This window comes from Bradyrhizobium sp. CCBAU 51627, assembly GCF_028128765.1.
GTDB lineage: Bacteria > Pseudomonadota > Alphaproteobacteria > Rhizobiales > Xanthobacteraceae > Bradyrhizobium.
In genome coordinates, this window is record NZ_LBJG01000013.1 from 1 (window position 1) to 44,257 (window position 44,257).

Genomic DNA, 44,257 nt, shown 5'->3' on the forward strand with positions numbered 1-44,257 from the left:
GTTGGCCGACACCACCGGCGCAGTATCCGAGCCCGGCGTCGCCGTGAACGACTTCCACGCACTCCACAGGCTGCCGTCGTTCGCCCGCACGTAAAGCGTATCAGGGGCCGACCCACTTGGACCGAACACATAGCTCACCTGGCCGAGGTTCGCCGCTGCGACATCGATCTCGGTGCTGGCCGCCTGCGCCACCCCGTTCACCACCCAGTGACCGTTGCCACCGGTGTCCCAGAAGGCGTATTGCGCGACGGTGTCGCCGGCGTCCGCATCGCTGACCGAGAACAAGCTCGATGCCGCGATCGACAACTGACCATGCGTTGCCGTGACATTGTTCGCGGATACCACCGGCGCGGCGTCGGGCCCGGGCGTTGCGGTGAACGACTTCCAGGAGCCCCACAATGTACCGTCGTTGGCTCGTATGTAGACCGTTTCAGGAGCGGATCCAGTCGGACCGAACACGTAGGTCACCTGCGAGAGGTTCGCTGCGGACACATCGATCTCGGTGCCGGCCGGCTGCGCCACCCCATTCACAGCCCAATGACCGCCCGTTCCATCGTCCCAGAATGCATACTGGGTCATGGTGTCGGGATCGGGATCCGAAACCGTGAACAGGCTGGAGGCCGCGACCGACGTTTGGCCGTGGACCGCCGTCACGTTGCTCGCGACGACCGTCGGCGGCGTGTCGACAAACGCCTTCGCCGTAAACGATTTCCAGGCCCCCCAAAGCGTGCCGTCGTTCGCCCGCACGTAGACCGTGTCCGCCGGTGAGCCGGTGGGACCGAACACGTAGCTCACCTGAGAAAGGTTCGCCGCCGCGACATCGATCTCGACGCCAGCGGCCTGCGCCACCCCGTTCACCACCCAGTGCCCGTTGGTGTTGTCATCCCAGAAGGCATAGGTCGTGATCGGGTCACCGTCGACGTCGGAGACCGTGAACAGGCTCGATGCCGCAGCCGAGGTCTGCCCGAATGTCGCCTGAATGTTCGATGCCGACGTAACCGGCGCGTGATCGGCCCCCGTCGTGACCAGCGTTCCGGTGCCGGAATCCGCACTCACGCTGAACCGCACGCTGGGAGTCGAGTCAAGCTGCAGATCAAAGGAGGAAGCCCCCTCGGTGACATGCAGGATGTTGCCGGCCTGCAAGGTCGCCGACCCACCCGATACGAAATTGAGGCCAGCAAGATCGATGCTGTCGCCCAGCACCAGACCGCTGATGGTCGTGCCGGCCAACGAAGTGCCGTCGATCTTGAGTTGACCACCGGAGCCACTGAACGTGATACCGCCGCTCGTGACACTTCCGGCCTTCAACTCGAGCGTGCCACCCGAGAGCGTCACCGCCCCGATGGTGCCGCCGGAGGACACGACCTCCGTGCCGCCGGCAAACACCGCCTGATTGCTAGTGACCGCACCGGCAACATTGAGAGCGCCGCCGCTCGAAACACTGATGTTGAAGGCGGTCGCCCCGGACGAGAGGTTCAAGATACCGCCGCTGCTGACGGTCGTGTGGTCGATTTCACCTCCAGCCGACACGTTCACGGTGCCGCCGGAAATGCCGGTTCCCGAGCCGCTCGCGCCGGTGACGATGCCTCCGGACAGTACGTTCTCGACGCCGCCAATGTTAACGGCAACGTTGCTCAAAACCGTGCCGGCGACGGTGAAGGTGCCACCGTTCGACACGGTGATGTGGTCGGCCGTCGCCCCCGCTGAAACATTCAGGTTGCCGCCACTGAAGATGGCCGCATATTCAAACGCGCCGCCGGATAGAACGTTGACCGTACCCGAGATCCCGGTCCCCGAACCGCTGGCACCGCTAACGACACCACCCGACGAAACGATCTCAAGGCCACCGCTTTGAATGGTGACGTTGCTGGCAACCTTGCCCAGTACGTTCAGCGTTCCCGACACATTGAGCATGCTGGCGGTACCGCCCGATAGCACGTTCAATGTTCCGCCCGCGGCCACGAACGTTCCCGTACCGGCCGCGCCGCTGATAGTCCCCTGAATGACGCCACCGGAGGAGACATTCTCAACACCGCCGCTGGAAATCACCACGGTATTGGAGGTGACGCCGAAGACATTAAGCGTGCCGCTCGAATTGACCGTGGTCCCGACCCCGTTCGAGGACGCCGAGATCAGTCCGCCCGCGAGCACCGTTTCGACACCACCGCTCGAAATGAAGACGTTGCTGGTGACGATACCGCCAACATTCATCACACCGCCGGACAGCGTCACATCGTGAGCCGTCGCACCTGACGACACATTCACTACACCGCCGCTAAGCACGGTGTCGAATGACGTCTGGCCACCGGAGGAAACGTTCTCGACACCACTCGAGATGAAGTCCGAAGCTGTGCCGCCGGCCGACACATTCACCGTGCCACCGCTGACCGCGAAGTTGCTGGCCGCACCACCCGATGAGACATTGAGCGTGCCGCCGGACACGAGGAAATTCTGCGCCACGCCGCCGGACAGGATGTTCTCTGTGCCTCCGGTGAAGATCGTGGCGTTGCTGACCAGGGAGCCGGCAAGATTGATCGTGCCGCCGCTGCTGACGAGGAAATCGTGGATCACCGCGCCGTTGCTGGCGACGACATTGCCGCCGCTCGACACCGTGAAGAACTCGAACTGACCACCCGACAACACGCTGACGGTGCCACCGGCAGACACACCTGTCCCGCTGCCGACCGCGCCCGAGTGCACGCCGCCAGACGAGATGATCTCGAGGCCACCGCTGACGATCGCAACCGCGCTCGCTACCGTCCCGCGCACGTTGAAGATACCGCCGGAAGACACGCCCACAAACGACGCGATGCCGCCAGCCTGCAGGTTCAGGGTGCCGCCAGAAACGCCGGTGCCGGAGCCGGCGGCGCCGCCGATCACGCCGCCCGACAGGACGTTCTCAACACCGCCGCTGGAGATCGCGGTATTGCTGAGGACGTTGCCGCCCGCTGACACATTCAGCGTACCGCCGTTGAAGACCGTCACGTGATCGAGCGAGCCGCCCGAAGAAACATTGACCGTGCCGCCGGAAATCTTGGTGCCTGAACCGGAAGGTCCGGTCGCACTGCCACCGAAGTTGATGTTTTCGACGCCACCAGCAAGGACAGTCGTGTTACTGGTCACCGTCCCCGATGAGTTCACATTGAGCGTACCGCCGTTCGATACGGTAAGGTCATGCCCGATGCCGCCCGAATTGATGTTGAGCGTGCCGCCGCTGACGGTGGCGCTCTGCTCGGTCCCGGCTACGTTCTCGGTGCCACCCTTCAAGGTCGTGCCGATAGCCGTTCCGCCGGAGAGCACGTTGAGGGTCTGGCCCGAATTGAGCACGAAGCCCGACGAGGTCTGGCCGCTGCTCACAAAGATGGTGGAGCTGTCGACGAGCACAAGATCGGTACCCGAGCCGTCGGCGACGCCAGCGAACCGCTGGGTAAAGGTCTGTGACGGATTGAACAGCAGGTTGAGCGTTCCGAAATCATTTGTGGCGATTTGCAGAACGTTCCCGGCGCCCAGCCCGACGCTGGTGATTTCCGACAATGCGATACCGGTGAGGTCGACAATCCCGTTGCTGGTAAAGCCGGAGATGACCGTCGAGGGCATTGTTGTGCCGTCTATGACGAGCTTGCCGCCGCTGCCTGCAAAGACAACCGAGCCGGCCTCCGTCGCGCCGCCGTTGAGATCGGCCACGCCGCCGGAAATCGTGACGGTTCCGCCGGAGAGAAGCTGGGTGTTCGATGTTGCGCCGCCCGTGAAGACCGTGACCTGGCCGCCACCCGAGACGGTGGTGCCGATATCGACGCCGCCCGCGAGCACGTTCTCGACGCCGGTCGAGGACACAAAGCCGCTGGTCGTTACGGTGCCAGCGAGATTGAGGATGCCGCCCGAGGAAACGACCACGTTGTGCGCGGTTGCGCCGCCGCTGACGTTCAGGATGCCGCCGCTCAGCATGCCGACATGATCGATCGCGCCGCCCGAGAGCACATTGACCACGCCGCCTGAAATGCCGGTACCGTTGCCGGACAAACCAGTGACGATGCCGCCAGACGATACCGTCTCGACGCCGCCGGAATACACGGCGACGTTGCGCAGCACCGTGCCGCCCGAGAGAACATTGGCCGCGCCGCCACTCGACACGGCGAAGAATGCGGCCGACCCGCCAGCCGAGATATTCAGCACGGCGCCCGCAGAGATGCCGGTGCCCGAACCCGAAACACCGCTGATCAAGCCACCAGACAACACATTCTCGATGCCGCCCGCCGAGATGCCGACATTGCTCAGCGTCGTACCGGCGACGTTCAGCACGCCGCCGCTGCTGACGACAATGTGGTCGGCTTGGCCACCAGCAAGGATGTTGATGGTGCCGCTGTCGACGGTGAAATTGTTGACGCCCGACCCGACGGAATTGACGTTGGTGCCGCTCGTCCACCCCCCTGCGGCAATGGTCTCGACACCGCCGGACTGGACGTTGACATGGCTGAGCACGGTGCCGCTGACGACCAGCGATCCGCCTTTGGACACGAAGATATCGTGCGCGCTGGTGTTGCCGGCCGACACGGTGTACGCGCCGCCGCTGCCGAGGAAGATCTGGCCGCCGCTCAGGATGTTTTCGCCCGTCACGATGCCGCCGGCAAAGATCGCGAGCTGGCCGCCGCTGCCGATCGTGGCATTGGCTGCGCTGCCGCCAGAGACGGTCAGGATCGCCATGGTGCCGGAGCCGGTGGCACCGGAGGCCGTCGCGGACACGCTGAGGCCGCCGGACGAGACCGTCTGGCCGCCGCCGGACAGAATCTGGGCGCCGGTGTCGACGCCGCCGCTCGAAATCACCTCGACGCCGCCAGACAGAATCGTCCCGGTGGCGCTGCCGCCAGCCGATCCCGCCTGACTCCCAAACGGACCCACGCCAAGATCGAGGAAACCACCGCTGAGGACGGTGGTGTTGCTGGCGCTGCCGCCGCTCAACACATTGAGGGAGCCGGAGGTCCCGATGATGGTTGCTGAAATCGAGCCGCCCGACGAGACAAAAGTGCCGCCGCCACTGCTGAGCACGCCGGAGATCGTATTCGAAACCGCCGAGCCGCCGGCACCGATCGCAAGGAAGCCGCCGCCCGACACATGCGTGCTGGTCGCGATGCCGCCGCTTGAAACACTCAGCGTGCCGGAGCCGGCGACAGTGGTGCTCAATGCGGAACCGCCCGCCGAAATGCTCAGGTTGCCGAAGTTTCCACCACCGCCGTTGACGGTGGTCGAGACCGCAAGGCCCTTGGAGAAGACATTGAGCCCTCCGCCGGAGATCGTCGTTCCACTGGCGGTACCGCCTGCCACGACGCCGCTGCCCGTGTCCCAACCGAGGCCCATGTAGCCGGTGGACTGGATTACTGCGTTGGAGATCGTTCCACCGGAAAGAACCGTCTCAGCACCGCCCGAAAGGATGCTCGCGCCCGAAGCAACTCCGCCGGAGGCGACCTGCTCCTGTCCGCCGTTCGAAACAAGCGTGCTGATCGTAGTGCCGCTATTGGTCTCGAATCCTCCCCTGAGCACGGTGCTGCTGGCCGTACCGCCGGACTGCACCAGCATCGTCTGGCCGGAGCTGATGAAGAGACCCGTGCTGGTCTGGCCGGTGCTCACGACGATGTTGGCACCGCCGCTGCCAACGAGGAACAGATCAGTCCCACTACCGTCTGCACTGCGCCCGAACGATTCGGAGAACGTCTGGCCAGGATCGAGCTGCAGCGAGAGCGTGCCGTGAGCGCTGGTCGTGATCTGCAGCACGTTGCCATTGGCGATGCCGACACTGGTGACATCGGACATGTTGATGCCCGCAAGGTCGATCGTGTCGCCGTCGGCTAAGCCATAGATCGTGGTCGTCGGCATCACGGTGCCGTCGATCATGAGCTTGCCGCCGGTGCCCTGGAATATCACCGACCCGGCTTCGCTCGAACCACCCGCGAGATCCAGGATGCCGCCGGAAATGTTTACCGTGCCTCCGGCGGAGATGTTCGCAGCGCTCACGATGCCGCCGGCGACCACCCACTGGCTGGCGCCGGACAGAATCCTGGCGCCGGAATCGACGCCGCCGCTCGAAACGAACTCGGTAGCACCCGACGATAGGATTGTGCCGGTGGCGCTGCCGCCAGCCGAAGACGGCAGACCACCGCCGAGAGAGATTAAGCCGCCGCTCAGAACTGTCGTGCTGGTGGCGGACCCGGCGCTCCACACATTGAGGCTGCCGGAGTTACCGACCAAGGTTGCGGAGACTCTGCCGCCGGAGCTGACTGTAAGGTTGCCAAAATGGCCGCCGCCGTCTCCAGACACCGTGGTCGAAACCGCGAGACCACCGGAGCTGACAAGCATCGCAGCCCCGTTCAGCAGGATATTGCTGGCCGTGCCGCCCGCAAGGGACCCGCTCCCGAACGGCGAAAAGCCGCCGAGGAAGATGACGGCGCCGCCATTGACGGTTTCGTTGAGCGCCGTCCCCCCGCTGAACACGCCTTCGAAGTTACCCGACAACAGCGTGTTGGCCGAGGTCTCGCCGCCGGAGACTACGTGGATGTTTATGCCGTTCCCGGCGGTATATCCGCTCAATACGGCGCCAGGGCCAACACCGAGATTGGCACCGACGGCCAAGAAGGCACCGTTCAGCGCACTGGCATTCGCACCGCTGAGGAGTTCGACGCTTGCGAACTGGTTCACGTTCACGTTGGTGGCGGTAGCGCCACCGAACAGCTTCAGCAGGCCGCCCTGGACATTGACCTGGTTCGCCGAGCCGCCGGAGAGAATGTCGAGTTCACCGCCGTTGATGGCCGTTCCACCGGCGACGCCGCCGCTCGAGACGATCTCGAGCCCACCCATGATTCCGTTGTTGCTGGTCGTGGTGCCGGCAACGTTGAGCGTCGCGCCGAAGAAGACGTCGACATCATGCGCGGTGGCGCCGGAGAGCACGTTGAGGGTGCCGCCCGAATTGACCGTGACCGTACCCACGATCGCGCCAGCCGAGGCGTTCATGGTGCCATTCACGCCATCGTTCGGGAAGCCGAAGGCGAAATTGATCGTTCCCGATACGGTGCCGCCCGACGAGACATTCAACGTGCCGCCGCTGGCGACGAAAACGTCGCTGGTCGCGGTGCCGAGAACACCGAGCGTGGCGCCGCTCGAGACGGTGAGGTCGTGAACGGTGCCGCCGGCCGAGACAGTGGCCGATCCACCGCTGAAGAGCGTAAAGGACGCAGCGGTGCCGCTCGACAGAACGTTCAAGGTACCGCCGGAGACAGCGAAGCTGCTGGCACTTCCGCCCGCGGTGATGTTTTCGGTGCCGCCGGTAGAGATGGTGGCGTTGCTGAGCTGGAAACCGGCAAGGTTGAGCGTGCCGCTGCTCACAGTGAAGTCGTGAATGACGCCGCCATTGTCGACGTTGACCGTGCCGCTGGAAATCGTGAAGTGGTCGAACTCGCCGCCCGACGTCACGCTGACCGTGCCGCCGGAAATGCCGGTGCCGCTACCTGGCACACCGGTTTGAACGCCGCCCGACGAAATGATCTCGAGACCACCGGAAAGCACAGAAACATTGCTCTGCACGGTGCCACGGACGTTGAAGACACCGCCCGAAGATACGCCGACAAACGCGGCGGTGCCGCCGGCTTCGAGACTGAGCGTCCCGCCGGAAATGCCGGTGCCGGAGCCGCTGGCGCCGCTGATCACACCGCCCGACAGGACGTCCTCGAAGCCGCCGCTGGAGATCGCGGTGTTGCTGAGCACCATGCCGCCCGCCGACACGTTCAGCGTGCCGCCGCTGAAGACCGTCACATGATGGATCGAGCCGCCCGACGAGACATTGACCGTGCCGCCGGAAATCTTGGTGCCTGAACTGGGAACGCCACCGGCCACACCACCGTTAAGAATGTTTTCAACGGCACCGGAGAACACTGTCGCGCTCGACGTCACCGTGCCTGCGAGATTGAGTGTGGCGCCATTCGACAGCAACAGATCATGCACGACACCGCCGGCATCGACGTTGAGCACGCCGCCGCTCGAGACGGTCCCGCCCCCCTCCGTTCCGAACACGTTCTCGGTGCCACCACTCAAGGTTGTGGCGGTCGCCGTACCGCCGGACAGAACGTTAAGCGTCTGGCCAGCGCTGATGGCAAGTCCGCTGCTCGTCTGACCGGACGAGACTGTCGTGATGCCGGCACCGCTCACCGTGAAGAGGATGTCGGTGCCGCCGCCGTCGGCCACGGTGGTCCATTGGCCCGTGAACGTGTCCGCAGGGTTGAGCTGCAGGTCGAGCGTTCCGGAATTGGTGGTTACGATCTGCAACTGGCTGCCGACGATGCCGACGCTGATGATTTGCGCCGGGCTGAAACCCGCGAGATCAATCTTGTCTCCGGTGGCAAAGCCGGAGATCACCGTTGCCGGCATCGCGGTGCCATCGATCTCGAGCTTGCCGCCGGGATTGGCAAAGATCACCGACCCGGATTCGGTCGCGCCGCCGTTGAGGTCGAGCAGGCCGCCGCCCGAAATCGTGACCGTGCCGCCGGAGTTGATTTGCGTGTTCGAGGTCGCACCGTGGTTGAAGATGATCTGCTGGCCGCCACTGTCGACGACCGCGCCGATATCGAGACCGCCCGATAGGATGTTCTCGACGCCCGCCCCCGCGAATGTCAGGCCTGACGTGGTGCCACTCGAGGTGACAGCGCCCGAGGTAATCGAGCCTGCGAGATTGAGCGTGCCCGTTCCGGAGAACGAGAGGTTGTGCGCGGTGGCGCCGCCGCTGATATTGATCACGCCGCCGCTCTGGATCGAGGCATGGTCAAGCGAAGCGCCGGACAGCACGTTCAGGGTGCCGCCGGAAACGCCCGTTCCGCTGTTGGGGATGCCGGTCACGACGCCGCCGGACAGAACATTCTCGATGCCCCCCGACAGAATCGCTTGGTTGTTGGTGACGAGTCCGGCGATATTTGCCACGCCGCCACTCGACACCGCCATACGCGCCAGGGTGCCACCGGCCGACAGGTTCAGAACGCCGCCGGCCGATACTCCGGTGCCCGAGCCAGGAGCACCGCTGACAAATCCTCCCGACATCACGTTCTCGACGCCACCCGCGGAGATGCCGATGTTGCTCAGCACCGTGCCGTAGACGTTCAGAACGCCGCCGCTCCTAACGACGAGATGATCGAGTTGGCCACCCGAGAGGACCGTGACCGTTCCGCTGTCGACGTTGTAGATGTCGGTGGTCCCGGCCGAGGAGTTGAAGCTTGTTCCGCTGCCCCAGCCTCCGGATGAGATGATCAGCGAACCGCCAGTGGCCACGCCGACGGCTGACACGGTATGACCGGAAGATACGGTGTAGGAACCGCCGCTGCCGATGAATAACAGGCCGCCGCTGAGGATGTTTTCACCGGTAACGGTGCCGCCGCCATAGATGGCGAGTTGGCCGCCGCTCGATATCGTCGGCGCAATGGCGGAGCCACCGGACAACGCCAGGATCCCGAGGAAGTTGCCGGACCCGGTCGATCCGGTGACCGTGGCGGAAAGGCTGGTGCCTCCGGCAAAAACGGTTTGACCGCCGTGGGTCAGAATGGTGGCACCGGAATCGACGCCGCCGCTCGAAATGAACTCGCCGCCACCGGAAAGAATGGTGCCGGTGGCGGTGCCCCCCGCGGATCCAGGGTTGCCGTTGAACGGCGCCACGCCGAGATCGAAGAAGCCGCCGCTGTTGACCGTTGTGTTCACAGCGGCGCCGCCGCTCAGCACGTTGAGGAAACCGGAGCTGTCGACAGTCGTGTTCGAGATGGAAGCGCCCGAGGAAACAGTCGCGCCACCGCTGGAGATCGTCACCGAATTCGTCGACGCTCCCATGGAGAGATTGAGAGAACCTCCCGACACAGTCGTCTGCACGGCGGTGCCGCCCGAGAGCAGAAACACGCCGGCGGACGTGCCGATCGTGGTGCTCGTAACGGAGCCGCCCGAGGAAACCGTCAAGTTTCCGAAGAATCCGCCACCACCGCTCACCGTCGTCGAGACGGCCTGACCTCCATTCGCGACCTCCACGAAGCCGCCGGCAATGGTCGTGCCCGTGGCGCTGCCGCCGGACGATGCGGTCGGGTCGCCCGGTATGTCCTGCCCGACACCGAAGAAGCCGCCACCGCTGACAGTCGTGGCTGTTGCGGTCCCACCGGCATACAGATTGACCGCGCCCTGACTGCCGATCGCGGTATTCGAGATCGACCCGCCGGATGACACGTTCATGATGCCGAAGCCGCCGCTGGCGCCGGTCAACGTTGTTGAAACCGCGGCTCCACCGGAATTGACGTTGACAAAGCCACCCGACGCCACCGTCTGTGACACGACGCCGCCATTGTCGACGTCCAAGGTGCCGCCGAACAGCACGATATCGCCCGTGTCGGTGCTCGAAGAGACGTGCGCGGTCGTGCCGCTGGAAATCGTCGTCATTGCTTGCCCGCCCCTAAGGCTAGATTAAAATGATTTGCCCTCAATGGTCTTTGACACTTCTTTTGGGCGGGCCGGAAATCCGGGCATTCGCTGAATCACCTGCTTCACGTGATCGGCTGTGATGAGCCGGGTGCACTCAAATTGCCGCGGCGTGTTGGCGTGGCGCGGGCACCACAGGAAATCCTTGTGGTCAAAGCGCACGCGCGGATCATTCCAGCAGCTGTTGCAGGCGTGAAAGTTGATGACGCGATAGGGTGTATCGAACTCATTTGTCGGGTGCGTGAAGCCGCTGATCATCAGGACCGGAGTGCCGGACGCCCAGGCGAGCCATGACAATCCGCTCGAAAGCCCGATAAAGAAGTCGGCATGCTTGAGATAGCGAAAGCGCTCGGAGAGCGGCTTGTCGCCGGTCTCGTCCTCGACCCCGTTCGGAATGTGATTCCAGATCAACTGCGTACCGTGGGTCGGCTTTTGGTCGATGCAGATCACGCGATAGCCTGCCTCCTTCAGGAAGGCGATGACCTCGCGCCAGCCGTGCGGGTTATTCCAGTACTTGCTCTGCGTCGTACTCTGCACGGCGATGCAGACATAAGGTTCTTCGATCGGACGCGAATCGTTTTCGATAACAATGCGCGGCGCCTGTTCGGTCGGATCGACCCCGAGAATGTAGCCCGCGGTGCGATGCAGGCCGACGTGGCGAAAATCGGTTGGCTGAAACACGCAATCCTTGTCGTCGAAGAACAGGCCGATGCTGTAGGTCGCGTAATAGCGCTCCGGCTTGACGTCCTCATGCGTGACAAACTCGATGTCCGGATAGGCGTTCTTGAACAGCGTGATCAGCGGCGCGCCCATCGCGCAGCTCAGCTTGCAGCCGTGCTTCTCCTTGAACCTCACCGCATAAGGAAACCATCCCATCGGATCGCCGAGCGTGCCGACCGGGAATTGAATCAGGACCTCGCGGTCCTTTGCCGAATATTCGTGCTGAATGATTTTCTCGCCCTGATGCGAGACCTCGACGCCAAAGCGAACGTAGTAGCGTTTGCTGCTGTTCACGTAACCACCGGCGAACTCGGTCTCGAACAGGATATTGCCCGTGTCTAGATCGCGGATCTTCACCTGCCAGGGATGTTCGCCCTGGGGACAGACGATCCGGGCGCCGTCGTTGAAATCGAAGCGCACGCCATTCGGCGCGGTCTGTGTTGGCGTCGACGCAGGCGCGGGATAGGCACGCTTCGGCGCGTCGCCATCTGATGCTACAGCCTCCGGCTTGACCGCTGCGACGGAGACCGAACGGTCAACGATTACTCTGGGTTGGTCCGGCACATGGTCGGTCGAGCGCTTCAGCCCGATCACCGGCGCGACAGCAATCGCATTCACGAAAATCCCCCGCCCGAAAAAAATAAAAAACGCCTGAAATGGTAACTAGACGGTAAGCGAGATTGACAACCTCGTCAACAGACGAAAACCTTGGCGGGTACATCTACTCGCGGCCGCTCCGGACCCCGCCGACATAAAGAAGATGAAACGATGAGCCGCAATCCAAGCAAGATCCCATTTGTGATCGCCGCGTCGGCTCACGGCCCGCTAATTGTCAACCGGCTGGACTATCACACAGCGAGCGAACACATCTTCGGCGTTGGAATCCAGATCCTTGAGCACGGCGCCTTCGATGTCACCGAGGTCGATCTGACGAAGGGCCTTCTTGCACTGCGAAGAACCTACAGCGGCGATGGCGTGGTTGCGATCGACTGCGGGGCAAATATCGGCGTTCACACAATCGAATGGGCCAAGCACATGGACGGCTGGGGTTCGGTGATCGCCATCGAAGCCCAGGAGCGGGTCTACTACGCGCTTGCCGGCAATGTTGCGATCAACAACTGCTTCAACGCGAGGGCGGTGCATGCGGTGGTCTCGTCGGAGGTCGGGTCAATAGTGGTGCCGGCCCTAAGTCACCAGATACCTGCCAGTTTCGGCAGCCTGGAGATCAGGCGGCGCCCTCGCACCGAGGAGATCGGCCAGTCGATCGACTACACCGAAAGCACCGGGGTTGAGACACCCATGGTCACGCTGGATTCGCTAGCCATAAAGCGCTGCGATCTGATCAAGATCGACGTCGAAGGCATGGAATTGAGCGTGCTGGAGGGGGCTGCCAGGACGATAGAGCACCATCATCCCATCATCCATGCTGAGTTCATCAAGACGGACAAGGGCAAGCTGGTCGAAAAGCTGAGTTCGTACGGGTATCGGACCTACGACGCGGGGCAGAACTGTCTGGCCATCCATCAGACCGACCCGAGCCTTTCGCACGTCGAGCCCCGCTCAACGTCTTGAAGACAACCGACATCTCCGATTGCAGGTCACCTCTATCTTTCCCGCAAAGCTCCCTGCCTGTAGCGTACTAGCGGCGACAACAAATAGCTGATGATGGTCCGCGAGCCGGTCTTGATTTCGGCGGTGACGGCCATTCCAGGAAACAGCTTCATCTCCCTGTCCTCGACCATCATCGTGGTCTGATCGAGCGAGACGCGGGCGACGTACAGCAGTTCCTGCCCTCTCGGCTCGCTGCTGGTGTTTGCAGCCCCGGTAGAAGCAGACGCATCGAGGGCACTATCCTTCTTCTCCCGCACAACGGAATCGGAAGACACGCTGAGGATCTTGCCATGCAGCAGGCCGTAACGCGTGAAGTTGAACGTATCGATCTTGATCTGGGCTTCCTGGCCGGCGTGCACGAAACCGATGTCGCGATTCGAAATCGCCGCTTCGATTTCGACGTGATCGTCCGTGGGCACGATCACCGCGAGCGTCTGCGCCGGCGTGACGACCCCCCCGATCGTATGAATTGCGAGCTGCTGCACGACGCCGTCGATTGGAGCGGTCAGGGTTTGAAGGTTGGTCCGGTGCTCGCTCTTCAGCACGTCTTCGCTGAGGCTCGCGACCTTTTGTGTCGCCTTCGCCAGATCGTCGAACAGATGGTGGCGATATTCCGATGCGACCTTCGAGCGGGTCTCGTCCAGCGCGGCGGCGGCCTCCTTTGCCTCGTCGAGTCTGCTACGCTGCACCAGGAGATCGTGTTGGAGCCCAATGAGCTCCTGAAGCTCCGTCAAATATTGCAGCTTCGATCCCAACTCCTTGTCCGCCAGATATTTTCGAACGCTGACCCGTTCCTGGAGCACCGGTATCAATGCTTCCGTCTTGGCCAAGCTGGCTTCGATGGTGTTGCGTTCTGCCTCTTTCTGGGCCCTTTGGCGCTCCAGTTCGGCCAGCTTCGCGCGCTGCTCCGCTTCCTGGCTCCGCAGGAATTCCCGGTGCATATCGATCAAAGCGGAGGGCGTGCCCTCCGGCAAATCATCAAGGAGATCGGTGTTTCCGGCCAGGGCCGCCCGGTTGCGGGAAACGTCAAGGGAGGCCGCGAGGAGATCGCTACGCAGATGCTGCAGTTCAGCCTCGTTCACCGTCGGATCGAGTTCGACAAGTACCTCGCCGGCCTTGACGGTCTGGCCATCCCGGACGCGGATGCTGCGCACGACGCCAATCTCTAGGGGCTGGATCAGCTTGACGCGATCCCCTGGAACGATCTTGCCGGTCGCCGAGGCGATGATATCGATCTTGCCAAGGGCGGCCCACGCGAGCGCAGCGCAGAAGAACAACATCACAACAGCTCCGGATGCTCGGGCTGTCGGCGAAGGTGGCGTCTCCACGATCTCGAGCGCGGCCGGCAGGAAGGCGAGTTCGTTCCTGTCGCGCCTGCCGATCGACCGCTGAGCAGCGGCTGCTTTAGGAGCCGATTTCATGGATGCCGGTCTGCAAACGATAGAGGGACGCGTATCGACCGCCCGTCTTCACCAGTTCCTCGTGGGTCCCCTGCTCCACCAGGCGTCCGCGATCGATGGTGATGATGCGGTCCGTGCGCCGCACCGCGGACAATCGGTGCGCAATGACGAAAACGGTCCTGCCGCGGACGATGCGGCTCATATTGTCCTGGATGATCCTCTCGCTTTCGTAGTCCAGCGCGCTCGTCGCCTCGTCGAAAATCAGGATGCGAGGGTTGGTGATGAGCGCGCGCGCGATCGCGATCCGCTGGCGCTGTCCTCCCGAGAGGCTGCTGCCGCGCTCGCCGACGATGGTGTCGTAGCCCTCCGGCAGCTCGAGAATGAATTCGTGTGCACCGGCCAATTGGGCGGCAGCGATGATCTCCTCGATGGGAGCCGCCGGATTGGCCAAAGCGATATTCTCCCGGACCGAGCGGTTGAACAACACGTTCTCCTGCAGCACTACGCCAACCTGCCGCCGAAGCCAGGACGGATCGATCAATGCGAGGTCAATACCATCCACCAGGATTCTGCCGTGCTCCGGCACGTAGAGCCGCTGGATGAGCTTCGTGAACGTACTCTTGCCCGATCCCGACGGCCCGACGATCCCTACGACCTGGCCGGCCGGAATGTTGAGGGAGATGTCGTGAAGCACCTCGGGTCCATCCACGCGGTAGCGGAACGAGACGTGTTCCAGAGTGATCTGGCCCCTTATCGGAGGCGGCACGGCCCGGCCGGGATTGAACGTTGGTTCTGCCGGGGTATTCAGAATGTCGCCCAGCCGCGCGACCGACAGACGCGCCTGATGGAAGTCTTGCCAGATCTGCGCCAGCCTCAGAACAGGTGCGCTTACCCGCGCCGACAACATGTTGAATGCGACCAGCTCGCCGACCGTGAGGCTTCCGTCGATGACCAATCTCGCTCCGAAATAAAGAATAGCAGCAGTCACAACCTTGCTGACAAACTGCACGGTCTGACTCGCCGTGTTGGACAGGCTGAGCACCCGAAAGCTTGCCGCAACGTAACCTGCGAGCTGCTCTTCCCAGCGCCGCTGCATTTGCGGCTCCAGCGCCATCGCCTTGATCGTTTCGACCCCGGTCACGCTCTCGACCAGGAAGGACTGATTCTCCGCGCCGCGCTGAAATTTTTCATCGAGCCGTCGTTGAAACAAGGGGGTCACGCCGGCTGAAATACCGACGTAGAGCGGGAAGGACCCAACGACAATCCAGCTCAGCAGAGGCGAGTAGAAGAACATGACGGCGATGAACACCACCGTGAAGACCATGTCGACAACGAGCGTCAGGGCCGAACTGGTCAGGAAGTTGCGGATGCTTTCAAGCTCGCGCACGCGTGCAACTGAGTCGCCGACGCGACGCGCCTGGAAGTAGGAGATCGGAAGCGCCAGCAGATGGCGGAAGAGGCGCGCCCCCAGTTCGACGTCGACGCGGTTCGTCGTATGAGAGAATAGATAAGTCCTCAGGATGCCGAGTGCCGTCTCGAATATGGCGATCCCAAGCAAGCCGATCGTGAGGACGTCGAGCGTACTCAGGGTCCGGTTGACCAGCACCTTGTCAACGACAACCTGGAAGAAAAAGGGCGAGACCAGCGCAAACAGCTGAAGAAAGAACGAGGCGGTCAGGACCTCCAGAAACAGGTAGCGATATTTGTGAACGGCACCGAGAAACCACGAAAAATCGAACCGGCGGGACAAGTCCACGAGACTGGCACGACGGCTCATCAGGATCATGCGTCCGTCCCACACCGCTTCGAGCTCGGCTCTCGTTTTCAGCTCGGGGCGGGGAGCCAGGGGATGTTGGACGAGAATCTGGTCTTCGCCAGCCTTTGCAAGGAGCAGATGGCCTCCGTCGCGGAGAAAAGCAATCGCGGGGAGTGGCGTCTTCAGCAACCTCGACCAGTCGCCCCGCACCTGGCGCGCCTTGATGCCCCGCAGCTTTGCATATCGCAACATCTCGGTGGCGCTAAAATCTCCGGTACCGAAATGATGGCTGATCTGATCGGGGTCCGCCGCAATGCCGTGAAAGCGCAACAGGAGCACGAGGCTTGCGAGGCCGCTATCGACCGTTCTGAGAGTCCCCGATTGTTCACTCATTCAGTATTCAACGTACAAATTAACTATTGGCAGACTTGAGCAAAAAAGAACGACCGCAGTGCAAATCGCCCCGGGCCGAAACCATAGCCTAGGCGTTGAGCGACTTTTCGTAAAGTGTCGCGATTGAACTAGCCGACAAATCTATTGCCATCTGGCGAGATGGCCGCTCCCCGCACCGGCCTCAGCCGGCGGTACACGCCACCGACCGATGGCCATCATTGCGCGGAGTATCTCAGCCACCAGCTCCCGGGCAGCCTCTCGATCAAACCAGCACGTGAAACTCTTTCCAGGCGCCCCAGAGAGTGCCGTCAAAGGCCTGCACCCAGAGATCGTCCGACACGGTCCCGGACTGGAACGTCGTGCTGGAGAGTTGCGCGGCCGAGACGTTGATATTCTGATTGGCCCCTTGCGCGACCCCGCCGACCACGAAATGGCCGCTGCTCGGATCGGAGGTCGAGTCCCAGAAATGATAGGCCGTGACCGGATCGCCTTCCGCATCGCTCACTGTGAAGAGGGATGAAGTTGCGATGTTCTGGTTGTGTGTCGCCGTGTAATCGGACGCGCTCACGACCGGCGCATGGTCCAGCGGTGCGTTGACATGAAACTCTTTCCAGGCGCCCCAGACCGTTCCATCGAAGGCCTGCACCCAGAGATCGTCTGACCCGGACCCGGACTGGAACGTCGTGCTGGAGAGTTGCGCGGCCGAGACGTTGATATTCTGATTCATCCCCTGCGCAACCCCGCCGACCACGAAATGGCCGCTGCTCGGATCGGAGGTCGAGTCCCAGAAATGATAGGCCGTAATCGGATCGCCTTCCGCATCGCTCACCGTGAAGAGGGATGAAGCTGCGATGTTTTGGTAATGTGTCGCCGTGTAATCGGACGCGCTCACGACTGGCGCCTGGTCCACCGGTGCATTGACATGAAACTCTTTCCAGGCGCCCCAACTCGTACCATCGAAGGCCTGCACCCAGAGATCGTCTGACCCGGATGCGGACTGGAACGTCGTGCTGGAGAGTTGCGCGGCCGAGACGTCGATATTCTGATTGGCCCCTTGCGCAACCCCGCCGACCACGAAATGGCCACTGCTCGGATCGGAGGTCGAGTCCCAGAAATGATAGGCCGTGACCGGATCGCCTTCCGCATCGCTCACCGTGAAGAGGGATGAAGCTGCGATGTTCTGGTTGTGTGTCGCCGTGTAATCGGATGCGCTCACGACCGGCGCCTGGTCCACCGGTGCGTTGACATGAAACTCTTTCCAGGCGCCCCAGACCGTTCCATCGAAGGCCTGCACCCAGAGATCGTCTGACCCGGACCCGGACTGGAACGTCGTGCTGGAGAGTTGCGCGGCCGAGACGTTGATATTCTGATTGGTCCCCTGCGCAACCCCGCCGACCACGAAATGGCCGCTGCTCGGATCGGAGGTCGAGTCCCAGAAGTGATAGGCCGTGATCGGATCGCCTTCCGCATCGCTCACCGTGAAGAGGGATGAAGCTGCGATGTTCTGATTGTGTGTCGCCGTGTAGTCGGAAGCGCTCACGACTGGCGCCTGGTCCACCGGTGCATTGACATGAAACTCCTTCCAGGCGCTCCAATATGTACCGTCGAAGGCCTGCACCCAGAGATCGTCTGACCCGGACCCGGACTGGAACGTCGTGCTGGCAAGCTGCGATGCCAAGACGTCGATGCTCTGGTTGGTCCCTTGCGCAACCCCGCCGACCACGAAATGGCCACTGCTGGGGTCGGCGGTCGAGTCCCAGAAGTGATATTCCGTGATCGTGTAGCCATTCGGATCGCTCGCCGTGAAGAGGGTTGAAGCCGCGATGTTCTGGTTATGCGTCGCTGTGAAATCCGGAGCCGTCACGAGCGGCCCCAAGATCGCCGTACTTGCAACAACACCGTCGGCGAACTGGAAATTCTCGACGTTCGTGACGGTATCGGTACCGTCAGGTGAGCCGGCACGCTGATCGGCAATGGTGTAGGTTTGAGTCGCCGAATTGTACGCAACCGCGTAATTCGCCCGATTGCCCGAATACACCGCCGTGTCGGTGCCGGAACCACCATCGATGGTGTCGTTGCCGCCGCCGCCCGTGATCGTATCGTTGCCGCCGCCGCCTTTCAGCACGTTGGCAATGGCGTTGCCGATGATGGTGTCGTTGCCGGAACCACCGGTCGCATTGTCGATCAGCGAGCGCGTGTCGCCATTGTAAAGATAGGCATTGTAGACGTTGCCGGACGCGTAGTGGCCGTCGCCGAGATAGGCCAGCTGTGTCATGGAGAACACCGACGAGGCGCCGGGATTGAGATTGATCGTTAGGTCGGTCGTGTAGTTCGACAGGTCGTAGGTATCGATGCCGCCGCCGTCCCAGACGGTCTCGTAGATGCGGTTCGCCGAACCGCCGGCGCCGCCGCCCGGCGCGAGCTGGCCGATGCCGTTGATGAACTCCTGCCCCGTCGTAGGGCTCCAGGTGTAGACAGTGTTGCCGCTCTGGGTGTTGTAATTCGCGCCATACAGCGTCTGGAGCGCGAGGATATCATTGGCCATGTAGGTCTGCGGATATCCGTAGGCCTCATTCGTGTAGCCGGTGACCGGACCACCGACATAGCTGCGATAGCTCATGACGGTGTATTCGCTGTCGTCATGGGCGGTCGGCACCGCGACATTGGCGACGCCGCCGGTCTCCTGGCTGTGCTTGAGGCCGAAGGCATGACCGAGCTCGTGCAGCGCGGTCGTGAAATAGTAATTGCCGAGCTGCGCCTGCGTGTAGTCGTTTTCCGTGCCAAACCAGACGTCGCCGGCGGCCGCGTAATTGCCGGGGTAGTAGGCGTAGGACGTCGGATTGGCGACCGGCGACTGCGCGATCATGATGTCGGAAGAGCCGGTGCCGTTATAGGTAATGCTGGCGTTGGTGAAGCTCTCGATCAGCGCAATGGCGTAGTTGATCGCCATCTGCATCTGGCTCGGCGCGGCCGAAAAGCCTGACGTGGTCGGCTCACTGTCGCCGCCGGAATAGGGATAGGCATAAATCGCGGACGAGGTGGGGAAGCTATAGCTGATCGTGCCGGACCATTTGGTGCCCGCCAGCAGGCCGTCGATGTCTGCATTGTTTGTGGCACTGACGTTGACAGCGGTCGCCAAAGGGAATCTCCGAGCAGCAGGCCCCGTTCGATTCGGGGGATGGGCACCTGATTCTACCTTGAGAAACAAACGTTTGGTTTAAATGGGGCGAAGCGACCCGACCTCTTTCGCAAGACCGTGTTAAGCATCAAATCCGGTAATCATACGGATCGGGATGACCCACGCGGGGTTCCGCCTGCCCGTCGCGATTTGCAAAGGAAATCATGAAACTCCACCTGATCTGCTTAGGCTTGGCCGGCGCCCTGATGGCGCTTTCAGGGCCGGATAGCCTGCCCCCCGGAGGACTGCCTCTCATGGTCGGAAAAGCCAACGCGGACGATGGCAGCAAGGCGCGGCGCGCGCCCACGGTTCCCCCAGCCCGTGACCCTTCGGTCGCGGTTGCGGAAGAATACGAGCTCGCCCGCCGGAAGGGGACGGCGGAGGCGTTCGAGCTGTTCATCGCCCGCCATGGCGACGACCCGCTGGCCGAGAAAGCGCGCGCGGAGCTGAAGCGGTTGTCGCGCTGATCGACCCCAAAACTTCCTGGACCCCAAAACCTCCTGGCCCCCAAGACTTCCTGGGTAGCTTTTCTTGGCTTGCCACCTGCTCGCCTCGCGCGGAACAGGCAGACTCGACACAACCTTTTTGTTTCGTTCGCCGCTCTGCTATCCAATCCTTCAAAGTTCCCCTAAAGGCCCTGAATGATGCGTGTGCTCATTTTGAACGCCGACTATCCGCGCTTTCTCACCTGGCTCTATAGACAACGGCCGGGTCTTGAGAACGAGTCTTACGCGGCGCAGATGGCCGCACGAAACGCCAGCCTATTCGGCGTTGCGGACTTCTACTCCCGCAATTTCGCCGGCCTCGGGCATGCGGCAATGGACATCCACGTCAATAATGCATGGATGCGGGCAGCATGGGCGCGTGAGCACGGCCTTGCTCTCTCCGCCCCGCCCCCACCCGGCACGCCCCCAGCGCGAGACGCCGTTCCGGGCTGGGTGCAGCGCGCAGTGGCTCCGTTGAAGCCGATGTTGAGGCCGCTCGCGCGCAAAGTTGGGTTGAGCCCCCGTCTCGACACGGAAGCGGAACAGATCCTGCTGGCGCAGATCGAGGACTTCAAGCCCGATCTCGTCCTCAATCAGGATCTATTTCACATCGACACCCGCCTCGCGCGCCGCATCAAGCAGATCGGCCGTCCAATTCTGATTGGCCAAACCGGAATATCTCCGCCACGCGGCGAGGACTGGTCGGTCTACGATCTCATGATCTCTCAGATGAGGTCCGTCGTGGAATTCTTCCGCGGGCATGGCGCCCGCGCCGAGTTGGTGCATCTTGCCTTCGAGCCCGCAATTCTCGACGTCTTGCCGCCTCCGCCACCACAGCAGTTCGACGTTACCTTCGTCGGTGCAGTGTCGGCGGATCACCAGCGCCGCGTCGCTCAGCTTGAGGCGGTGGCGCGTCGCTATGATCTGAAACTGTTCGGCAGCGGCCTGCACACTCTTCCCGCCTCCTCACCACTGCACCGCTGCCATCAGGGCGAGGTGTGGGGCGCGGCGATGTACCAAGCGCTGCGCGCCTCCCGCATCACGCTCAACTCGCACATCGACATGGCTGGCAGCGACGCCGGCAATGCGCGACTGTTCGAAGCGACCGGCGTCGGCACATTCCTGCTCACCGACTTCAAGGACAATCTGCATACCCTGTTTGCACCTCAGCGCGAGGTCGCGGCATGGCGCGATCCCAAAGACTGCCTTGCCATGATCGACCATTATCTCGCCGACGAGGCAACGCGTGTAGCCATTGCTCAGGCGGGCCAGACCAAGACGTTCGCTGCCCACACCTTTCGTCGGCGCGTCGAACAGATTCTTGGATGCTTCGGCTGAACCCGAGGTTAGCGTGACCGGATCCGCCCTCGGCACTCAACTCGGGGAGCAGGACCAGCCAGAGCCCGTCTTTTTCGCCCCGAAGACGCTGTGCTGTCGACACTGGACCTTGTTAAGACTGCCTCAGGTCCGGTAAAGCGGAATTGGCGAGATGCTCGGGACAACATCTGGCTGAAGCCTTTGCCGTTAAGATCACTGCTTGCAATCTCCCTTCGGAAGGAAGCTGGTTATGCCCATGGAATTCATCGATTTGAAGGCGCAGCTGCGATCAATTCGAGGGGCAATTGACGAGCGGATGCAAAGAGTGCTCGATCACGGCCAGTTCATCATGGGTCCCGAAGTCGCCGAGATGGAGCAGCGGCTGGCGACCTATACCGGAGCAAAGCATTGCATCAGCGTGGCTTCGGGTACCGAAGCGCTTCTGATCGCGCTGATGGCACTCGGTGTGGGACCAGGTGATGAGGTCATCACCACTCCCTTTACATTTGTCGCGACGGCCGAGGTCATCGTTTTGCTTGGCGCGACCCCGGTGCTCGTCGATGTCGAGCCGGACACCTGCAACGTCAACGCAGAAAAGATTGAAAGCGCGATCACATCGCGCACAAAGGCGATCATGCCAGTATCGCTCTACGGGGCGACCGCTGACATGGACGAGATCAATGCAATCGGCGAGAAGCACGGAATTCCCGTGATCGAGGACGCGGCCCAAAGCTTTGGTGCCGAGTACCGCTCACGCAAAAGCTGCAACGTATCCTCCATCGGCTGCACCAGCTTCTTTCCGAGCAAACCACTTGGTTGCTTTGGTGACGGAGGCGCCATTTTTGTCTCGGACGACGCGCTTGCGAAGGCCATGAGGGAGATACGGACGCATGGCCAGGAGAGACGATACTATCACACACGTGTCGGCGTGGGCGGACGCATGGACACGTTACAGTGCGCGGTGATTCTCGCGAAGCTTGATATCTTCGATTGGGAGATCGCGGAGCGCATCCGGATCGGACGAACCTACCGCGACATGGTCGCGGAGATCCCGGGTATTCAGGCCCCGGCCGTTCGTAACGATCGGACCTGCGTCTGGGCTCAGTTCACAGTGAAGACGGACAACCGCGATGCTGTCGTCGCTTCGCTGAAGCAAGCCGGAGTGCCGACGGCAATCCACTATCCGATCCCCGTGCATAAGCAGCCGGCCTATCGATCGCTGTGCCGCGTCGTGGGCGGATTGGAGATTTCAGAGCGCATTGCGCAGCAGGTCGTCAGTCTTCCGATGCATCCTTACCTTGATGCCGAAACGATGCGCATGATTGCAGACGCGCTTGCCAAGGCCGCACGATCATCGTGAGGCGCTTGAAGAAGCATTGACTTGAGCCGCGCAACGTCACCTCGCCCCTCGCGATCCCGTTCACGACGGCCTGCATGTATCGCGCAAGCATTCAGCTTGGGCCACAGGCAGGCCGTCAATCAGAAGTGCGATCTGCCCATGGATCGCCCCGTTTGCGCATCGACTATCGTTTTCGGTCCACCCTTGACGGTCCCGGCCAAAATGGCCAAAGTGCCCGGCGCGGACGCTATGTCACTCTAATTGCAGCGCTTTTTGTCGAGGCCCAGGATGGAACACGTCGAACATGTTCGATTCGGCGATCAGCTCTATGCGATCATCGTGCGCGCCTCATTTCGCGAGCCGGGTATCCACTTCTTTTCGTCGCCGGAGCTGTCGCAGCAGCTCGCCTATATGAGCCACCCGGAGGGCAAGAGCATCGAGCCGCACCGCCACAACAAGGTGACGCGCGAGGTGCACTACACCCAGGAGGTGCTGCTGATCCAGAAGGGCAAGCTCCAGGTCGACTTCTACACGGTGGCTGAAGACTATCTGGAGAGCCGCGTGCTGGGTGCCGGCGACATCATCCTGTTGTGCAGCGGCGCCCACGGCTTCCACGTGCTCGAGCCGGTCGAGATGTTCGAGATCAAGCAAGGCCCCTATTCCGGCGAGAACGACAAGACAAGGTTTGCGGAAGTCGCGCCGTCCGAAATTCGGATCAAGGGTCCAAATCTGTGACCAGACCCAAGACCGCGCCGTTCATTCCCGTCAACACGCCGCTGCTCGACGGCAACGAAGCCGCCTATTTGGCCGAATGCATCCGAACCGGCTGGATCTCGTCGGAAGGGCCATTCATCAAGCGCTTCGAGCAGGCGATGGCCGAGGCTGCGGGGCGGCGCCACGGCATCGCGGTGACCAACGGCTCGGTTGCGCTCGACATCGCCGTCCACGCGCTCGGGCTGGAGGAAGGCTCCGAGGTCATCATCCCGACCTTCACGATCATCAGCTGCGCCGCGGCCGTTGTGCGCGCCGGGCTCGTGCCGGTTGGCGTCGACTGCGATGCCGCGACCTGGAACATGACGACCGAAGGCGTGGAAGCTGCGATCACCCCGCGCACGCGCGCGATCATGCTGGTCCACATCTATGGCCTGCCGGTCGATCTCGAACCGATCCTGGCGCTCGCCCGCAAGCACGATCTGAAGGTGATCGAGGACGCCGCCGAGATGCACGGCCAGACCTACCGCGGTGCCCCCTGCGGCAGCTTCGGTGATGTCTCGACCTTCAGCTTCTATCCCAACAAGCATGTCACGACCGGCGAAGGCGGCATGATCCTCACCGACGACGATGCGCTCGCCGATCGGCTGCAAGGCTATCGCAACCTCTGCTTTCAGCCGCAGCAGCGCTTCGTCCACGAGGAGCTCGGCTGGAACGCGCGCATGACCAATCTCCAGGCCGCGCTCGGCGTCGCCCAGGTCGAGCGTCTGCCCCGCACCGTCGAACGCAAGCGCCGCATCGGCCGGCTCTATGACGAGCATCTCGGCGGCCTCAACAGCATCCGCCGTCCGGTCGCCAAGACCAGCTATGCGGACAACATTTACTGGGTGTACGGCATCGTGCTGGGCGAGGACGTGCCGTTCGACGCCAAGGAGGCGATGCGCCGCCTCGGCGAAAGGGGTATCGGCACGCGGCCGTTCTTCTGGTGCATGCACGAGCAGCCGGTGCTGCGCCGGATGGGCCTGATGCTCAACGAATCGCATCCGAATGCCGAAACCATTGCCCGTCGCGGTTTTTACCTGCCTAGCGGACTTGGCATGACCGACCACGACATCGCGCGCTCCGCGCAGGCGCTCGAGGAGATCCTGGCGTGACTGTCTTCGCCGACTACGCGCCCTGGTACGACCTGCTCTATCGGGACAAGGACTACGCGGCCGAGACATCTTTCGTCGAAGCACGCCTGCGCGAACATGGCGTCGCCTCGGGCAAGCTGCTCGATCTCGGTTGCGGCACCGGCTTGCATGCGCTGGCCTTCGCCCGTCGGGGATGGAACGTCGCCGGCGTCGATCTCAGCGAGGAGATGATCGCAAGCGCCAAGGCGCGCGCCGCGAAGGCCGGGCTGTCGATTCCGTTCCGGCAGGGCGATGCCTGCGAGGCCGGCCCCGAGCATGATTTCGACGCGGTGGTGTCGCTGTTCCATGTCGCGAGTTACCAGACCAGCCGCAATGCGCTGGCGGCGATGTTCCGCACCGCGCATGCCGCGCTGAAGCCGGGCGGCGTGTTCTTCTTCGACTATTGGTATGGCGGCGCCGTGCTGGCGCAAGGCGTCGAGACGCGCGTCAAGGTGATCGAGCAGAAGCCGCTGCGCCTCACCCGAATCGCGCAATCCGACCATGACGAGCAGGCCGCGACCGTCACCGTGAACTACACGCTGTTCTGCGAGGAGACGGATCGCGGCACGATCCGCCGCGTCGATGAAGCGCACCGCATGCGCTACTGGTTTCCGTTCGAGATCGACGCAGCGCTCGCAGGGAGCGCCTTTGAACCCGCTACTCATGCCGCATGGCTGACGCAGGACGCGCCGAGTTCGAAGAGCTGGGCGGCCTACGCCACGACGAGAAAGGCCGGCAAGTCGTGAGAGCGCTGCGTCTTGCCGTGATGCTGGAGCAGGCACTCGAGGTCGGTGGCGGTTTCCAGCAACCGCTCAACGACCTGCTCTGGCTGCGCGATTGGGCAGCCAAGTCCGGCAACGAAATCGAGGTGTACTCGCCCTATCCGAAGACAATCGAGGTCCTGAAGGAATTCGGCGTCACCGCCCGCCTGCTCAAGTTCGGCGTGCTCGACTATCTCTTCCTGTTCCTGAAATATTGCCGACCGTTCGACCTGGCCCAGATCGTGCTGAAGTGGAAATCGCCGTTCGAGCGCGCCTTGATCCGCGACGGCATCGACGTCGTGCATTTCACCTCGACCTCGAAGCGGCACCTGCTGCTGTATGAGCTGCCCTTCATCGTCACGATCTTCGACGGCTGCCATCGCGACGCGCCGGAATTTCCTGAAGTCCGCACCTTCGGTGAATTCGAGCGGCGCGAGATCCTGTTCAGCCTTGCGAGCACCAAGGCCGCCGTGGTGATCGTGAATGCGCCCGACCTGATCGATGATCTCTCCCGCCGCTACGCCATGGAGCGGGATCGCGCGGTCTGCATCCCCTTCTCGCCCTCGGCCTATGTGAGCCAGTCCACGCCCGCAGCCGACGAGGATGCGGCCGTGCTGACAAAGTACCGGCTCGAGCCCGGTTACCTGTTCTATCCGGCGCAGTTCTGGCCGCACAAGAACCACATGACGCTGCTCGCAGCGCTCACTCGCCTGCGCGAGCGTGGCGTAATCGAACGGCTGGTGCTTTGCGGCTCGGATCGCGGCGGCCGCGACAAGATCGATGCGGCAATCCAGAGCTACGGTTTGTCGGACCAGGTCTCCATCATCGGCTTCGTCGAATCCGCCGAACTCGGTGCGCTCTATCGCGGCGCGGCGGCGCTGGTGATGCCGAGCTATTTCGGCCCGACCAATCTGCCGCCGCTCGAAGCCTGGGCGGTCGGCACGCCCGTGATCTATCCGGAGGCCTTCAAGGTGCAGGCCGGCGATGCCGCGATCCTGTTCGATTATGACGACGCGCGCTCGCTCGCGGACGCGATCGTCAGTCTCCGCATCGAGGGCACGCGCGAGCGGCTGCGCGAGGCCGGCTATCGGCGGCTCGCGCAGTTTGCCGAGGAGACCAAGGCGGGTCAGGCGGAATTCGCTCGCCATCTCGAGCGGCTGAGGCGCCGGCTGGCGCTGACACCGCACTGAATTCTTCGCTAGGCCGGCACCAGGGCCCGCAGGCGCGCGCGGAGCGCCTCGCTCAGCAGCGGGCTAGCGAGTGCGCCAACCACAACCAGCCAGGCCGCGCATTCCACCATGAAATGCGCAAGCCCGCCCCCCGGCACCAGCGCGGTGATCGCAAGGCCGATCAGCCAGCCCGACGCCACGATGCCGGTCGCCATCAGCAGCAGGAAGGCAATGTGCCTGAATGGCTCGCGCAGGGTCTGCCGCATGATCACCCATCCGAGCAGGCCGAACTGAAGCAGGATATCGCTCGCGACCACCGCAGCCGCGGCGCCGAGCGGTCCGAGCCGCGGGATCAACACGAAGGACTGAGCCAGGAAGACGACCAGCTGCAGCCCCTTGGTCCGGATCAGAAGCTCGCCGCGGTTGCTGTGACTGGCAAAGATCAGCGCCAGCAGCGAAGGCGCGACCGCAGCCGAGCCGAGCAACAGCACCACCGCGAGCGGACCGTCATAGGGAATGCTGCCATGGGTCCACAACGCGAAGAAGTCGGGCCAGAACGGCAGCATGCCCGCAACGACCAGGCAGGCGAGCCCGGTCACGAACACCGAGCCATAGGCATAGTGGCGGCGCAGCCGCTCCTTGTCGCCGACCGCGTGGTCGTGGCCGAGCTCGGCGCCGAACGGCAGGGCGACCTGGAGGCAGAGCCCGCGCACCAGGCTCGCGATCACGCGCGTCAGCCCCCATTGCGCCACCGCGATACGATCGGTGACAAGGGCCGAAACCAGCAGCACCGGCACGTTGACGAGCGCGAGCTCGGCGATGTTCGTGACCGCGAAGGGCAGTGCGCGACCGAGCTGTCCGACACTCCAGCGCCATGATGGCACGATCGACGTTCCCGTACGGCGCAGGAACGGAAACAGTCGCGGCGCGTCGAAGGCGACGATGAAGACCGTGAACAGCAGCTGCATTGAGATATAGGCGATCGCCACCGCGAGCAGGCTTCCGAACAGGAATAGTGCAACGAGCTGCGCGATCTGACCGAGCAGCAATGCGGCGTTTTGCAGCCAGATGATGCGGCCATATTGGCCGCGCACGCGATAGAGGCCGGAGGCGAGGTTGGCAGGCAAGCTCAGAAGCATGCCGACCGTCATCGCCAGCATCGCGGCATCGATGGTCGGTGTGTCGTGAAAACCGAGCACCGTCGAAGGCGGCGCGAGAAAGACGGCCACGCACAGCATCACGCTAAGACCTGCGACGATGGCGAGATAGATCCGCAGCGTAGCGCCATAGAAGTGCGCGGAGCGTCCGTCGCAGTCAGCACAGGATCTGAAGGCCAGAAACCGGTTGATCGCGCGAAGCTGCAGCCCCGCATCGGCGACGACAACGAGGCCGCCGGCGGCATAGATCGCGAGCCATGCAGCGAGCAGGTCCCCGCTCCAGACATGCAGGAAGGCCGGGATCAGCAACAGCTGCTGGGTCAGACCCAGCCCCATCTGGATCAGGTTCGCGGACCAGCCGTGAATCAGCCGTCGGGCGCGTCCGGAGCCGCCGGAACCGCTCGGACCATCGGCCTTGCCGGGCGCGTCAGTCTGCGTGTCGGTCAAGCCGCGTCCTTCTCCCGACATAGGCGTTGAAGCCGCGTCTTAGGATGGTTGAACGGCTTAGGCAATGGCGTCCGGATTTGCTCCCGTCACGCCGGCGTTTGCAGGGCGCTCAGAGCCCGTCGGCCTTGCCATTCTTCGGCGTCGAGCGCGGCACGAAGGGCGCGAATGACGTGCTCGCCGTGGTCGGCATGGTCAGCTTGCCGGCCCCCTCCGCAGCGGGCATTGCGGGCGACCCCGGCCGTGCCGATGCCCCATCCGGCCGTTGCAGCGCCAGCACCTCATTGCGATCGCCCTGCTTGAACGTCACCTCGCGCGGCTGGACCGAGGTCAGCGACCAGCCGCCCTGCGTCTCACCTTGCCGCATACGGACGACCTTCTGATCGGTCCGGTTGACGAGGATTGCGATAGCATCGCCCTCGCCCACCACCGCCCCGACCAGCGTCAGCGGCGGCGGCGCTTCGACCGGCTTCGGCGGCGGCACTGCATGAACCTCTTCGACCGGGGCGGTTGCGACCGCGCGCGGCGGCGGCCGCCGCGTGGCCGAGAAGATCGGGCGCTCGTGGGTCGCGGTCAGCGCCGACAGCGGCACCGACCACAGCGGATTGCCGCGGGGAGCCGGCTTGCTGGCAACGGGCGCCGACGATGCAATCGGCTTCACCGCGCCGACATCGACGCTCTCGGCGGGACTGCCGACGACATCGTCGGACAGGATGTCCACGCGCGAGGAGGTTGCCGCCAACGCCTCCGCGATGCCCAGTACCGCACACAATACGGCCAGTCCTGTCGATCTCAACCCGCCGGACATCGATAATTTCCTGTGGCCGGCTGCGCCAACACGCAGCAAGCGTCCCAAACTAGAGCCGGCCTTCAACCCGGTCCGAGCCAGCTCCGACCCTGCCCTTCCGTCCTGCATGTTGCAACGCGTAAAAATGTTGCCCAACGGCCACGATCGCTGAAACTGCACAGGAAACGACGGAGACTTCATGCTACTTGCCCGCCTGCCACTGGCCGGAGACGCCCAGGATCACCCTGACGCGGCCGGTGCCGGCATCGCTTTGCGCGGTGGTCTGCGGCACCTGAACGTCGAGCTGATCGACGAACAGGAACGGCATGCCGGCTTCGAGATCGTAGAGCACCTTCTGCAGTGCCGGCTGTTCGAGCTCGCAGCTCACCACGAGGCCGACGAAGCCGTCCTTGGTCTGCGCTAGCGAGACGTCGACCTGCGAAGATTGCATCGAGCCGCCGACATTGCCGATCGCAGTCGCAACCCGCTGCAGCAGATTGGCGCCCGCGACAGTCACCGTCGGTCCTTGCAGGAATGGCGTGCCGGGATGCTCAGCCGACATCGCCGCGGCATTCTTGGCGGCGCCCTTGCGGCCGCGCAGCTGATCGAGCAGGTCGGAGGTCTGCGCCAGGGCCTGACGATGGGCGATGACGTCGGCGATCGACAGGCTCGCCATCAGCAAGAGCCCGCCCGTCACTGCAAGGTAGAGCGTGACCGCGATCAGCGGCGAGCCGGTCAGCGTCCGCGTGACGGCGCTTGCGCTTCCGGCGTTGGCGCTGCTCATGGAATTCATGGCCCGTTCCTCGGCTCGACCTGTGCCTCGATGTGGAAGCGCTCGCCGGGATCGGAGGGGCTGCGCGTCGTCGGAGCGTAGAAGGTGGCGCGGGTGAAATGCAAGGACTGCTCGATCAGCGGGATCAACGAGGGCGCATCGCGTGTGATCCCTGCGATCTGGAGCTTATTGCCGGCCAGATGCATCTCGGTGACATAGGTGTGATCAGGCAGGAGACGGCTCAGCGATTCCAGCACGATCACGCTCGCCGGCGTGTCGTATTTGCGCCGCTCCAGCAGCGCCATCGGCGAGCGCTCGCCGCCGTCGGCACCCCGAATCGCGGCGCGGCGCTGGGTGATCTGTCGCTCGAGCTCGCTCTCCTGCGCGCTCAAGCTGTCGGCCAGATAGCCCGCGACGATTGAGCCGAGCAAGGCCGTGACGGCGGCAACAGCCAGCACCACTTGCAGCGTCCGGCCGAGCCGCACGCGATCGATCGCGCCGCGCGACTTCTGCTCGAACACCCTGATACGCCCGCCCTCGCCCGTCTCCGCGACGATCGCAATCGCGAACGGCTGAAAGGCGGACAATGCATCGACATAGCCCAGCGCGAGCCGGCGCGGGGCGGCCGCGATCATCGTGGTGATGCTCTCGCTGCCCTGCGCCACCGGCGCGCTGCAACCGAAAACGGCATCCGTGGCGCTCCACGGCGTCAGCCGGTCGATCTGCGCCCGCACGATGCCATCGAGGAAATCGGCCGCACGCGCCGGCAGCTCCAGCGGACGGAACAGGAAGCGTGCCGGCCTCAGCACGATCTCAACGCGACAGCCGCGGACGATCTGCGCGAGATTGGCACCGGTAAATTTGCCGTCCTCGAACCCGACCTGCTTCGGAATGTTCTCGGGCCTCGCAGCCTCCAGCGTGAACGTGCCGGTCTCGCCCTCGACGAACCGCACCAGGCGCGGCGACACCATCCGCTCCAACCCAGTGACGGCAGCGCTGGCCACCGTACCGGTCCAGGCATCGAAAATGGCGCGAAGAGAAACGAACGAACTCATCTCACAGGGCCTTTCCGGCGGAGCCGTCGAAGGCATTGCGCCACGACAATACACGATAGGGCTCATCGCCGCTGTCGAGAAGCAGAATGACGATCTCCGCTGAGCTCTGCCGGTGCGACGGTGCCTCGGTCGCAACAGTCACCCGGTAGGCCCTTGCGCCCTCGATCGTCGCGCTGGCGCTGCCGGCAAGCCCAACCAGTGACTGCGGATCGACGTTGGGATCGGCGCGGCTGCGTAGCAGCTCTTGCAGCGTCTCGGGCGTCATGCCGGGCAGCGCCGCCACCACTTGCGGCGCGGCGTCCAGCACGTTCACGGTGCGCATGTTGCTGAACACGGTGACGAAAGGCAGCATGCGCTCGATCACGTTAGGCGGAATGCCGCGCACCAGCCACAGCTCGTCGCTGTGCGGAAACGGCGCGTGGCGCGGCAGATAGGGCGCGCCAAGCGTGCGATAAAGAGAATCCTCTGGATTGTCCACGCCGGGCTCCGTCGACGACCGCCACGCCAGGATCCGGTCGGCGTAGTCAGGCGCATCCGCCGCGGAGACGCCAAGCCCGATCATCAGGCCCGCGAGCACGGCCTTCGGCGCCATGTTGAGATCGATCCGCGCAGCCTCCGAGCGGAACGTCACGGCTATCAGCCCCGCCCCGATGCGGGCATTGAAGGTACCGCTGGTCGGGCGCGTCGCCTCGCTTTGCGCGGTCAGCCGATAGGCCGTGAGCTCGAGGCCGGCGTTCGTCAGGGCATCCGCCTGCAACCGGTCGGTGTTGGCGGCGACGGTGACCGCGGTATTGGTGACATAGGTCAGATAGATCAGCGCGAGCGTGGCCAGCGCAGTCAGCATCCAGAGCACCACGACGACGATGAAGCCGTGTTCGTCGCCAAGGGGGCCACGTTCTTGGCAGTGCAATCGCGAGCGCCGTAGCCGAAGCTTCGCTTCGGCGTTCCTGATAGACGGCCGCCGAAGGCGGCCTACGCTCTGCCGCAAGCGGGAGAGGCGAAGCAAGCCATCGACCGCGCCGCTCACAGCTGCTGCTCCTCATTCTCCCCCTGTGGCGGCCGCGTGCCTGCTGCCACGCAGGTCGTCGGATTCTTGGCTCGCGCGCATTCGGCCGGCGCCGTGATGTGCGGCAACACCGCGGCCGAGACCGCCAGCACCTGACCGCTGGCGCCGTCGCGTACCGTGATGCGGATGCGATCCGGCAGTTGTCCCTGACCATGCCAGGTCGGCTGCCATTTCCGGTCAGGGCCGGCGTAGGCGAAGCTGACACGGAACGGCGCGCGGATCAGCACCACCTGGTCGACGAAACGGATCTGCCCGTCTGTCGGCATCGGCTGGAACGGCGCGCGCTCGCGCACCAGCGCCAACCCCTGGGCATCGGCCTTTTCGATCAGGCGGATGAATTCGAGGCCCGGTCGCGCACTCGGCCCTAGCGCGGTGCGCAGAAAGGTCACCGACAATTCGGCACCTTCGAACAGCGGCGTCCTGGCGTCGCCATTCACGGTCATCTGCTCGGCGACGGAGAGATCGGCGACGATGCGGTCGATCCCGGTGGCGAGCCGTTCCGCACGCTGCACCCGCGCGATCCCGCGATTCCAGTTCGGCAGCCATTGCGCGGTCACGGTCGCAAGCGCGGCCAGGATCACCGTCATCAGCAGCGTCGCCAGCAGCACTTCGAGCAGCGTGAACCCTGCCTCCGACGCGAACGAACGGTACAAGCGTTTCATTGCGACGGCCTCGGTACCAGCTTCACCGTCGTGACCTGGAGCGCGGCGCCGTCGGCGCGCTGGAGGCGCAGATTGACCGCCAGCGGCAAGAAGCGATCGGTGGCGGGATTGCCGCCGGCGACCTTCATCGGCACGACGTCGACGCGCCAGCGGCTGCCGGCGAGCTCCCCGCTCTGCCGGCCGGGCTTCAGCAATCCACGCGCCGGCAGGTCCGCAAGCAATGTCTCCGCCGTGCCTGATAGCGCCAGGTGCTGGTCGATCGAGCGCGTGCCCTTTGTCGTCACAGCGATGACCGAGCCGATGGTTCCAAGCACGATGGCGATAATCGCGAGCGCGACCAGAGTCTCGATCAAGGTGAAGCCGGCGGCGCGGTCAGAGCAGCTTCTGCGGGACAATCTCGACACCTCCGGTCAGCCAGTTGACCCGCACCTCGTAGCCCATGCCCGGCCGCGCCAGTGCGATCGTCCCCCCGCAGGACATGCCCGACGGGAAGAAATCGATCGATCGCCCCGTCGCCCGATCGGCGCAGCGCGCGGCCAGCGTCGCCTGCACGACGACGTCGCGCGGCAAGCGGATGGTCTGTCCGGTGACGCCAGAGCGGATCGCGCGCGCCTCAGCATCCACCAGAGTTGCGACCCTGACCTGGCGGCGCAGCGCGGAATTGCGGTCGGATTTCAGCAGGGCCGCGGTTTCGACCGCATAGCTTTCGAGCTTTGCCCGTGTCGTCGCGTACGGGACTGCCGGCAGAATAATCGCCGCGAGCAGACCGATGATCGCAAGCACGCACAGGATCTCGATCAGCGCGAAGCCTTGTTGATCGAAGTCCTGCACATCACAATCTGGTTCAGCGCGCGCCGCTGACAATGTCGGTCGCCGTTCCACTGCCGCCTTCCTGACCGTCTGATCCGAGCGAGATGATCTCGTAGGGCGCGTTCGCACCCGGCGACCGATAGACATAGCCATGGCCCCAGGGATCGTTGGGCACCACACCGCCGCGCAAATAAGGTCCGTTCCAGCCGGCCTGGTTGTTGCTCCGCGTCAGCCCGGTGAGACCTTCATTCGAGGTCGGATAGCGGCCGAGATCGAGATAATAGAGATCGAGCGCGCTGGAGAAGCTCTCGATCTGGATTTTCGCCGCCTTGGCCTTGGACTCGCTGAGATAGTTCAACACCCGCGGGCCGACCAGCGCCATGATCATGCCGATGATGGTGATGACGACGAGCATCTCGACCAGGGTGAAGCCGGCCTCTCCTCCTCCGCGCCGCCGGCGGCGCTTCGACGATGGATGTCTGGTCACTTCAAGCCCCTCCCGTTACCTTGTCGTCTAACCGACGATCTGGCTCACCGACATCAGCGCCGTCATTACCGACGTGATCAGGCCGCCGACGACCAGCGAGATCGCGATGATCGCCGCGGGCCCCGCAATTCCAACCGCGCGGTCCAGCGTGCGCTGCAGCTTGGCCTCGTAGAATTCGGCGACGCGGCCGGACAGCATCGGCAATTGTCCGGTCTCATCGCCCAGTCTCAGCATGCGCACCGCCATCGGCGGCAACGCCTCGGTCTCGGCGAGCGCATCAGAGAGTTTTGAGCCATGCCGGACACGGTCGGCGGCATCGCTCCAGACCGTGGATGATCCTGTCGTCGCCATCATGTCGACCAGGATGCGCAGCGTGTTGGTGAGGTTGACGCCGCTGCCGAGCAGCAGGCCGAGATTGCGGCAGAACAGCGCCGTGCGATAGGCGCCCATCACGTTGCGGATCGCCGGCGCCTTCGTGAATGCGTTGGTGATGCCGCGGCGAACCCGCTCCTGTCGCAACAGCAGCCAGGCGGCCGTGATAAACGCAGCAAGGCCCGCCAGCACGACATCGGAATTGCCGCGCAGAAACGTCGAGATGTTCAGGAACACGCCGACAACAGGATCGACCTTGGCGCCAAAGTCTTGGAGGACGCTGGCGAACTGCGGCAGCACGAAGGTCAGGAAGAACAGCAGCACGCATCCGGCCGCGCCGAGCACAAAGATCGGATAGCGGATCGCATCCGTGAGGCGCCGCCTCAGTGCCTCGCCCCGCGCACGCTCGCCGGCGAGCACCTCCAGCACCTGGTCAAGCGACCCCGACGCTTCGCCGACCCGCACCAGCGCGACATACATGGGCGGAAACAGCCCCTCGTGGCGCGCCAAGGCCTCGCCAAAGCTCTCGCCGGAGACGACTCGCGCGCGGATGTCGACAACGACGGGCCGCAACCGTCCGAAATCCGGATCGGCGGCGAGCAGCTCGAGGCCATCATTGATGCGGGCGCCGGCGCGCAGCAGCAACGCCAGATCGCGGGTGAAGATGGTGACGTCTTCCGGCTTCGGCCTGTTGAAGAGGCTGAGTGCGCCGCGCGCTGCACCGCCCTCCTCGGGCGTCACGTTGTCAACCAGCACCAAGCCGAGCCGCTCGATCCGCTGCGCCACGTCGCCCGGTGCCGACGCGGCGATGGCCCCGGAGACCAGTTCGCCGTTGGCATTGAGCGCGCGGTAGCGATAGTTCGGCATGATTCCTAGCTCATTTGAGCGTTAGCGCATCGTCGTGACGCGGAAGACCTCGGACACCGTCGTCAATCCGGCCCGGCATTTGGCGACGGCATCCTCCAGCATCGTCGTCATGCCGCCGCGCATCGCGGCTGCGTCGATGGCATGGGAGTCGGTCTGTGGCCCGATCAGCGTGCGCACCTCGTCGGACATTTCGAGGATCTCGAACACGCCGTTGCGCCCACGATAGCCGGTGCCGCCGCAGCGCTCGCAACCGCCGGCCTCGTGCAAGACCTCGCCGCACTTGAAGCCGATCATTGCAAAGCGCGGATCCCTGGCAAGATCGGCCTCGGTCAGCGCGTGCGGCACCTTGCAGCGGTCGCACAGCATGCGCACCAGGCGCTGCGCCACCACCGCACGCAGCGTCGACCTGAGCAGGAAGCCCTCGATGCCGAGATCAATCAGGCGCGGCACGGCGGCAGCCGCCGTCTCGGTGTGCAGCGTCGTCAACACCAGATGGCCGGTGAGCGCGGCATGGATCGCGATATGTGCCGTCTCTGAATCGCGGACCTCGCCGACCATGATGACATCAGGGTCCTGACGCACGAAGGCGCGCATGGCGGAGGCAAAGGTCAAGCCGATCGAGGGCTTCACCTGGGACTGGTTAATACCAGGAATTTCGTACTCGACGGGATCCTCGATCGTGAGGATCTTGCGCGACGGCTCGTTGAGGATCGACAGCATAGTTGCAAGCGTCGTGGTCTTGCCGCTGCCGGTGGGCCCGGTGATCACGATCATGCCATGCGGCATTGCAAGCAGGCGCGTCATCACGCTCTCGTCGCGAGTCCGCAGACCGAGCTTGCTCATCTCGAGCAGGCCGCGATCGCGCGGCAACAGGCGGATCACGGCGCTCTCGCCGTGCTGCGTCGGCATGGTTGCGACCCGGATGTCGATTTCGTTGCGCCCGACGCGCACGCGCGCCGCGCCGTCCTGCGGCAGGCGGCGCTCGGCGATGTTGAGGCTGGCGAGAATCTTGATGCGCGAGATCAGCGCTTGCGGCGGAATGCCTTGCGGCGAAGGCAGCGCACGCAATAGGCCATCGACGCGCATGCGCACGGTGAGCCCGGAGCGGAACGGCTCGACATGAATATCACTGGCGCGCAGATCCAACGCACGCTCCAACAGGTCGTTGAGCGCCCGCACCACCGGCGCACCGCTGGCGAGGTCTCGCAGGCTCTCGATATCGTCTTCGGATCGCTGCGCCGAGCTCCTGCCGCTCTCGTCGGCATTTGCGTCATCGGCATCGGCCCGCTGATCGAGGACCGTCGTAATATCCTCATATGACGCGACTACGACATCGACTGTCGTTCCGAACACAATCTCGGCCGCGCGCATGGCGGCCGTATCGGACGGATCGGCGACCGCCAGTCGGAGAGCGCCGTTCGGCGCGCTGAAGGGAAAGATCGTGGATTCACGCAGGAATCGCCGCGAAAAGCCGTCCAGGCGAGGCGTGGTTGTGAGCAGTTGTGGAAGACCGAGCCGTGGCAGACCAAAATATTCCGAGACTTCGTCGGCAAAGTCGGCTGCGGAGAGATCGGTTGCTTCCCAGAACTCGCGCAAGGGACGCGCGAGCATGGTCGTTCCTGAGGTCTCCAGACGGGCATGCGCCCGCGGCGGCAGCGAATATTTTTCGAGAAGGTGCAGCCGGAAGCTATCGGCGGAGCGGTCTTGCATTGCATTCACAGCACGCACCTTGTTGTTCGATTGCACCGGCTTCCGAGTGTCACGGCGGTCCTTTAGCCTTGATATATTTCTTGGCCATAACACTATCGTGGCGCAAATGATCGAGCGTCCGAGCCAAGGGGGATCGGATGCAATTTCCAGTCACTTCCAGCGTTAACAGGCGTATTTTGTTTGACGTGGTCCAGCCGCTTTTGCGCCGCCGCTCAGCATTGACTGGAACGCTTCTCCTGTTGTCCTCCGCCTTCCTGCTCACGGCCTGCATCGTTACCGCTGACCAGTCGGTCGAAGCCGACCCCAGGGATCCGCGCCCCCAGGATATTGCCGACAAGATCCGCGCACTCGACCTTCAACCGCGGCAGCCTGCCGACACGGGAGCAAGCGGGATCGGCCAGGCGAAAGCGTCGAAACCCGCGATCTATCTGGGCGATGGTTCAACGCCGCAAGGCGGCGCGCTGGCCGAACGCGAAGATGGCGGCGGTAGCGGTTACGATCTCAATTTCGAGAACGCCCCCGTGGCGACCGTCGCAAAGGTCATCCTTGGCGACGTCCTCAATGTCGGCTACACGATCGATCCTCGCGTGCAGGGAACCGTAACACTTGCCTCGGTGCGTCCGATCCAGAAGGCTGATGCGATCTACGTTCTGGAGAATGCGCTGCGCATGTCTGGCGTGGCGCTGGTGCACGACCGCACCGGCTATCGCCTGTTGCCGGCGCCGGAGGCCGGCCCGGGCGGGCTCGACCGTTCGGCGAGCACCGAGGCCGGCCAGGGCATCACGGTCGTGCCGCTGCGCTACACTTCGGCGCAAAACATCTTCAAGCTGCTCGACGCCTTCGGCGTGAAGGCATCGACCATGCGCCCCGACAATTCCCGCAACACCCTGATCGTCAGCGGCAGCGGAACGGATCGCGCGACCGCAGTCGATACGATTCTGTCATTCGACGCCGACTGGATGCGAGGTCAGTCGGTTGGCATCTTCCCGGTGCGCAATTCCTCGCCGGAGCCCGTTATCGCCGAGATCGAGAAGATCATGGATTCCGGCGAAGGAGGCATGAGCCAGAATGTGATCAAGCTCCAGCCGATCTCGCGGCTCAGCTCGATCCTCGTCGTGTCTCAGAAGCCGGAATATCTGAGGCGCGCGCAGACCTGGATTGCACGGCTCGACCGCTCCGACACCGACGGCGTGAACCTGAAATCCTATCCGCTGCGCTACGGCAATTCCAAGCTGGTCGTGGCGATGCTGGACGAGATGCTGTTCGGCCAGAGCGCGACGAGTGGCTCGACGCTCGACAATGCCTCGAGCCAGGTCGCGCCAGGGGCCGGCATCGCGACGTCGTCCTCCGGTCCGGTCGCGGCGCTGAGCGCCCTGCCGACCGCCGCGGCAGGTGCTGCGACGCCGGTCACGGGACCGGCGGGCTCGGCATTCAGCGCCCGCCTCACTCCCGCCGCGGCAATGCCGGCCCAGGACAATAGCCTCACTGGACCCTCCGGCAGCGGTGCAAAGCCCGGCGTCAACGGCATCCTGCAGAACGTGCGCATCACCGCCGACGTCACCAACAATGCCGTTCTCGTCTATGCCAATCAGGACGCGCAGCGCATCGTCGAGCAGACCATCCGCCAGATCGACCGGCCGCAGCGCCAGATCGCGATCGAGGCGACGATCGCCGAGGTGACGCTGAACGACCAGCTGAATTACGGCGTGCAATACTTCCTGGCGAGCAAGAAGGGCTCGATCTCCAACACCATCTCCGGCGTCAGCAATGCCGCGACTGTTGGCAGTGGCGCCGTGGAAACAGCATCCAGCGCCGTCAATGCTGCCTCCGGCGCGCTGCTCGGTCGCGTGCTGCCGGGCTTCAACTTCCTGGTCGGCGCGGAGAACTCGCCGCGCGTCATTCTCGACGCGCTGCACGGCGTCACCAACGTCAAGGTGCTGTCGAACCCGTCGCTGGTGGTGCTGGACAACCAGCCGGCGACCTTGCAGGTCGGCGACCAGGTGCCGTTCTCGACCGGCACCGCGACCGTGTTGACCGCCAACAACACTGTGGTCAACACCATCGACTACAAGAACACCGGCATCATCCTGCGCGTGCTGCCGCGCGCCAATGCCAACGGCAATGTCGTGCTCGACATCGAGCAGGAGATCTCGAGCGTGGCCCCCGGCAGCGCCAACTCGCTGACGCCGACGATCTCGCAGCGCCGGGTCAAGAGCTCGATCGCGGTGACCAGCGGCCAGACCGTGCTGCTCGCCGGCCTGATCAGCGAGACCGAGAACAGGCAGCGCCAGGGAATTCCAGTTCTCGACTCCATTCCCGGCATGGGCGATGCCTTCTCGCACCAGACCAACGCGCGCGCACGCACCGAGTTGATCCTGTTCATCCGTCCGACCGTGATCAAGGACAGTGTCGATGCGCACGTCATCGCCGAGGAGATGCGCAGCAAGATGAACGGCCGTCTGGTTGGAATCAGCAATCCGGTGGTCACCGTCAGCCCGCCCAAGGCCGCGCGCTGACGAGGTGACCGGGGAAGATGCGCATGACAGGATACGCGCTCCGCTGGCGCTCAGCTTCGCGGTGCTCATCGGCGTATTCTCGAGCCTCGTCACGGCGCCGGCCGCGGAAGGCCTCTATGGTGCCTTCCTGGCCGCTCTGATGCTCGCCATCGCGGCGAACGATGCCCGCCACTATCTGATCCCGAACGAGCTGACCGCCGCCGCCTTCGCGCTCGCCCTGCTCCGCGGCGCCGCCGTCGTGCCCGATGCAGGCGTCCGGGCACTGCTCTGGCCGGTCGTGCGCGCCGTAGCCGTGGCGCTTCCGCTGCTGCTCCTGATGCTGGCCTATCGGCACTGGCGCGGCCGCGACGGGCTCGGGCTGGGCGACGTCAAGCTCGCCGCCGTCTGCGGGGCCTGGCTCGATCTTGCGACTGCGGCCGCGGTGATCGAGCTTGCGGCGCTGCTGGCGATCGGCGCTTATGTCGCCGCCGCCGTGCTGCAAAGGAAAGCGCTCCGCGGGACCGCATTCCTGCCGTTCGGACTGTTCCTGGCACCGTCGATCTGGATCGGCTGGCTGGGCGAAACCTGGTATCTGAACTGGTTCGGCGGCTGGCCCGGCTAAGACCCAATGCGATCAGGACGAATCCTGATGGAGGCGCAACGCGCCGGCCCTGACCTCCTACTGTGCATGGGGTTGTTTTCGACTTTTTCGCCGAACCGATCGGCGCTGGGGTCAACGCTCCCGGCTCGGCGCCCATTCCAGTGCCCGCAGGCGCGCCTCTGCGATCTCGCCACGCGTCATCTTGGTGGTGACGGCGTCGCGGATCCGGACCCGGGCTTCGCGCAGACGCGGCGGCGAGGCCGCGGCCGAGAGGTTCAGCCATTTCGAGGCTTCGACGATGTCCTGCGGTACGCCAAAGCCGCGATCGTAGAGCAGCCCCAGCGAATATTGCGCGCGGGCATCGCCCTGCTCTGCCGCTCGGCGGTACCACATCGCGGCTTCCGTGTAGTTCTGCGGCACGCCGCGGCCGGTCTCGAACAGGAAGCCGAGATAGGACTGCGCCGCAGCGTTTCCGCGCTCGGCGAGCGGAATGAAGACGCGGGACGCCGCCACGTAGTCCTGCCGCTGAAAGGCCGCCATGCCCTGGCCGAGGGACTGGGCGTGGACGGGGATCGCGGGCAGGAGCACAAGCACCGCGATAGCCCACCCGACCCGCCGCAAAAGCCCGGCCGGGCCCCGAAACTCGAGATCGCATCTGCTGAAGGACGTCATGCCGTTCCTTTCCCACACGCGCACAACACTAGTCTGGCGATGTGACGGAATCCAGAGCGCCGGCTTCGATGCAGACGGGGCCGGCGCGTGAGCATCACCGCGGTCGTGAGACAACCTTCAGCCAGGCAGAGGCTCGTTCGACGAGATCTTCTCAAGTCGGCGCAATGCTGCCAGTCGATGCTTGCCGCATGATCTTTCGGCACTATGGTAGACCCGCAATCTGTTCCCGGAGCCAACCACGATGCCGTTTCCTCACGCTTCCGAAGCCCTGTCGCGCTTCACCGTGCTCGATCTGACCCGCGTCCGCTCCGGGCCCACCTGCGTGCGGCAACTCGCGGATTGGGGTGCGACCGTCATCAAGATCGACGCGCTGACCGAGGATTCCGGCGGCGAGCAGCCGGGCGGACCGCGGCGGGGCTCCGACTTCCAGAATTTGCACCGCAACAAGCGGGCGATCGCCTTGAACCTGAAGGACGCGCGCGGGCTCGCGGTGTTCAAACGGCTTGCCGCCAAGGCCGACGTCGTGGTCGAGAATTTCCGCCCCGACGTGAAGAAGAAGCTCGGCATCGACTATGAGAGCCTCTGCGCGATCAACCCGCGCATCGTCTATGGCAGCATTTCCGGCTTCGGCCAGGACGGCCCCTATCACAAGCGGCCGGGTTTCGATCAGATCGCGCAGGGCATGGGCGGGCTGATGTCGATCACCGGCGCGCCGGGTCAAGGCCCGATGCGGGTCGGCATCCCGGTCGCCGATCTCGCCGCCGGCCTGTTCTGCGCCATGGGCGTTCTCACCGCGCTGCTCGAGCGTGAAGTTTCTGGCAAGGGCCAGTGGGTGCAGACCTCGTTGCTTCAGGCCCAGATCTTCATGCTCGACTTCCAGGCCGCGCGCTGGCTGATGGAAAAGGAAGTCGCCAGGCAGGCCGGTAACAACCACCCGACCAGCATCCCCACGGGCGTGTTCAAGACCTCGGACGGCTATATCAACATCGCCACGACAGGAGGGCGGATCTGGGAGCGCTGCGCGCAGGCTGTCGGCGCCCCCGAACTCGTCACCAATCCCGACTACGCCACGGCACCGGCGCGCTCGAAGAACCGCGACGCCCTCAACGCCGAAATCGAGAAGCGCACGGTGACGAGGTCGACTGACACCTGGGTCAGAGAGCTCAACGAGGCCGGCGTGCCCTGCGGGCCGATCTATGCCATCGACCAGATGTTCGAGGACGCGCAGGTCAAGCATCTCGGCATCGCGCAGGACGTCCCCAACGAAGAGGGCCGCCACATCCGCCTGGTCGGCCAGCCCGTGACGCTATCACGCACGCCGAGCAGGATGGTGGCGCGACCGCCGGACTTCGGCGAGCAGACCGACGAGGTGCTGAAGGAGTTCGGCTTCAGTACCGACGAGATCACGAAGCTCCGCGACGCCAAGGTAGTGTGAGTGCCGCGCTTGACATCGCCAGAGGAAGCCCGGTCTTCGCGCCGGGCTTTTGACCTGACGAGCTGTGTCGTCGCTCGGGTAACCAATCACCAAGCCGCGCCGCTGAGTGCGATCGCGGGCGCCCTAGTTGAGGCGAGGGGCCCCGCCTACCGCGATGTCGTTCTGGACCGCTGCATCCAGCCGATGCGCCCCAGCAACCCGTCGATGACTGGCCAGCACAGCAGCACGATCGCCAACGTCGTGATCGAGCCGACCAGACCATTCGACCAGAACACCTTGAGGTCGCCGCCGGAGCCGATCATCGACAGGCGGAAGGCGTCCTCGGCGCGGTTGCCCAGTACGAGGGCCAGCGTGAACGGCGCCAAGGGAATCCCGATCTTCTTGAAGACGTAGCCGACGACGCCGAAGCCCAGCATCAACCAGATGTCGAACATCGCGTTCTGGATCGCATAGGCGCCGATCGCGCAGGACACCACGATCATCGGCGCGACGGCCGCGAACGGCACGCGCAGGATCGAGGCGAAAATCGGCACCGTCGTCAGCACCAGCACGAGACCGACGACGTTGCCGAGATACATCGAGGCGATCAGGCCCCAGACGAAATCCTTGTGCTCGACGAACAGCAGCGGGCCGGGATTGAGGCCCCACACCATCAGGCCGCCGAGCAGGATCGCGGCGGTACCAGAGCCGGGAATGCCGAGCGCCAGCATCGGCAGCAGCGCCGAAGTGCCGGAAGCATGCGCCGCCGTCTCAGGCGCGAACACGCCTTCGATCCGGCCTTTGCCAAAGCTCGCGGGATCCTTGGCGAAGCGCTTGGCGAGATTGTACCCCATGAAGGACGCGGCGATCGCCCCGCCCGGGGTGATGCCGAGCCAGCAACCGATGAAGGAGGAGCGCAGCAAGGTCACCCAGTATTTCGGCAGATCCCTCCACACGCCCAATACCACGCGCAACGAGATGCTCGCGGCGTGGCCGCGCAGCGCCAGCCGCTCCTCCATCGTCAGCAGGATTTCACTGATTCCGAACAAGCCGATGACCGCGACGAGGAAGTTGATGCCGCGCAGGAGCTCGGCGGAGCCGAAGGTCATGCGCAGCTGGCCCGACACCGTGTCCATGCCGATTCCGGCGAGCAGAAGCCCGAGCGACATCGAGATGACCGTCTTGTGCTTGGCCTCCCGCCCGAGGCCGACGAAGGAGCAGAAGGTGAGCAGATACACCGCAAAGAACTCGGGCGGCCCAAATTTCAGCGCAAAGGATGAGATCATCGGCGCGAGGAAGGTAATGAGCAGCACCGCGACCAGCGAGCCGATGAAGGATGACGTGAACGCCGCGGTCAGCGCCTCGGCCGCCCGGCCCTGCTGCGCCATCGGATAGCCGTCGAAGGTGGTTGCGACCGACCAGGCTTCGCCGGGGATGTTGAACAGAATCGAGGTGATGGCGCCGCCGAACAGCGCGCCCCAATAGATGCAGGACAGCATCACGATGGCCGAGGTGGGATCCATCGTGAAGGTGAGTGGCAGGAGGATCGCAACGCCGTTGGGGCCGCCGAGCCCAGGCAGCACGCCGACGAAGATGCCGAGCACCAGCCCGACCATCATCAGCACCAGCGTCTTCCACGTCAGCAGGACGGCGAAGCCGTGAAGCAGGAGACCAAAAGCTTCCATCGCAGACCCCGCCTAGTACCCGAAGGCCGCTTCAAGCGGTCCCTTCGGCATGATGACGTCGAACGCGATATCGAAGGTGACGAACATGACCGCCGTGAATAGAAGAGCGGTGAGCAGCGACTTCCACAGTGCGATCTTGCCGATGGCCCGCATGAACCCCGCGATCAGGAGGAAGCTCGCCACATAGAGGCCGAGGAACTGCGTCACCAGGCAGAACAGCAGCGTCGGCACGAACACCGCCATCACACGACGCCCCTGCGCGCGCGTGACGAAGGTTTCGCTTGCCCCACGACGCGCGACGACAGCTGCGATCAAGCCATAGAGACTGCCGCCGCCAAGGACGAGGGAGAGATAGAACGGGAAATAGCCGGGCTCCGGCCCGGTCGAATCCCAGGAGGCACCGGTACGCCAATTATCGTAGCCGAGGATTGCAGCGAGCGCGAGCAGCAGCAGGCAGGCGATGATTTCGACCGTGCTGGTGCTCGTGATTGAGGGAGAGTCGTCTTCAGGCGCAGTGGGATCGTCGACGACAATTTCAAGATCGGTTTGGGACATGCCTATGCCAGAAACGCTGCGGCCGATTCTCCCTCTCCCCGCTTGCGGGGGGAGGGTTGGGGTGAGCGACTATCTCTGTTGTCAAGTTGCATTAGCGTAGGTGGTACGCGCATCGCGAGCTTTGGCGTTGAGGCGAACGAGAAGCTTTCGGG

The 44,257-nt window shown here is 63.9% G+C and carries 30 protein-coding genes; 11 read left to right on the top strand and 19 right to left on the bottom strand.

Annotated features, from left to right (window positions below; genetic code table 11):
* The coding region (locus XH88_RS07515; RefSeq protein ID WP_271614776.1) for a hypothetical protein at positions 1-10,443 on the bottom strand (10,443 nt) is incomplete at its 3' end.
* A 24-nt stretch (positions 10,444-10,467) separates the two neighbouring features.
* Complete coding sequence (locus tag XH88_RS07520) at positions 10,468-11,820, bottom strand: autotransporter strand-loop-strand O-heptosyltransferase (protein WP_271614777.1); 1,353 nt, start codon at positions 11,818-11,820, stop codon at positions 10,468-10,470.
* 150 nt (positions 11,821-11,970) lie between these two features.
* On the opposite strand from XH88_RS07520, the gene XH88_RS07525 reads away from it, so the two are divergent.
* A complete protein-coding gene (locus XH88_RS07525; RefSeq protein ID WP_271614778.1) occupies positions 11,971-12,774 on the top strand; it encodes an FkbM family methyltransferase in 804 nt (267 codons plus the stop codon).
* Between the two features lie 32 nt (positions 12,775-12,806).
* Here the strand turns inward: XH88_RS07525 and XH88_RS07530 are convergent, their stop codons facing one another.
* The 3 genes from XH88_RS07530 to XH88_RS07540 all read right to left on the bottom strand — a co-directional run bounded on the left by XH88_RS07530 (position 12,807) and on the right by XH88_RS07540 (position 19,501).
* Positions 12,807-14,234 carry an HlyD family type I secretion periplasmic adaptor subunit gene (locus XH88_RS07530; protein ID WP_271614779.1) on the bottom strand — a complete coding sequence of 476 codons (1,428 nt, stop codon included), beginning with the start codon at positions 14,232-14,234 and terminating at the stop codon, positions 12,807-12,809.
* The gene (locus tag XH88_RS07535) at positions 14,218-16,362 is read right to left on the bottom strand and encodes a type I secretion system permease/ATPase (RefSeq protein WP_271614780.1); all 2,145 of its coding nucleotides are present in this window, start codon (positions 16,360-16,362) and stop codon (positions 14,218-14,220) included. Before XH88_RS07535 ends, XH88_RS07530 begins: the two co-directional genes overlap by 17 nt.
* A 262-nt stretch (positions 16,363-16,624) precedes the next feature.
* Complete coding sequence (locus XH88_RS07540) at positions 16,625-19,501, bottom strand: M10 family metallopeptidase (protein ID WP_271614781.1); 2,877 nt, start codon at positions 19,499-19,501, stop codon at positions 16,625-16,627.
* A 203-nt stretch (positions 19,502-19,704) separates the two neighbouring features.
* Between XH88_RS07540 and XH88_RS07545 the strand changes: the two genes are divergently transcribed.
* The 7 genes from XH88_RS07545 (at position 19,705) to XH88_RS07575 (ending at position 26,515) form a co-directional block, all read left to right on the top strand.
* On the top strand, positions 19,705-20,007 hold the full coding sequence (locus tag XH88_RS07545; RefSeq protein WP_271614782.1) for a hypothetical protein: 303 nt from the start codon (positions 19,705-19,707) through the stop codon (positions 20,005-20,007).
* Positions 20,008-20,181: 174 nt separating this feature from the next.
* The gene (locus XH88_RS07550; protein ID WP_271614783.1) at positions 20,182-21,363 is read left to right on the top strand and encodes a CgeB family protein; all 1,182 of its coding nucleotides are present in this window, start codon (positions 20,182-20,184) and stop codon (positions 21,361-21,363) included.
* Positions 21,364-21,598: 235 nt separating this feature from the next.
* Entirely contained in the window at positions 21,599-22,702 is a 1,104-nt protein-coding gene (locus tag XH88_RS07555) for a DegT/DnrJ/EryC1/StrS family aminotransferase (protein WP_271614784.1), read from the top strand.
* Between the two features lie 267 nt (positions 22,703-22,969).
* Positions 22,970-23,416 (top strand): hypothetical protein, encoded by a 447-nt coding sequence (locus XH88_RS07560; RefSeq protein ID WP_271614785.1) that lies wholly within the window; start codon positions 22,970-22,972, stop codon positions 23,414-23,416.
* Positions 23,413-24,546, top strand: a complete 1,134-nt coding sequence (locus tag XH88_RS07565) for a DegT/DnrJ/EryC1/StrS family aminotransferase (RefSeq protein ID WP_271614786.1) — start codon at positions 23,413-23,415, stop codon at positions 24,544-24,546. The genes XH88_RS07560 and XH88_RS07565 overlap by 4 nt, the downstream gene beginning before the upstream one ends.
* Positions 24,543-25,310 (top strand): class I SAM-dependent DNA methyltransferase, encoded by a 768-nt coding sequence (locus tag XH88_RS07570; RefSeq protein ID WP_271614787.1) that lies wholly within the window; start codon positions 24,543-24,545, stop codon positions 25,308-25,310. Before XH88_RS07565 ends, XH88_RS07570 begins: the two co-directional genes overlap by 4 nt.
* The gene (locus XH88_RS07575; RefSeq protein ID WP_271614788.1) at positions 25,235-26,515 is read left to right on the top strand and encodes a glycosyltransferase family 4 protein; all 1,281 of its coding nucleotides are present in this window, start codon (positions 25,235-25,237) and stop codon (positions 26,513-26,515) included. The genes XH88_RS07570 and XH88_RS07575 overlap by 76 nt, the downstream gene beginning before the upstream one ends.
* An 8-nt stretch (positions 26,516-26,523) precedes the next feature.
* Here the strand turns inward: XH88_RS07575 and XH88_RS07580 are convergent, their stop codons facing one another.
* From XH88_RS07580 to XH88_RS07630, 11 genes are all read right to left on the bottom strand, one after another.
* Positions 26,524-28,098 (bottom strand): lipopolysaccharide biosynthesis protein, encoded by a 1,575-nt coding sequence (locus XH88_RS07580; protein ID WP_271614789.1) that lies wholly within the window; start codon positions 28,096-28,098, stop codon positions 26,524-26,526.
* A gap of 109 nt (positions 28,099-28,207) precedes the next feature.
* Positions 28,208-28,903: a hypothetical protein gene (locus XH88_RS07585; protein WP_271614790.1), complete on the bottom strand. Its 696-nt coding sequence runs from the start codon at positions 28,901-28,903 to the stop codon at positions 28,208-28,210.
* Between the two features lie 181 nt (positions 28,904-29,084).
* The gene (gene gspM, locus XH88_RS07590) at positions 29,085-29,675 is read right to left on the bottom strand and encodes a type II secretion system protein GspM (RefSeq protein ID WP_271614791.1); all 591 of its coding nucleotides are present in this window, start codon (positions 29,673-29,675) and stop codon (positions 29,085-29,087) included.
* Positions 29,672-30,709, bottom strand: a complete 1,038-nt coding sequence (locus tag XH88_RS07595) for a PilN domain-containing protein (protein ID WP_271614792.1) — start codon at positions 30,707-30,709, stop codon at positions 29,672-29,674. Before XH88_RS07595 ends, gspM begins: the two co-directional genes overlap by 4 nt.
* Position 30,710: 1 nt before the next feature.
* Positions 30,711-31,619 carry a general secretion pathway protein GspK gene (locus XH88_RS07600; RefSeq protein ID WP_271614793.1) on the bottom strand — a complete coding sequence of 303 codons (909 nt, stop codon included), beginning with the start codon at positions 31,617-31,619 and terminating at the stop codon, positions 30,711-30,713.
* 113 nt (positions 31,620-31,732) lie between these two features.
* Positions 31,733-32,437: a general secretion pathway protein GspJ gene (locus XH88_RS07605; protein WP_271614794.1), complete on the bottom strand. Its 705-nt coding sequence runs from the start codon at positions 32,435-32,437 to the stop codon at positions 31,733-31,735.
* Positions 32,434-32,832 carry a type IV pilus modification PilV family protein gene (locus tag XH88_RS07610; protein ID WP_271614795.1) on the bottom strand — a complete coding sequence of 133 codons (399 nt, stop codon included), beginning with the start codon at positions 32,830-32,832 and terminating at the stop codon, positions 32,434-32,436. Before XH88_RS07610 ends, XH88_RS07605 begins: the two co-directional genes overlap by 4 nt.
* Complete coding sequence (locus XH88_RS07615; protein ID WP_271614796.1) at positions 32,810-33,319, bottom strand: prepilin-type N-terminal cleavage/methylation domain-containing protein; 510 nt, start codon at positions 33,317-33,319, stop codon at positions 32,810-32,812. Before XH88_RS07615 ends, XH88_RS07610 begins: the two co-directional genes overlap by 23 nt.
* The gene (gene gspG, locus XH88_RS07620) at positions 33,282-33,734 is read right to left on the bottom strand and encodes a type II secretion system major pseudopilin GspG (protein WP_271614797.1); all 453 of its coding nucleotides are present in this window, start codon (positions 33,732-33,734) and stop codon (positions 33,282-33,284) included. The genes XH88_RS07615 and gspG overlap by 38 nt, the downstream gene beginning before the upstream one ends.
* A 27-nt stretch (positions 33,735-33,761) precedes the next feature.
* Positions 33,762-34,973, bottom strand: a complete 1,212-nt coding sequence (locus tag XH88_RS07625; RefSeq protein ID WP_271614798.1) for a type II secretion system F family protein — start codon at positions 34,971-34,973, stop codon at positions 33,762-33,764.
* 21 nt (positions 34,974-34,994) lie between these two features.
* Positions 34,995-36,683 carry a GspE/PulE family protein gene (locus tag XH88_RS07630; RefSeq protein WP_442868422.1) on the bottom strand — a complete coding sequence of 563 codons (1,689 nt, stop codon included), beginning with the start codon at positions 36,681-36,683 and terminating at the stop codon, positions 34,995-34,997.
* 137 nt (positions 36,684-36,820) lie between these two features.
* On the opposite strand from XH88_RS07630, the gene gspD reads away from it, so the two are divergent.
* A complete protein-coding gene (gene gspD, locus XH88_RS07635) occupies positions 36,821-39,199 on the top strand; it encodes a type II secretion system secretin GspD (RefSeq protein ID WP_271614800.1) in 2,379 nt (792 codons plus the stop codon).
* Between the two features lie 4 nt (positions 39,200-39,203).
* Positions 39,204-39,800 (top strand): prepilin peptidase, encoded by a 597-nt coding sequence (locus tag XH88_RS07640; protein ID WP_271614801.1) that lies wholly within the window; start codon positions 39,204-39,206, stop codon positions 39,798-39,800.
* A 111-nt stretch (positions 39,801-39,911) separates the two neighbouring features.
* On the opposite strand, the gene XH88_RS07645 is transcribed toward XH88_RS07640, so the two are convergent.
* Positions 39,912-40,451, bottom strand: coding sequence for a tetratricopeptide repeat protein (locus XH88_RS07645; protein WP_271614802.1), 540 nt, complete (start codon positions 40,449-40,451; stop codon positions 39,912-39,914).
* 241 nt (positions 40,452-40,692) lie between these two features.
* On the opposite strand from XH88_RS07645, the gene XH88_RS07650 reads away from it, so the two are divergent.
* Positions 40,693-41,886, top strand: coding sequence for a CaiB/BaiF CoA transferase family protein (locus XH88_RS07650; RefSeq protein ID WP_271614803.1), 1,194 nt, complete (start codon positions 40,693-40,695; stop codon positions 41,884-41,886).
* 146 nt (positions 41,887-42,032) lie between these two features.
* Here XH88_RS07650 and XH88_RS07655 read toward each other — a convergent pair whose 3' ends face one another.
* The gene (locus XH88_RS07655; RefSeq protein WP_271614804.1) at positions 42,033-43,550 is read right to left on the bottom strand and encodes a tripartite tricarboxylate transporter permease; all 1,518 of its coding nucleotides are present in this window, start codon (positions 43,548-43,550) and stop codon (positions 42,033-42,035) included.
* A 12-nt stretch (positions 43,551-43,562) separates the two neighbouring features.
* Complete coding sequence (locus tag XH88_RS07660; RefSeq protein WP_271614805.1) at positions 43,563-44,105, bottom strand: tripartite tricarboxylate transporter TctB family protein; 543 nt, start codon at positions 44,103-44,105, stop codon at positions 43,563-43,565.
* Between the last annotated feature and the right edge of the window lie 152 nt (positions 44,106-44,257).

What these genes read in the sequence shown, in the direction of transcription:
- XH88_RS07525 (WP_271614778.1), top strand. Translation starts at nt 11,971, where the DNA reads ATGAGCCGCAATCCAAGCAAGATCCCATTTGTGATCGCCGCGTCGGCT.
- XH88_RS07530 (WP_271614779.1), bottom strand. Translation starts at nt 14,234, where the DNA reads ATGAAATCGGCTCCTAAAGCAGCCGCTGCTCAGCGGTCGATCGGCAGG.
- XH88_RS07535 (WP_271614780.1), bottom strand. Translation starts at nt 16,362, where the DNA reads ATGAGTGAACAATCGGGGACTCTCAGAACGGTCGATAGCGGCCTCGCA.
- XH88_RS07545 (WP_271614782.1), top strand. Translation starts at nt 19,705, where the DNA reads ATGAAACTCCACCTGATCTGCTTAGGCTTGGCCGGCGCCCTGATGGCG.
- XH88_RS07550 (WP_271614783.1), top strand. Translation starts at nt 20,182, where the DNA reads ATGATGCGTGTGCTCATTTTGAACGCCGACTATCCGCGCTTTCTCACC.
- XH88_RS07555 (WP_271614784.1), top strand. Translation starts at nt 21,599, where the DNA reads ATGGAATTCATCGATTTGAAGGCGCAGCTGCGATCAATTCGAGGGGCA.
- XH88_RS07560 (WP_271614785.1), top strand. Translation starts at nt 22,970, where the DNA reads ATGGAACACGTCGAACATGTTCGATTCGGCGATCAGCTCTATGCGATC.
- XH88_RS07575 (WP_271614788.1), top strand. Translation starts at nt 25,235, where the DNA reads ATGGCTGACGCAGGACGCGCCGAGTTCGAAGAGCTGGGCGGCCTACGC.
- XH88_RS07585 (WP_271614790.1), bottom strand. Translation starts at nt 28,903, where the DNA reads ATGTCCGGCGGGTTGAGATCGACAGGACTGGCCGTATTGTGTGCGGTA.
- gspM (WP_271614791.1), bottom strand. Translation starts at nt 29,675, where the DNA reads ATGAATTCCATGAGCAGCGCCAACGCCGGAAGCGCAAGCGCCGTCACG.
- XH88_RS07595 (WP_271614792.1), bottom strand. Translation starts at nt 30,709, where the DNA reads ATGAGTTCGTTCGTTTCTCTTCGCGCCATTTTCGATGCCTGGACCGGT.
- XH88_RS07605 (WP_271614794.1), bottom strand. Translation starts at nt 32,437, where the DNA reads ATGAAACGCTTGTACCGTTCGTTCGCGTCGGAGGCAGGGTTCACGCTG.
- XH88_RS07625 (WP_271614798.1), bottom strand. Translation starts at nt 34,973, where the DNA reads ATGCCGAACTATCGCTACCGCGCGCTCAATGCCAACGGCGAACTGGTC.
- XH88_RS07630 (WP_442868422.1), bottom strand. Translation starts at nt 36,683, where the DNA reads ATGCAAGACCGCTCCGCCGATAGCTTCCGGCTGCACCTTCTCGAAAAA.
- gspD (WP_271614800.1), top strand. Translation starts at nt 36,821, where the DNA reads ATGCAATTTCCAGTCACTTCCAGCGTTAACAGGCGTATTTTGTTTGAC.
- XH88_RS07645 (WP_271614802.1), bottom strand. Translation starts at nt 40,451, where the DNA reads ATGACGTCCTTCAGCAGATGCGATCTCGAGTTTCGGGGCCCGGCCGGG.
- XH88_RS07650 (WP_271614803.1), top strand. Translation starts at nt 40,693, where the DNA reads ATGCCGTTTCCTCACGCTTCCGAAGCCCTGTCGCGCTTCACCGTGCTC.
- XH88_RS07655 (WP_271614804.1), bottom strand. Translation starts at nt 43,550, where the DNA reads ATGGAAGCTTTTGGTCTCCTGCTTCACGGCTTCGCCGTCCTGCTGACG.
- XH88_RS07660 (WP_271614805.1), bottom strand. Translation starts at nt 44,105, where the DNA reads ATGTCCCAAACCGATCTTGAAATTGTCGTCGACGATCCCACTGCGCCT.